This is a genomic window from Micromonospora lutea, from assembly GCF_016863535.1.
Taxonomy (GTDB): domain Bacteria; phylum Actinomycetota; class Actinomycetes; order Mycobacteriales; family Micromonosporaceae; genus Micromonospora; species Micromonospora lutea.
The window spans coordinates 169870-226065 of sequence record NZ_BOPB01000001.1 but is presented as its reverse complement, the minus strand read 5'-3'; the positions used below and the strand labels follow the sequence as shown (position 1 = coordinate 226065).

General features: G+C 70.3%; 55 protein-coding genes and 1 pseudogene (2 of these 56 cut by a window edge). 30 read left to right on the top strand and 26 right to left on the bottom strand.

The window, feature by feature from the left end; translation table 11 throughout:
• Positions 1-42: the 5' end (the start) of a hypothetical protein gene (locus Vlu01_RS01075; RefSeq protein ID WP_203991189.1), read on the bottom strand. The gene continues 303 nt to the left of window position 1, outside the view; the window shows 42 of its 345 coding nt (coding positions 1-42); it begins with the start codon at positions 40-42; its stop codon lies beyond the left edge, outside the window.
• A gap of 264 nt (positions 43-306) precedes the next feature.
• Between Vlu01_RS01075 and Vlu01_RS01070 the strand changes: the two genes are divergently transcribed.
• From Vlu01_RS01070 to otsB, 3 genes are all read left to right on the top strand, one after another.
• Positions 307-747 (top strand): helix-turn-helix domain-containing protein, encoded by a 441-nt coding sequence (locus Vlu01_RS01070; protein WP_203991186.1) that lies wholly within the window; start codon positions 307-309, stop codon positions 745-747.
• Positions 748-907: 160 nt separating this feature from the next.
• On the top strand, positions 908-1261 hold the full coding sequence (locus tag Vlu01_RS01065) for a hypothetical protein (protein WP_203991183.1): 354 nt from the start codon (positions 908-910) through the stop codon (positions 1259-1261).
• Between the two features lie 68 nt (positions 1262-1329).
• A complete protein-coding gene (gene otsB / locus Vlu01_RS01060) occupies positions 1330-2154 on the top strand; it encodes a trehalose-phosphatase (RefSeq protein ID WP_203991179.1) in 825 nt (274 codons plus the stop codon).
• Between the two features lie 31 nt (positions 2155-2185).
• On the opposite strand, the gene Vlu01_RS01055 is transcribed toward otsB, so the two are convergent.
• From Vlu01_RS01055 to Vlu01_RS01035, 5 genes are all read right to left on the bottom strand, one after another.
• Entirely contained in the window at positions 2186-2956 is a 771-nt protein-coding gene (locus Vlu01_RS01055; protein ID WP_203991165.1) for an isoprenyl transferase, read from the bottom strand.
• A gap of 31 nt (positions 2957-2987) precedes the next feature.
• Positions 2988-4130: an NAD(P)/FAD-dependent oxidoreductase gene (locus Vlu01_RS01050; RefSeq protein ID WP_239095616.1), complete on the bottom strand. Its 1143-nt coding sequence runs from the start codon at positions 4128-4130 to the stop codon at positions 2988-2990.
• Between the two features lie 328 nt (positions 4131-4458).
• The gene (locus Vlu01_RS01045; RefSeq protein ID WP_203991159.1) at positions 4459-5664 is read right to left on the bottom strand and encodes an IS110 family RNA-guided transposase; all 1206 of its coding nucleotides are present in this window, start codon (positions 5662-5664) and stop codon (positions 4459-4461) included.
• A gap of 285 nt (positions 5665-5949) precedes the next feature.
• Positions 5950-6828 carry a hypothetical protein gene (locus tag Vlu01_RS01040; protein WP_203991156.1) on the bottom strand — a complete coding sequence of 293 codons (879 nt, stop codon included), beginning with the start codon at positions 6826-6828 and terminating at the stop codon, positions 5950-5952.
• Between the two features lie 31 nt (positions 6829-6859).
• Positions 6860-8710, bottom strand: a complete 1851-nt coding sequence (locus Vlu01_RS01035; RefSeq protein WP_203991153.1) for a phosphoenolpyruvate carboxykinase (GTP) — start codon at positions 8708-8710, stop codon at positions 6860-6862.
• Between the two features lie 373 nt (positions 8711-9083).
• Between Vlu01_RS01035 and Vlu01_RS01030 the strand changes: the two genes are divergently transcribed.
• Together Vlu01_RS01030 and Vlu01_RS01025 are read left to right on the top strand one after the other, a co-directional pair.
• Complete coding sequence (locus tag Vlu01_RS01030; RefSeq protein WP_373307219.1) at positions 9084-9665, top strand: GtrA family protein; 582 nt, start codon at positions 9084-9086, stop codon at positions 9663-9665.
• Positions 9666-9728: 63 nt separating this feature from the next.
• Positions 9729-10442, top strand: coding sequence for a GtrA family protein (locus Vlu01_RS01025; protein WP_203991148.1), 714 nt, complete (start codon positions 9729-9731; stop codon positions 10440-10442).
• A 27-nt stretch (positions 10443-10469) separates the two neighbouring features.
• Here the strand turns inward: Vlu01_RS01025 and Vlu01_RS01020 are convergent, their stop codons facing one another.
• Both Vlu01_RS01020 and Vlu01_RS01015 read right to left on the bottom strand, forming a co-directional pair.
• Entirely contained in the window at positions 10470-11027 is a 558-nt protein-coding gene (locus tag Vlu01_RS01020) for a PH domain-containing protein (protein WP_203991145.1), read from the bottom strand.
• Positions 11028-11228: 201 nt separating this feature from the next.
• Positions 11229-12104 carry a biotin--[acetyl-CoA-carboxylase] ligase gene (locus Vlu01_RS01015; protein ID WP_203991142.1) on the bottom strand — a complete coding sequence of 292 codons (876 nt, stop codon included), beginning with the start codon at positions 12102-12104 and terminating at the stop codon, positions 11229-11231.
• Between the two features lie 75 nt (positions 12105-12179).
• Here Vlu01_RS01015 and Vlu01_RS01010 point away from each other — a divergent pair, with 75 nt between their 5' ends.
• Positions 12180-13763: an acyl-CoA carboxylase subunit beta gene (locus Vlu01_RS01010; protein ID WP_203991140.1), complete on the top strand. Its 1584-nt coding sequence runs from the start codon at positions 12180-12182 to the stop codon at positions 13761-13763.
• A 68-nt stretch (positions 13764-13831) separates the two neighbouring features.
• Here Vlu01_RS01010 and Vlu01_RS01005 read toward each other — a convergent pair whose 3' ends face one another.
• The 3 genes from Vlu01_RS01005 to Vlu01_RS00995 all read right to left on the bottom strand — a co-directional run bounded on the left by Vlu01_RS01005 (position 13832) and on the right by Vlu01_RS00995 (position 16003).
• A complete protein-coding gene (locus Vlu01_RS01005) occupies positions 13832-14701 on the bottom strand; it encodes a hypothetical protein (RefSeq protein WP_203991137.1) in 870 nt (289 codons plus the stop codon).
• A complete protein-coding gene (locus Vlu01_RS01000) occupies positions 14694-15194 on the bottom strand; it encodes a SigE family RNA polymerase sigma factor (RefSeq protein ID WP_203991134.1) in 501 nt (166 codons plus the stop codon). Before Vlu01_RS01000 ends, Vlu01_RS01005 begins: the two co-directional genes overlap by 8 nt.
• Positions 15195-15262: 68 nt before the next feature.
• Entirely contained in the window at positions 15263-16003 is a 741-nt protein-coding gene (locus tag Vlu01_RS00995; RefSeq protein ID WP_203991131.1) for a M50 family metallopeptidase, read from the bottom strand.
• Between the two features lie 132 nt (positions 16004-16135).
• Between Vlu01_RS00995 and Vlu01_RS00990 the strand changes: the two genes are divergently transcribed.
• Positions 16136-16687 (top strand): Uma2 family endonuclease, encoded by a 552-nt coding sequence (locus Vlu01_RS00990; protein ID WP_239095615.1) that lies wholly within the window; start codon positions 16136-16138, stop codon positions 16685-16687.
• Between the two features lie 117 nt (positions 16688-16804).
• Positions 16805-17554, top strand: coding sequence for a GH25 family lysozyme (locus Vlu01_RS00985; protein WP_203991128.1), 750 nt, complete (start codon positions 16805-16807; stop codon positions 17552-17554).
• Between the two features lie 103 nt (positions 17555-17657).
• Here Vlu01_RS00985 and Vlu01_RS00980 read toward each other — a convergent pair whose 3' ends face one another.
• Positions 17658-17894: a hypothetical protein gene (locus tag Vlu01_RS00980; protein WP_203991125.1), complete on the bottom strand. Its 237-nt coding sequence runs from the start codon at positions 17892-17894 to the stop codon at positions 17658-17660.
• Positions 17895-17958: 64 nt separating this feature from the next.
• Positions 17959-20436, bottom strand: a complete 2478-nt coding sequence (locus tag Vlu01_RS28090; protein ID WP_239095614.1) for a serine/threonine-protein kinase — start codon at positions 20434-20436, stop codon at positions 17959-17961.
• 91 nt (positions 20437-20527) lie between these two features.
• Here Vlu01_RS28090 and Vlu01_RS00970 point away from each other — a divergent pair, with 91 nt between their 5' ends.
• From Vlu01_RS00970 to Vlu01_RS00945, 6 genes are all read left to right on the top strand, one after another.
• Complete coding sequence (locus Vlu01_RS00970; protein WP_203991111.1) at positions 20528-20740, top strand: acyl-CoA carboxylase subunit epsilon; 213 nt, start codon at positions 20528-20530, stop codon at positions 20738-20740.
• 125 nt (positions 20741-20865) lie between these two features.
• Positions 20866-21348, top strand: coding sequence for a hypothetical protein (locus tag Vlu01_RS00965; RefSeq protein WP_203991108.1), 483 nt, complete (start codon positions 20866-20868; stop codon positions 21346-21348).
• The gene (locus tag Vlu01_RS00960; RefSeq protein ID WP_239095613.1) at positions 21345-22700 is read left to right on the top strand and encodes a MerR family transcriptional regulator; all 1356 of its coding nucleotides are present in this window, start codon (positions 21345-21347) and stop codon (positions 22698-22700) included. The genes Vlu01_RS00965 and Vlu01_RS00960 overlap by 4 nt, the downstream gene beginning before the upstream one ends.
• A gap of 29 nt (positions 22701-22729) precedes the next feature.
• Positions 22730-23869, top strand: a complete 1140-nt coding sequence (locus tag Vlu01_RS00955; protein WP_203991619.1) for a S8 family serine peptidase — start codon at positions 22730-22732, stop codon at positions 23867-23869.
• Positions 23870-23967: 98 nt separating this feature from the next.
• Entirely contained in the window at positions 23968-24624 is a 657-nt protein-coding gene (locus Vlu01_RS00950; protein ID WP_203991104.1) for a Maf family protein, read from the top strand.
• 9 nt (positions 24625-24633) lie between these two features.
• A complete protein-coding gene (locus Vlu01_RS00945; protein ID WP_203991101.1) occupies positions 24634-25287 on the top strand; it encodes an O-methyltransferase in 654 nt (217 codons plus the stop codon).
• A 129-nt stretch (positions 25288-25416) separates the two neighbouring features.
• Here Vlu01_RS00945 and Vlu01_RS00940 read toward each other — a convergent pair whose 3' ends face one another.
• On the bottom strand, positions 25417-26172 hold the full coding sequence (locus Vlu01_RS00940) for an ABC transporter permease (RefSeq protein ID WP_203991098.1): 756 nt from the start codon (positions 26170-26172) through the stop codon (positions 25417-25419).
• A gap of 17 nt (positions 26173-26189) precedes the next feature.
• Complete coding sequence (locus Vlu01_RS00935; RefSeq protein WP_203991095.1) at positions 26190-27149, bottom strand: ATP-binding cassette domain-containing protein; 960 nt, start codon at positions 27147-27149, stop codon at positions 26190-26192.
• Positions 27150-27334: 185 nt separating this feature from the next.
• On the opposite strand from Vlu01_RS00935, the gene Vlu01_RS00930 reads away from it, so the two are divergent.
• Positions 27335-29086 carry an acetyl/propionyl/methylcrotonyl-CoA carboxylase subunit alpha gene (locus tag Vlu01_RS00930; protein ID WP_203991077.1) on the top strand — a complete coding sequence of 584 codons (1752 nt, stop codon included), beginning with the start codon at positions 27335-27337 and terminating at the stop codon, positions 29084-29086.
• 61 nt (positions 29087-29147) lie between these two features.
• Here the strand turns inward: Vlu01_RS00930 and Vlu01_RS00925 are convergent, their stop codons facing one another.
• Positions 29148-30044 (bottom strand): LysR family transcriptional regulator ArgP, encoded by an 897-nt coding sequence (locus Vlu01_RS00925; RefSeq protein WP_203991074.1) that lies wholly within the window; start codon positions 30042-30044, stop codon positions 29148-29150.
• Between the two features lie 70 nt (positions 30045-30114).
• Between Vlu01_RS00925 and Vlu01_RS00920 the strand changes: the two genes are divergently transcribed.
• Positions 30115-30711 (top strand): LysE/ArgO family amino acid transporter, encoded by a 597-nt coding sequence (locus tag Vlu01_RS00920; RefSeq protein WP_203991071.1) that lies wholly within the window; start codon positions 30115-30117, stop codon positions 30709-30711.
• A gap of 178 nt (positions 30712-30889) precedes the next feature.
• Positions 30890-32329 (top strand): GuaB1 family IMP dehydrogenase-related protein, encoded by a 1440-nt coding sequence (locus Vlu01_RS00915; protein WP_203991067.1) that lies wholly within the window; start codon positions 30890-30892, stop codon positions 32327-32329.
• Positions 32330-32358: 29 nt separating this feature from the next.
• Here Vlu01_RS00915 and Vlu01_RS00910 read toward each other — a convergent pair whose 3' ends face one another.
• The gene (locus tag Vlu01_RS00910; protein ID WP_203991064.1) at positions 32359-32952 is read right to left on the bottom strand and encodes a TetR/AcrR family transcriptional regulator; all 594 of its coding nucleotides are present in this window, start codon (positions 32950-32952) and stop codon (positions 32359-32361) included.
• An 86-nt stretch (positions 32953-33038) separates the two neighbouring features.
• Here Vlu01_RS00910 and Vlu01_RS00905 point away from each other — a divergent pair, with 86 nt between their 5' ends.
• The gene (locus Vlu01_RS00905; protein WP_203991061.1) at positions 33039-33485 is read left to right on the top strand and encodes a DoxX family protein; all 447 of its coding nucleotides are present in this window, start codon (positions 33039-33041) and stop codon (positions 33483-33485) included.
• Positions 33486-33524: 39 nt separating this feature from the next.
• Here Vlu01_RS00905 and thrS read toward each other — a convergent pair whose 3' ends face one another.
• Positions 33525-34745 (bottom strand): threonine--tRNA ligase, encoded by a 1221-nt coding sequence (gene thrS, locus Vlu01_RS00900; RefSeq protein ID WP_203991058.1) that lies wholly within the window; start codon positions 34743-34745, stop codon positions 33525-33527.
• 494 nt (positions 34746-35239) lie between these two features.
• Between thrS and Vlu01_RS00895 the strand changes: the two genes are divergently transcribed.
• Positions 35240-35854, top strand: a complete 615-nt coding sequence (locus Vlu01_RS00895; protein WP_203991054.1) for a DedA family protein — start codon at positions 35240-35242, stop codon at positions 35852-35854.
• Between the two features lie 124 nt (positions 35855-35978).
• Positions 35979-36659 (top strand): DUF998 domain-containing protein, encoded by a 681-nt coding sequence (locus Vlu01_RS00890; protein ID WP_203991052.1) that lies wholly within the window; start codon positions 35979-35981, stop codon positions 36657-36659.
• On the opposite strand, the gene Vlu01_RS00885 is transcribed toward Vlu01_RS00890, so the two are convergent.
• On the bottom strand, positions 36593-37996 hold the full coding sequence (locus tag Vlu01_RS00885) for an NAD(P)H-quinone dehydrogenase (protein ID WP_203991049.1): 1404 nt from the start codon (positions 37994-37996) through the stop codon (positions 36593-36595). The two genes, Vlu01_RS00890 and Vlu01_RS00885, sit on opposite strands and share 67 nt — an antisense overlap.
• 106 nt (positions 37997-38102) lie before the next feature.
• On the opposite strand from Vlu01_RS00885, the gene Vlu01_RS00880 reads away from it, so the two are divergent.
• On the top strand, positions 38103-38558 hold the full coding sequence (locus Vlu01_RS00880) for a gamma-glutamylcyclotransferase (RefSeq protein ID WP_093406228.1): 456 nt from the start codon (positions 38103-38105) through the stop codon (positions 38556-38558).
• Positions 38559-38652: 94 nt separating this feature from the next.
• Here Vlu01_RS00880 and Vlu01_RS00875 read toward each other — a convergent pair whose 3' ends face one another.
• From Vlu01_RS00875 to Vlu01_RS00865, 3 genes are read right to left on the bottom strand one after another with little or no spacing between them, the layout of a single operon-like run.
• On the bottom strand, positions 38653-39390 hold the full coding sequence (locus Vlu01_RS00875) for an SCO6745 family protein (RefSeq protein WP_203991046.1): 738 nt from the start codon (positions 39388-39390) through the stop codon (positions 38653-38655).
• 44 nt (positions 39391-39434) lie between these two features.
• Positions 39435-40358, bottom strand: coding sequence for a hypothetical protein (locus tag Vlu01_RS00870; RefSeq protein ID WP_203991043.1), 924 nt, complete (start codon positions 40356-40358; stop codon positions 39435-39437).
• Positions 40359-40362: 4 nt separating this feature from the next.
• Positions 40363-40995 carry an MBL fold metallo-hydrolase gene (locus Vlu01_RS00865; protein ID WP_203991040.1) on the bottom strand — a complete coding sequence of 211 codons (633 nt, stop codon included), beginning with the start codon at positions 40993-40995 and terminating at the stop codon, positions 40363-40365.
• A 115-nt stretch (positions 40996-41110) separates the two neighbouring features.
• Between Vlu01_RS00865 and Vlu01_RS00860 the strand changes: the two genes are divergently transcribed.
• Positions 41111-42091 (top strand): DUF4349 domain-containing protein, encoded by a 981-nt coding sequence (locus Vlu01_RS00860; protein WP_203991037.1) that lies wholly within the window; start codon positions 41111-41113, stop codon positions 42089-42091.
• Here Vlu01_RS00860 and Vlu01_RS00855 read toward each other — a convergent pair.
• Together Vlu01_RS00855 and Vlu01_RS00850 are read right to left on the bottom strand one after the other, a co-directional pair.
• On the bottom strand, positions 42048-43307 hold the full coding sequence (locus tag Vlu01_RS00855) for an amidohydrolase (RefSeq protein ID WP_203991034.1): 1260 nt from the start codon (positions 43305-43307) through the stop codon (positions 42048-42050). The two genes, Vlu01_RS00860 and Vlu01_RS00855, sit on opposite strands and share 44 nt — an antisense overlap.
• A gap of 456 nt (positions 43308-43763) precedes the next feature.
• A complete protein-coding gene (locus tag Vlu01_RS00850; protein ID WP_203991032.1) occupies positions 43764-45347 on the bottom strand; it encodes an acyl-CoA mutase large subunit family protein in 1584 nt (527 codons plus the stop codon).
• Between the two features lie 204 nt (positions 45348-45551).
• Between Vlu01_RS00850 and Vlu01_RS00845 the strand changes: the two genes are divergently transcribed.
• Together Vlu01_RS00845 and Vlu01_RS00840 are read left to right on the top strand one after the other, a co-directional pair.
• Positions 45552-47639, top strand: coding sequence for a serine/threonine-protein kinase (locus Vlu01_RS00845; protein ID WP_203991030.1), 2088 nt, complete (start codon positions 45552-45554; stop codon positions 47637-47639).
• Positions 47640-47687: 48 nt separating this feature from the next.
• Positions 47688-49373, top strand: a complete 1686-nt coding sequence (locus Vlu01_RS00840; RefSeq protein WP_203991026.1) for a phospho-sugar mutase — start codon at positions 47688-47690, stop codon at positions 49371-49373.
• Positions 49374-49446: 73 nt separating this feature from the next.
• Here Vlu01_RS00840 and Vlu01_RS00835 read toward each other — a convergent pair whose 3' ends face one another.
• Together Vlu01_RS00835 and upp are read right to left on the bottom strand one after the other, a co-directional pair.
• Entirely contained in the window at positions 49447-50121 is a 675-nt protein-coding gene (locus Vlu01_RS00835; RefSeq protein WP_203991023.1) for a GOLPH3/VPS74 family protein, read from the bottom strand.
• 50 nt (positions 50122-50171) lie between these two features.
• On the bottom strand, positions 50172-50804 hold the full coding sequence (gene upp, locus Vlu01_RS00830; RefSeq protein WP_203991020.1) for a uracil phosphoribosyltransferase: 633 nt from the start codon (positions 50802-50804) through the stop codon (positions 50172-50174).
• Between the two features lie 132 nt (positions 50805-50936).
• On the opposite strand from upp, the gene deoC reads away from it, so the two are divergent.
• From deoC to Vlu01_RS00800, 6 genes and pseudogenes are all read left to right on the top strand, one after another.
• Positions 50937-51896, top strand: coding sequence for a deoxyribose-phosphate aldolase (gene deoC, locus Vlu01_RS00825; RefSeq protein ID WP_203991017.1), 960 nt, complete (start codon positions 50937-50939; stop codon positions 51894-51896).
• 5 nt (positions 51897-51901) lie between these two features.
• Positions 51902-53359 (top strand): aldehyde dehydrogenase family protein, encoded by a 1458-nt coding sequence (locus Vlu01_RS00820; protein WP_203991014.1) that lies wholly within the window; start codon positions 51902-51904, stop codon positions 53357-53359.
• Positions 53352-54176: an aldehyde dehydrogenase family protein gene (locus Vlu01_RS00815; RefSeq protein ID WP_203991010.1), complete on the top strand. Its 825-nt coding sequence runs from the start codon at positions 53352-53354 to the stop codon at positions 54174-54176. Before Vlu01_RS00820 ends, Vlu01_RS00815 begins: the two co-directional genes overlap by 8 nt.
• Positions 54177-54425: 249 nt before the next feature.
• Positions 54426-54776 (top strand): annotated as a pseudogene (locus Vlu01_RS00810) (BlaI/MecI/CopY family transcriptional regulator); the annotation flags it as partial.
• Between the two features lie 31 nt (positions 54777-54807).
• On the top strand, positions 54808-55713 hold the full coding sequence (locus tag Vlu01_RS00805) for a M56 family metallopeptidase (protein ID WP_203991007.1): 906 nt from the start codon (positions 54808-54810) through the stop codon (positions 55711-55713).
• 114 nt (positions 55714-55827) lie between these two features.
• Positions 55828-56196 carry the 5' end (the start) of a cytochrome ubiquinol oxidase subunit I gene (locus tag Vlu01_RS00800; RefSeq protein WP_203991004.1) on the top strand. Its footprint extends 888 nt past the window's final position, so the window shows 369 of its 1257 coding nt (coding positions 1-369); the start codon lies at positions 55828-55830; the stop codon falls past the right edge of the window.

Genomic DNA, 56196 nt, shown 5'->3' with positions numbered 1-56196 from the left:
CACCAGGCTGAACGCCTGAGCACGGGTTGCGAGTTCGGTCACCGCATCCCCCTCGCACCGGGCGCGTGACGCAGGTGAGCACTGGTCGTCTCATGCACGTGACACACCGTAGGTTGTCCCATGAACGTGACAGTATCAGCTTTTCGTTCGTTTGCATCCGCACCTACGCACATCTATCCTTCGCAGGTGGCACCCCTCAGGAAGAGCGCCGGACCCCCCTCCGGCCAGACCGCAACGACGTCACGTAAGCGTGACAGACGCGTGGCAGGCACCGTCCCCCAGACTCAACGGTCGTACGGTCACGAGGTGACCGAGACGACCAGCGCGCGGAAGATCGCCTTCGCCACCTTCGTCCGGCGCGCCCTCGACGAGGCTCGCGCGACCCGGGCGTGGAGCGGCACCGAGGTCTCCCGGCGCACCGGCGTCTCGCGGCAGACCATCAACCGGTGGGTACGCGGCGACTGGGCCAGCGATCCGGAAGCAGAGCGGGTGGTGGCCTTCTGCGAGGGTCTCGGGCTCGATCCGACCGTGGCCTTCGCGGCCCTGGGCTGGGACCGGACGGCCTCCCGCCGGACCTCGCCGCCACCACCGCCGATGGACCCCGACGTCGAGGCATTGCTCCGCCGTCTGGTCGACCCTGCGGTATCGGACGCGGAGAAGTTCCACATCCGAGAAACCATTCGTTACCTCGCATATCGCCCGACCTTGCCGCTCGGTGTCCGGAAACGAGGGGAAGCAGCCAGCTAGTTCCTCAGATGGCGAAAGAACGGCAGGGCAGCCTCATTCGTTTCGCTACGGGGCGGGACCGGGCGCGCTAGCGTCCGTGTTTGTACTGCTTGGGCTCGTCGTCGGCGGGGGGACGGGACAAGGCCGAACCCAGCCCTGCGGGACAGAAGGGGGTCTCTCCATGACCCTGAAATGGTTGGCAGTCGTGGTCGCGACGGTCTCGGTGACGCTCTGCGTCACCGGCAACGCGGTGACCCTGACCCTGAACGGCGGGCAGCTTCCACTGCTCGTCAACCTCTTCGCGCTCGCCACCGCCGGCACCGCGATCGTCCTGGCCGTCGTCGCCGAACTGCACGACCGGCTCAACGATCGGCTCACCGCGCTCACCGAGTTCCTGGTGGAGCGGCTGCGGGACATCGAGGCGCACACCGGCGACCGGAACTCCGGCTTCGTGGAGGGCTACCTGCTCAGTCACGGCCAAGAGGCGGCCGTGGTGCCGTTCGGACGCCGGGGACGTGGAGCCGCCGAACGCTGAATCACACCCGTCCCGCACCCGGATCCACGGCAGGATTGACCGGCCGAACCCGGGGTACGCTGTCGCGCGTGCCGCCGTTGAATCTGGGCAACCAGCAGCCGAAGACCCCGTTGAACGCCGACCAGGCCTGGCGGGCAACCGCCGACCGGGCCGCCGAGACCGTCCTCTTCTTCGACTTCGACGGCACCCTCGCGCCGGTCGCCGACGACCCGACACAGGTACAGCCCGCGCCGAAGGTGCTGGCCGCCATCGAGGCACTCGCCCCCATCGTGCGGCGCATCGCCATCGTCTCGGCCCGACCGGTGCAGTTCCTGCGCGAGCATTTCGACGGACTCGCCGGCGTCGACCTGTACGGTCTCTACGGGCTGGAACACAGCCACTCCGGCGGCGACACGGTCACCGAGCCGGCCGCCCTGCCGTGGGTGCCCACGATGGCCGAACTCGCCGAACTCGCCCGCACCGAACTGCCACCCGGCACCCTCGTGGAGTACAAGCGGCTGTCGGTCGCCCTGCACTGGCGTACCACGCCGCAACTCGCCGCCACCGTCGAGCAGTGGGGTCGCGATCAGGCCGAGCGCCTCGGTCTGCGGGTGCAGATCGGCCGGATGGTCCTGGAAATCAAGCCGCCCGTCGACCGGGACAAGGGCATGGTGATCGACGAGCTGGTGCAGGGGGTACGCGCAGCCTGGTACTTCGGTGACGACGTCTCCGACATCAAGGCTTTCGCGGCGCTGCGGGCCCGTGCCGCCGAGGACCCGGACTTCCTCGGCGTCTGCGTCGCCGTCGCCAACCCGGAGACCGGCGACGACGTCGCCGAGGCCGCGGACCTCACCATCGACTCCCCGGCCGACCTGGGCGACTTCCTCACCGAGGCCATCCACCGCCTCGGCTGAGGCTGACCCCCGTCCGGCGCCGCGTCGGGTCTCAGACTCCGTAGCGGCGCTGGCGGGTGGCGTAGGAGCGCAGCGCGCGGAGAAAGTCGACGCGCCGGAAATCAGGCCAGTTCAGCTCGCAGAAGTAGAACTCCGAGTGTGCCGACTGCCAGAGCATGAAGCCGGACAGGCGCTGCTCGCCGCTGGTCCGGATGATCAGATCCGGATCAGGCAGGCCACGGGTGTACAGATGCTCGGAGATGTCGTCGACGTCGAGCGATCCGGCCAGTTCCTCCAGGGTCCCACCGTTCGCCGCGTGCTCCAGCAGCAACGAGCGCACCGCGTCGGCGATCTCCCGCCGGCCGCCGTACCCGACAGCGATGTTGACCTGAGCGCTGCCGGCGCGGTCCCGGGTCCGTTCCTCGGCGGCCTTGAGCGCCGTCGCGAGGCGCGTCGGCAACACGTCGAGCGCGCCGACCATCCGCAGCCGCCAGGGATTGGCCTCCGCGGCCAACTCGGTGGTGAGATCCTCGATGATCTGGAGCAGCGGATCCAGCTCCGCCGCCGGGCGCGAGAGGTTGTCGGTGGAGAGCAGCCACAGCGTCACGTGTCCGACGCCTGCGGCGTCACACCAGCGCAGCAGTTCCTTGATCCGCTCGGCACCCATCCGGTGTCCGTCGTTCGGATCGACGAAACCCATCTCCCGTGCCCATCTGCGGTTGCCGTCGCACATCACCCCCACGTGACGGGGCACCGGACGGCCCGCGAGCTTGGCCGTGAGCCGCCGCTCGTAGAGGGAGTAGAGAAGTTTCCGCAGAGTCATCACCTAGCAGGGTAGCGAGCCGTCGTACGGGTCAGTGTGCCGGTGGCCGATGCCGCACCGACAGGCCGAGAGCGATCCGACCGAGCGTCCGGCTGTCCAGCAGACCATCGCCCAGTCCCAGGTCGGCCACCCTGCCGAAGACGCGTACGTCACGATCGGCTGCCCGTACCACCGCGTCCACCATCCACCGCCGTCGGGCCAGCCAGGCCGCCGCCGAGCTGTGCCGCAGGTGGGTGCCGAGCCGGCTGCGCAACTCGTCCGCGTACCGTCGGGCGGCGTGCTCCGGCGCACCGACCGCGCTCTGCCCGGCCAACGCCCCGGAGCGCAATGCGTAGAAAATTCCCTCGCCGGTCAGCGGATTTATCAACGAGAGCGCGTCACCGGCGAGCACCACCCGGCCCCGCCCCGACACCGGCCTGAACGTCGACAGTGGCAGATGATGGGCACGCAGCGAGCTGACCTCCGCCGGATCCGTGCCCGGCAGCAGCGCGGCCAGCCGGTCGAGCAGGTGGGCACGGGTCAGGGACTCGCCCCGCAGCACCTCCCCGTACCCGACGTTCGCGCGGCCGTCACCGATCGGGAACGACCAGGCGTACGCGGGCCAGCGGGCCCCCGAGGTGACGATGAGCTGGGCGGGCGGTCCGGGCGGCGCGGGTGCGTACCCCCGGATGGCCAGGGCCAGGTGCCGGTCTGGGTTGTTCGGCTCGCCCAGCGCCCGGCGCACCACGGACCCCGCGCCGTCGGCACCCACCACCACCCCGGCGGAGATCTCCCCGTCCAGCACGACCCGGTCGGCGCGCACCTCGACCCGGCGCACCGCCCGCCGGCACAGCGGCACGCCGTCCCGGACCGCCGCCGCCACCAACCGCGCGTCGAACACCTGCCGTGGCACCGTGTACGCGGGCCGAGGCAACGCCCGCGCCACGGCACCGCCGTCCGGCGCCACCAACCGCAGCGCCGGCACCGGCGAGAAGCCGGCCACCGCGTCGCGCACACCCAGTTCGGCGAGGACGTCCAACGCGTGCGCGGCGATGCCGTCACCACAGGCCTTGTCCCGGGGAAACTCGGCCCGGTCCACCAGCAACACCTCGGCACCCGCGTGACGAGCCGCCAGGGCGGCAGCCACCCCCGCCGGCCCCGCTCCGACCACCACCACGTCGAACTCGTCGCGCACAGCCCCTCCTTCCGTCCGCCGTCCCGCTGCTCCGCCGGTCCCGCTGCTCCCCGTCCCGCCTCGCCTGCCCGCCTCGCCTGCGCGGAACTCTCTGCTCCGCCGCCTTTGCTCTGCTTCACCCCACGCACTGCGATCGTCCCGGATCCAGCGCGCCCGTTGAAGCAGAGCAAGGAGTTCGGCCCTGAAACGTCGACCAGCTCCCCCAGGCTGGCCAAGATCCGAACAACTTCCCTGATGTTGCTGTCTCCGGGGCGGCTGAGGCAGCAACATCCCGGAAGTTGTACGGATCTTGGGGCGCGGAGCGCGGGGGGGGTCCCTATGGGTTGTGTCAAGCGGCGAGGCGGGGTTCGTCCGCCGGTTTGGGCTGGTATGGCCGTTGGGTGCGCAGCATGGCGTGGAGGACGTCGACGCGGCGGCGGGCGAGGCAGATGAGGGCGGCGTTGTGCTTCTTGCCCTCAGCGCGTTTGCGGTCGTAGTAGGCGCGGCTGAGCGGGTCGGCGAGCGCGGCGAACGCGGACAGGAAGAACGCGCGTTTCAGCTGCTTGTTGCCGCCCTTTGGTGGGTGCTCGCCACGGATGCTGGTGCCGGAGCGGCGGGTGACCGGGGCCAGGCCGGCGTAGGCGGCCAGGTGGCCGGAGGTGGGGAACGAGCTGCCGTCGCCGACTTCGAGCAGGATGCGGGCTGCGGTCCTGACGCCGATGCCGGGCATCGAGGTCAGGACCGAGGCAAGAGGGTGCGCATCAAGCATCCCCTCGACCTGTTCGGCGACCTGGTCGCGTTGGCGCAGCAGGTCACGCAGGCTGTCGGCGAGTCGGGGAAGGACGGTCTCGGCGGCGGTGGTGCCGGGGACCACGACGGTCTGCGCGTCGAGAGCGGTGAAGATCTGTTCAACCAGGCGGGTGCCCATGCGTGGCGCACGGGCCTTGACGATCTCGGTGAGTTTCGCCCGGCCGGCCTTGCGGAGTCCGGTGGGTCCGCCGCACCGCGAGATGGCTTCCAGGACGGCGGGGTGCTGCAGTTTCGGGCCGAGGACGCGTTCCAGGGGTGGGTGGATCTGGGTGAGCAGGCCCCGGATGCGGTTGCCCACGCGGGTGACCTCACCGGCGAGGTCGTCGTCGTAGCCGACCATCACCTCCAGCTCCGCGAGGGCCTCGTCGCCGGTGTCGACCCGACGCAGTGTGTGGGGCAGGGTGCGGGCGGCGTCGGCGATGACGTACGCGTCGCGGGCATCGGTCTTCGCGGTGCCGGGGTGCAGGTCGGCCAGCCGGCGCATGACCAGACCGGGCAGGTAGGCCACCTGGTGGCCGCAGGCGCGGGCGACCGCGACGGGTAGCGCGCCGATCGAGGCGGGCTGGTCGACCACGGCCAGGATCCGGCCGTGCCGGCCCAGCTTGTCGAACAGTTTCCGCAGCCCGGCCTCGGTGTTGGGCAGCGTCGCGTCGTGCAGCCGCCTGCCGTCGCGGTTCAACGCGACCGCGTGGTGTCCTTCCTTGCCGACGTCGAGTCCGATGAAGACGCCGAACCCGTCGTGCACAGCCTGCCCTCCTCACCGCTTGGCCTGGCTCGGCCGCTGGTCACAGCGTCGGACTGCCGGCATCCACGTTACGGAGAGACCTACCCCGGACCGGGGTGGCCGGGTCCCTATCAGCGGTCCGCCGACGCCACCCGGCCCGGCGACAACACCCCCCGGATCATGCATACGACAGGGGCAGTCAGCCATACCGAGCCGGGCGACCGAGCAGTCCCCGGCTGGGGACGATCAAAAAGGTAACGGGGATGGGGACTGGCGGGGATGGGGTGAGGCTGAGGTGGGGTGGGGTCAGGCAGGTGGGGCGGTGGGGGGTGGGGGGTGGGGTGGGGTCGGGTGGGCGGCGCGGCGGATGCCGTAGATGGTGAGTGCGGCGGCGACGACAAGTGGCGCGCCGTCGCGTACCAGGCCGTCGACGCCGAGCAGCCACCAGCAGAGTGGCAGGTCGACGGCGAGCACGGCGACCGTGACCACGATGAGCAGTGTGCCGGCCCAGCGCCGACCGCGCATGAGGAACGCCGTGCAGAACAGCACCAGGTAGCTGGTCGCGATGCCGGCACCCAGCCAGAGCAGCACGGCGGGTACGGCGAGCAACCGCCCGTCCAGGATCGAGGCGGTGGCGACCAGAGCCGGCACCAGCATCAGCGGGCTGTACGTGAACGCCGCGACCCGACTGGTCAACAGCCAGGCGCTCGCTTCCGGCCGGCGGGGCGGCGTTTCCCGCCAGGAGATGCCGGTCCGGTCGATCACCAGCCGGGATCGGTGCCGCACCAGGTGCCCGGCGAGCGCCGGCGACCGGTACAACAGCCAGACCACGGTCGCGCAGAGCGCGGTGAGCAGGGCGAAGCCGAGCAGACCGGGCAACGGCGGTACGCCCTGGCGGGGCACGATCAGCCGACCGACCGCGAAGACCGTGGTGACGGCGAGGATCAGGCCGAACGGGCGGGCCACCGTACGGCCGCGACGCACATGCCCGATGAGCAGCAGGAAGCCGAACGAGCGCAGCATCGCCCAGCCGGTGCGCACGGCGAGCCCGAACCCCTGCTCCGGCGCGTACCACCAGTTGAGCACCTCAACCACGACGGTGGCTGCGGCCGTCACGGCCAACAGCGCGGTCAGGGTCCGGACGGCGGACGGCCGCCGGACCTCGGTCTCGGCGGCCGTCCTCATGGGATCCGATGATGCCCGGATCCGGCGTCGATCACACCCCCTGCTGCGGCTGCTCCGCGTCGAGTCTGGCCCGCAGGGCGTCCAACTCGGCCCAGAGGACACCGGGCAGCTTGTCGCCGAACTTCTCGAACCACTCGGTGACGAGCGGTAGTTCGTTCCGCCACTCGTCCGGGTCCACCTTCAGCGCGATGCGGACGTCCTCCGGCGTCATGTCCAGGCCCTCGACGTCCAGCGAGTCCAGGGTCGGGACCATGCCGATCGGGGTCTCGACGGCGTCCGCCTGGCCCTCGATCCGCTCGATGATCCACTTGAGCACCCGCGAGTTCTCGCCGAAGCCCGGCCAGAGGAAACCGCCCTCCGGGTCCTTGCGGAACCAGTTGACGTAGTAGACCTTGGGCAGCTTCGACTCGTCGCCGTCGGCGCCCTTGCCCATCTCAATCCAGTGCCGGAAGTAGTCGCCGCCGTGGTAGCCGATGAACGGCAGCATCGCCATCGGGTCGCGGCGGACCACGCCGACCGCGCCGGACGCGGCGGCGGTGGTCTCCGAGGAGAGCGTGGCGCCCATGTAGACACCGTGCACCCAGTCCCGGGCCTCGGTGACCAGCGGCACGGTGTCGCGACGTCGCCCACCGAACAGGATCGCGTCGATCGGTACGCCGTTCGGGTTGTAGTAGTCCTCCGCCAGGATCGGACACTGGGTGATCGGGGTGCAGAACCGGCTGTTCGCGTGCGAGGAGAGGCTCTCGCTCTCCGGCGTCCAGTCGTTGCCCTTCCAGTCGATCAGGTGGGCCGGCGGCTCACCCATGCCCTCCCACCAGATGTCACCGTCGTCGGTGAGGGCGACGTTGGTGAAGATGGAGTTGCCTCGCTCCAGCGTCCGCATGGCGTTGGCGTTGGTCTTCCAGTCGGTTCCCGGGGCCACGCCGAACAGGCCGTACTCCGGGTTGATCGCATAGAGCCGTCCGTCCGGACCGAACCGCATCCAGGCGATGTCGTCGCCGATCGTCTCGACCTTCCAACCCGGGATGGTCGGCTCCAGCATGGCCAGGTTGGTCTTGCCGCAGGCCGACGGGAAGGCACCGGCGATGTGGTAGACCCGCCCCTCCGGCGAGGTGATCTTCAGGATCAGCATGTGTTCGGCGAGCCAGCCCTCGTCGCGCCCCATCACGCTGGCGATACGCAGGGAGTAGCACTTCTTGCCGAGCAGCGAGTTACCGCCGTACCCGGAGCCGTAGGACCAGATTTCGCGGGTTTCCGGGAAGTGGGAGATGTACTTGGTGTCGTTGCACGGCCAGGCCACGTCCTGCTGGCCGGGAGCCAGCGGCGCGCCGATCGAGTGCAGGGCGTGCACGAAGTCCGCGTCGTCGCCCATCGCCTCCAGGATCTTGGCCCCCATCCGGGTCATGATCCGCATGGAGGCGACCACATACGGGCTGTCGGTGATCTCCACACCGAACATCGGCTTCTCGGCCTCGACCGGACCCATCACGAACGGGATGACGTACATCGTCCGCCCACGCATCGAGCCGCGGTAGAGCTCCGTCATGGTCCGCTTCATCTCGGCCGGCGCCATCCAGTTGTTGGTGGGGCCGGCGTCCGCCTCGTCCACGGAACAGATGTAGGTGCGTTCCTCGACCCGGGCGACGTCCGTCGGGTCGGTGCGCGCGTAGAAGGAGTTGGGTCTCTTCTCGGGATTCAGCCGGATGAGCGTCCCGGCTTCGACCAGCTCGTCGGTGAGCCGACGCCATTCCTGGTCGGACCCGTCCACCCAGACGACCTGGTCAGGGGTGGTCAGTTCAGCGACCTCACGGACCCAGGCGAGGAGTTTCGGGTGGGACGTAGGGGCCTGATCGATACCCCGAACGGTGGCCGGAGCAACCATGACACATCTCCTTGTGGTCGACGCTGACCGGTCTATGGAGTGCACGAATCTTGGCGCCGCGATGCGGGTCGCCGTCGTGGAAACCTGGGATTGGCCTCAGCGTAAACCGAGCAACCTCTCCAGTCAGTGGGACTGGTTGTGAAGAACTGCACAAGGTGCGGTCACGCTGCGGCATCACGAGCCTTTACCCGCTTTCACGCGCAGTTTCACGCAAATTCTCCGGCGGACCTCCTGATGGCGGCACCCTTCCAAGGACTGCGGCGGGGTTTTTCGACCGGCCGTACCGAAACGGAAAACGACACCCGATCGCACGGATCCCGTCACGCTCCGTTCGTGCCCGTCCGTGCCGCCGCACCGGTGCACCCGGTGCCCGTTGCTACCCGCTCCCGGGCCCGCCAACCGGTACGCTCGCACAGTGGCCGCCACAATGACCGGGGAGCCAGGCTCCCGGCAGACCCGCCCGGGTCTGGTTCATTCCCTGATCGACCGCTTCGGTCATCTCGTCCGGGAAATGAGCAAGTTCGCGACCGTCGGCGGGGTCGCCTTCCTCATCGACTTCGTCCTGTTCAACTACCTGATCGGCCCACAGGGCGTCGAGCAGGTCACCGCCAAGACGATCGCGACGGTCATCGCCGCGACCTTCGCCTTCGTGGGCAACCGGTTCTGGACGTGGCGACATCGCAAGCGCTCCCACCCGGCCCGCGAGTACGCGCTCTTCTTCTTCTTCAACGCCGTCGGCCTCGGCATCGCGGTGGCCTGCCTGGCTATCAGCCACTATGGGCTCGGCAGCATCTGGCCGGCGGTCTTCCAGACCCGACTGGCCGACAACGTCGCCAGCTTCGTGGTGGGCACCGGGTTCGGCACGCTGTTCCGATTCTGGTCGTACCGACGGTTCGTCTTCGTGGAAGCGGGAACGCCATCCGTCGCGGGAGAGAACCAGGACCGCCGGGCGTGACCTGCCGCCCACTCGTTCGGTCGGAGCCAGCCGACCCCGACCCACTGCCCTAAGGTGTTGCGCATGCCTCTCGTCCGTCTGCTGCCGGAGCGTTGGCAGAAGTTCATCCACGAGGCACTCAAATTCGGCCTGGTCGGCGGCATCAACACGGTCATCAATTACGCCGTGTTCAACGCACTGGCACTCACGGTCTTCGTCGACGGTCAGCTGAAGGCAACCGTCGTAGCGACCATCGTGGCCACGATCACGTCGTACCTGATGAATCGACACTGGACGTACCGGGATCGTCCAAAATCTGCGATGCAGCGGGAATACGCCCTGTTTTTCCTATTCAACGGGGCTGGGCTGCTCATCGAACTCGGTGTGCTCGCCGCCGCCAAGTACGGGCTGGGCGTGACCGGGCTGCTGGCGCTGAACGTCGCGAAGACCGGCGGCGTGGTGCTGGCGACCCTGTTCCGCTTCTGGTCGTACCGAACCTTCGTCTTCCAGCCCGCCGCCCCCGCCGAGTCGACGCAGCGTTGGCACGGCCTGCCCCGCGACGAGTGGGACACGATGGCCGGCATGGACCCGGTGGCCGAGTTGGCCGAGTCCGTGACGGAACTTGAGGAGGAGCAACCACCCGCCCGGCCTGGTGTGACTCCCCGGCCGCTCCAGCCGAGGGCCGCGTCGTTGCCCGACGAGGCCGAGCTGACGGCGGCGTTGGACGCCGAGTTGGAGGCCGAGTTGGCCGCCCAGTTGCAGCCAGCCCCGGCCCCCCGCCGCCTCCGCCGCCGCTGACCGGCCGCCGGCGGTGGCGCCCGGCGATTACGCCCCGGCGCTCTTGTCGCGCTCGCTGAGAATCTCGCGGAGTTCACCATCACCGAGCGAGTGCCGGTCGTGGAAGGCCTCCACGAGTTCGTAGAGCTTCGTCTGGACCCGGTCGACGCTGGGCACGTCGTGCAGGACCGACTGCCCGCGCTCACCGGCCGACTCGATGGTGAGAGTGCCGTAGCCCAGCAGCCGCCCGGCGAAACGCTGACTCATCGAGTGGTCGTTGACCCGGCTCAACGGGATGTCCCGGCGCTCCCGGGAGAACACACCGTGCTGGAGCAGGACCCGTTCATTGGTGAAGAGGTAGTGCGTGGTGCGCCAGGAAACGTACGGCAACACCGCAAGGACCAGCACGGCAAGCAGGGCCAGCCCGCCGATCACCGCGAGCGTCACGGAACCGCTTCCACCCGACGGCAGGAACACCACGCCGACCACCACGGCCGCGATGGCCAGCACCAGCACCGCGACCGGTCGGATCAGCGCCTTCCAGTGCGGGTGCAGGTGCAACACGACATGCTCATCCTCGGTGAGCACGTCTTCGGGGAACGCCACGGAAACCTCCTCGCAGGAACGGACGCGCAGACGGTAACCCCCCACCGCCACCGCCCCACATCCGCCACGCGGCTCGTTGCGCGCCCCCGCCAAGCCCTACGCGCCGATCATGAGGTTGTTGTCGCCTGGACGCACCTGGGCCGACAACAACCTCATGATCAACGGGGTAGGAGGCGGGAGGGGGAGGAGGGGGGAGGGGGGTCAGCGGAGGTGGTGGATGTCGGCGGCGGCTAGGGGGTGCTGGCCGGTGGGGGTGGTGAGGAGGAGTTGACCGCTTGGGTCGATGGCGGTGGCGGTGCCGGTCACGGCGGTGCCGTCGGGGAGTTGGGCGCGGACCTGGCGGCCGATGGTGCCGCAGGTTGCCAGGTACGCCTCCCGCAGCCCGCTGGCCGTCGCGTCCCCACCCGCGTCACGCCACCGGGCGTACCAGTCGGCGACCGAGCGGAGCAGGGCCCGCAACAGCGGATCCCGGTCGGTGGCCGCCGCTCCGGCCAGTTGCAGCGAGGTGGCGGGCAGGCCGGTGGGATGCTCCGGTAGCTCGTCGGCGCGCAGCGTCACGTTCAGCCCGATACCGAGTACGACTGCGGGCGGGTCACTCAACTCCGGCCCCGGCACCCCCTCGGCGAGGATCCCGGCGCACTTGGCACCGCCGATGAGCAGGTCGTTCGGCCACTTCAGGGTGGCCTCCAGCTCGGCCAGCAGCGTCACCGCCTCGACCAGCGCCACACCGGCCAGCAACGGCAGCCAGCCGTACCCCGCCGGGGGTGCCGGCGACCAGCCCCGGGTCGGCACCGCCTCGCCCGGCCGCAGCAGCACGCTGGTGGCGATCCCGGCGCGCGGCGGCGACTGCCAGACCCGCCCACGCCGTCCCCGGCCCGCGGTCTGCTGTTCGGCCACCACGACCAGGCCCTCCGGCTCGCCGTTCCGTGCCGCCTCAGCGACGTCCGCATTGGTGGACCCGGTCTCCGTCCGCAACTCCAGCCGGGACCACGGACCGTAGGGCGCGACCAGCGCCCGACGCAGCCGGGCCGCCGACAGCGGCGGGCGATCCAGATCGGTGTACGGCGAGCCGGGCATTCGGCCAGCCTACGGGTAGTGCGGTGAGGCGAACTGCACAGCTGCGGCGACCTGAACCATCGTTATATTCCCAGGGTGACTACCGAGACCGGGACCAACATCCACAGCACCGCGGGCAAGCTGGCGGACCTGGCACGACGGGTCGACGAGGCGGCGAACGCCGGGTCGACCCGCGCCGTGGAGAAGCAGCACGCGCGGGGCAAGAAAACCGCCCGGGAGCGCATCGAGATGCTGCTCGACGAGGGATCCTTCGTCGAGTTGGACGAGTTCGCCCGGCATCGGTCCACCAACTTCGGGCTGGACCGGAGCCGCCCCTACGGTGACGGCGTGATCACCGGCTACGGCACGATCGACGGCCGGCAGGTCTGCGTGTTCGCCCAGGACTTCACGGTCTTCGGCGGCTCCCTCGGCGAGGTCTTCGGCGAGAAGATCGTCAAGGTGATGGACCTCGCCATGAAGATCGGCTGCCCGGTCATCGGCATCAACGACTCCGGCGGCGCTCGGATCCAGGAGGGCGTCGTCTCGCTCGGGCTGTACGGCGAGATCTTCTTCCGCAACGTCCGCGCCAGCGGTGTGATCCCGCAGATCTCGCTCATCATGGGCCCGTGTGCGGGCGGCGCGGTCTACTCCCCCGCGGTCACCGACTTCACCGTGATGGTCGACCAGACCTCGCACATGTTCATCACCGGCCCGGACGTCATCAAGACCGTCACCGGCGAGGACGTCGGCATGGAGGAGCTGGGCGGGGCCCGCACCCACAACAGCCGCAGCGGCAACGCGCACTACCTCGCCACCGACGAGGACGACGCGGTCGACTACGTCAAGGCGCTTCTCTCCCACCTGCCCTCGAACAACCTCGACGAGCCACCGGTCTTCGACGCCCCGGCCGACCTGGACGTCAGCGACGAGGATCGGGAACTGGACACGCTGATCCCCGACTCGGCCAACCAGCCGTACGACATGCACCAGGTGATCGAACACGTGGTCGACGACGGGGAGTTCCTGGAGGTTCAGCCGCTCTACGCGCAGAACATGGTGGTCGGCTTCGGTCGGGTCGAGGGCCGGCCGGTCGGCGTGGTGGCCAACCAGCCGATGCACTTCGCCGGCACCCTGGACATCGCGGCCAGCGAGAAAGCGGCCCGCTTCGTGCGCACCTGCGACGCCTTCAACATCCCGGTACTGACCTTCGTGGACGTTCCCGGTTTCCTGCCCGGCACCGGCCAGGAGTGGGACGGCATCATCCGCCGGGGCGCGAAACTCATCTACGCGTACGCCGAGGCCACCGTGCCGAAGGTAACCGTGATCACCCGCAAGGCGTACGGCGGGGCGTACGACGTGATGGGCTCCAAGCATCTGGGGGCGGATCTCAACTTCGCCTGGCCGACCGCCCAGATCGCCGTGATGGGCGCGCAGGGCGCGGTGAACATTCTCTACCGGCAGGAGTTGGCCGCCGCCGAGGATCCGGCCGCCGTCCGCGCCGAGAAGATCGCCGAGTACGAGGACACCCTCGCCAACCCGTACGTGGCCGCCGAACGTGGCTACGTCGACGCGGTGATCCCGCCGCACGAGACCCGTACCCAGATCGTCCGCGCCCTTCGCGTGCTCCGTACCAAGCGCGAATCCCTCCCCCCCAAGAAGCACGGCAACATCCCGCTGTAGGTGCAAGGAAGGGACCCTTACTAACGCCTGGTGTATAGGAAGGGGCCCTTCCTAACACTCGGGCGGGGTCAGCAGGGTGGGTTTGCAGCGGTGCAGAGCCGTTCCGCGGCCACGGCGGCGAGGCGACGCAACTCCCGTGCCGTACCGTCCCGGCCCAGACCCATCACCGTGATCAGGTCGCCGACCCGCACCACAGCGGTCCTTTCGAGATGATCCTGCCGCCGGCTCTCGCCGGTCTCCAGGTTGCGCACCGCCGTGACGCTGTGCTCGATCATCAACGCCTGGTCGCCGACGAAGTCGCGGTCGGTCACCTCCCACCGATGCTCGGCCTCCATCGCAGCGATATCGCCCTCCCAGAGTGCCTCGCCCCTGGCCAGCCAGCTCGCGCACGGGGTGAGCAGCGCGTCGATCCGGGCCACGATCCGGTCCGCCACCTGCGGGGTGAGCCGGTAGACGTCCTGGCTGAACAACAGCTCGGCCAGGCCAGGCTCGGTGCCGTCGACCCGCGACCGCAGCAGCGTCTGGGAACGCGAGTAGCGAGACATCTCCCAGTCGGCGGCCCGACCCTGCTCTCGGTGGCAGGAGAGCAACATCTGGTCGATCTGTACGGGTTCTCCCAGCCCTGTCCGGCCGAGCGGTGGTTCCGTCGACACGGAGAGGTCACCCGGTTGCACCAAGGCTTCCCGGGGGATCTCCGCAGAGGGAACCGCGACGGTCGGCACGGCCAACGGAGCAGCCAGCGGTGGTGGTGGTGGTGCGGCCAGTCGCTTCGTGACGACGGCGGAGAGGGCGGCCACCATCAACACGGCGATCGCCGCGCCCGCCATCGCATGTCGTCGGCGGCGGGCGGCCCGCTCGCGCAGCTCTGCGGGTGCCGCCCAGCGAACCTCGCGTAGGTCGTGCTGCACCCGCTCGAGGAGCCTCATTTCGTCACGCACCGGGAGCCTCCTCAAGATCAGAGACGGCGAGCAACCCGGCGAGCGCGGCACGCCCGCGGGACAGTCGGGCCTTGACCGTGCCGACGGGGGCCGCGGTCTGCCGCGCCACCTCCGCGACCGGCAGTCCGGCAAGGTAGTACAGCGCGATCGCGACGCGTTGTTCCTCGGGTAGTCGGCGCAGGGCGGCAACCACCTCGACGGTGTCGGTGGTCGGTTCCGGCACGCTGTCGACCGCGCCATGCCGCAGGTAGGCCCGGGCCCGGCTGCGCAGGCTGCGCCAGCGGCTCACCGCGATCCGGGCTGCCACCACGCGTACCCACGCCTCCGGGTCGTCGTAGCCGCCCACGGTGGACCAGCGCTGCCAGGCCCGGATGAACGCCTCCTGCACGGCGTCCTGAGCCTCGGTGAGGTCGCCGGTCAGCACGTAGACGTAACCGAGCAGCCGCTGCCGGCTGCCCCGGTAGAACTCGTCGAACCCCTCGACGTCCGCCACCCGCACCTCCCGTACCTGACAGAGCACACGCACCGGAGGGTGTGGAAGGTTGCCGATCAGCCGACGAATCAGGTGAGGCCGGCCTCGGCCAGCAGCGGACCGGCCAGCATCAGGCCACCGACCACCAGCACGGCGAGGTTGACCAGACCGAAGAGAACCACCCAGAAGAACGCCGGCAGCGGGGTGATGCCGGCCAACTGGTCGGCGTCGGAGGCCGGCATCCCGCGCCGCGCGCGCAGCCGTTGCAACTCCACCACCGGGCGTACGCCGCCGAGCAGCAGGAACCACACACCGGTCCAGGCGAAGGCGGCCTGCACCTGCGGGCTGGCGTACCAGGAGACGGCGAGCACCGCGCCGCCGGTGACGACCAGCGAGAGCGCGCCGTAGACGTTGCGGATCATGACCAGCATGGCCAGCAGCAGGACCACCGCGATCCACAGCAGCAGGGTGATCCGGTTACCGGCGAGCAGCCACGCCCCGCCCAGGCCCACCATGGGTGGGGCGAGGTATCCGGCGAGCAGGGTGAGCACCATGCCCGGACCGGTGGGGCGGCCGGCGGACAGCGTCAGGCCGGAGGTGTCCGAGTGCAGCCGGATACCGTGCAGCTTGCGTCCGGTGAGCACCGCGACGAGCGCGTGACCGCCCTCGTGGGCAATGGTGATCATATTGCGGGCGATCCGCCACGGCAGCCGGGTGACGACCACCAGCAACGCGACCAGACCGGTGAGCACCACCAGCAGCGGGGGCGGGTCGGGCTGCGCGCCGAACAGGCGGTCCCAGAACTCGGTCATGCCCTCGATCGACACCATGGGGCGCGAGCCTACCGCCCCCGTCCGAATGTCGACCCTGGGCCGGCGGACCGTTCCGGTGTCGGTCCCAGGCCAACCGGTCGTATCGTGTGAGACTGACCGGGTGGCGATCGGATCGGGAGGTGAACGCCGGTGAGCGCGGCCCCCCTGGAACCCCACGTCGGCCTCTGGACGGAGGCCGAGTATTTCGCCATGGGCGAGACCCGTGACCGGATCGAGTTGCTCGACGGGAGCCTGATCGTGAGCCCTGCCCCGAGCAAGCGGCATCAGTTGGTGTCGCGATGGCTGGCTAACAGCCTCGACGCGGCGGCTGCCCCGGTCGGCCTGACCGTTTTTGAAGCGGTCAATCTTCGGCTCGGCCGCGACCGGATCGCTATCCCCGACGTCGTGGTGGCCGACACCGACGACGAGGGCACCGTGGTTGAAGCCGCCGAAGTGGCGCTCGTCTGCGAGATCGTGTCGCCGGGTAACGCCGCCGCTGACCGGGTACTCAAGATGCAGCTCTACGCGATCGCCCGGATCCCCTGGTACCTGCTGGTCGAGCAGGACGGCGACACCCACTCGCTGCGGCTGTACCGGCTGGACGGCGGGCACTATGTCGAGGACCGGGTGGCCAAGGCCGGGGAGACGCTCACCCTCGCCGAGCCGTTCCGCTGGCAGGTGGATCCGGGCACGCTGCGTTGATCACCAGGTGGGCCGCCCACACAAGGCGACATTGAAAGTTTCCTTAACCCCTATTGCCGTGGCGAACAGTTGCCTTCAAAGATGTCTGTCTATCGACAGTCGTCTCAGGAGGACGCCATGGGTCGGACCAGATCGCTGCGTCGGCTGACCGCCGCCGCACTCGCCGTACTCGCCACCGCTGCCGCCGGGCTCGTCGCCACCGCGACCCCGGCCGCCGCCGCCACCGTGCCGGGCATCGACGTCTCGCGCTACCAGGGCACCATCAACTGGACGAGCGTCCGCAACTCCGGCATCCAGTTCGCCTTCATCAAGGCCACCGAGGGTACGAGCTACAAGGACCCGAACTTCAACGCGAACTACGTGAACGCGTACCACGCCGGGGTCATCCGCGGCGCGTACCACTTCGCCCGGCCCAACATCTCCTCCGGCGCGGTCCAGGCGAACTTCCTGGCCTCCAACGGCGGCGCCTGGTCGGCCGACAGCCGCACCCTGCCGGCCGCGCTCGACCTGGAGGCGAACCCGTACAGCGGCGGATACTGCTACGGCCTGAGCACCACCGGCATGCGCAACTGGGTGCAGGACTTCCTCAACACCTACCGGTCCCGCACCGGCCGCTACGCGGTCATCTACACCACCACCAGCTTCTGGAACCAGTGCACCGGCTCGTGGAGCGGGCCGTGGAACAACCACCCGTTGTGGGTGGCCCGCTGGTCGTCCTCCGTCGGCGCTCTGCCGGCCGGCGCGCCGTTCTGGAGCTTCTGGCAGTACACCGACTCCGGCCGCGTCTCCGGCATCAGCGGTCCCGTCGACCGCAACTACTGGAACGGCGACCGTAGCCGGCTGATCGCCCTGGCCAACAACACCTGACGTACGCGCGACGGCGGGCCGGCGTCCTCCGCTCAGTGCGGACGCCAGCCTGCCGTCGCGCCGTTCACGACCCGTGTCGTCGCGCCGGACCTCGCCGGCAATCTCAGGCCCGCCGCCGCGCGGCCAACGCGACCGGCACAGTCATGCCACCTCGCCGGGACACACTGCCCCGCCGGGTGAGGTGCCAGCCGGCGAGCGCGGCTCCGGCGAGTGTCACCAGGCTCAACATGGTGGCCAGCACCGCGACTCCGACGGTGGCGACCAGCAGTACGACGTTGCCCAGCACCACGAGCGTCCACAGTGCCAGCCGGGGCCGGGCGTCCCTTCCTCGGTAACCCATCTCGGGCCTCCCTTCCGTCGTCGGAGATCAGATACCCCGGACGGCGGAGGGCCATGCCTGTCGATCAGTCCTGACGGTCCGGCACGAACTCGCGGAAGATCATCTCGAAGTTCTCCAGCTGCGCGTCCCACTCCCGGTCCGCGACCTCCCAGCGCAGCGCGAAGCCCCGGTTGCTGGCGGTCACGAAGCCCCGGTTACGGGTCCGGATGCGGGTACCGTCGCGGTCTTCGCGCCAGTCCCAGTCCGCGCAGGTGCGCCACTTGCAGTCGATGGAGTCGATGTCGATGTACTGGTAGTTGCGGACCAGATTCTTCCGTGCCGGCTCGATGGCTCGCCATGCGGCGGCCGCGTCACGCTGCGGCCGGTCGGTGCGGTCGATGAGCAACTCACGGACGCCGTTCGGCTCCTTGTACAGCACCCACGTTCCGCCGGCGCTGCGCCGCCAGCCGTCGGGCACCGGCACCTTGAAGCCGACCGGGTCGGTACGCAGCGTCCACCCCTCCGGGAGGCCACCCGTGGTTGCCGACGGGCTGGGCGACGCCGACGGGCTGGGCGAAGCGGACGGGCTGACCGTCGGCTCGTTCGCCGGGGGAACAGCCGCATCCGAGGTGGCCGGAGGCGGCGCACTGCTGGTGCCATCGGTGACCGGCGGCGTCCCGCCGTTCTCGTCGTCGCCTCGGGTGAGCAGCGGCACCGCCACCACCAGGCCGATCAGCAGCAGCGCGACCACGGCACCGACGAGCACGGCGCGCCGGGTCCGCTCCGAGCGGAACTGCCCGGCCTTGAAGACCGAGCCACGTGCCGGTGCCGGGCTCACCGGCGCCGCCGGCATGACCGAGGTGGCCTGCGGAGTCCTCCGCGTGTCACCCCCCGCCGGCCGGTCCACCCGCGTACTGCCGCCCGATCCGGCCGCGTCCGTCGTGGCCCCACCGCCGGCCTTGCCCACCTCGGTCGGTGTCGCCGAGGCAGTCTCGTCCGCAGTGGCGGTGCGTTTCGTGGCGTCGGTGTTCGTCTCGGCCTGGCCGGACGGCGCGGCGTCCGCAGGGTGAGCCTCGGCAGCCGGTACGCCGGTCTGCGTCGCGGCACCCGGGTCCGCCAGCCCTGATTCGCTCCGGTCGCTGCCGGTACCCGTTGCGACCGAGTCGTCGACGGTCACGGCCCGGCCGGCAGCGGCCGAGTCGTCGACGGTCACGGCCCGGCCGGCAGCGGCCGAGTCGTCGGCGGACGTGACCGGGCCAGCAACAGCCTGATCGTCGGCGGGCGTGGCCTGGCCGGCGCCGGTGTCGTCCTCCGGCGTTCCGGCTGCGGCAGCGGCGGTCGAGGCGGTGCCCGCCGCAGCGTCCCGCCCGTCCGACGGGGCCGGTGAGGCGGCACCGGATCGTCCACTCTCCGCCTCGGCCGCAGCGGCGTCCGATGGGCTGGTCGACGAGACCTTCGCCGTCGGGTCGGCGTCGACACCCCCGGCCGGACCGGCGATCTTGGCGGTCGGGTCGGCGTCGGTGCGGGGCTGCGTGCCGGTCGATCGGTCCGCCGTGGAGCCGGCCGCGACGCCACCGGCCAGCAGCCCGGAGGGGGGTGGCGTGCGGGGCGCGGGCGGGGTGACCGGGCTCGCCGGGCGCTCACCGGAGGGGCGCGGCGCCGGCACCAGCGGTGGGCGCGGCTCGCGCGGCCCGTTCGGCCCGGGCCGGCGTACGCCGTCGAGAAGGGAGATGCCCCGGGCCCGGCGGCCGCTGGCCCGGCGCAGCATGCGCTCGGCGGACTCGGCGGTGATCCGCTCCTGCGGGTCCTTGCGGAGCAGCCCGGCGAGCACCTGCTTGAGCGGTCCGGCGTTGCGGGCCGGCGGCACCGGCTCGGTGGCCAGCGCGGCCAACGTGCTGATCGCGGAGGGACGCGCGTAGGGGGACTTGCCCTCCACGGCGGCGTACAGGGTGGCGCCGAGCGACCACAGGTCGGCCTCCGGACCGAAGGTGCCGTCGCGGGCGCGCTCCGGCGCGATGTACGCGGGCGAGCCGAGCACCATCCCGGTACGGGTGACGTTCGGGTCGCCGGGGATCGTGGCCAGCCCGAAGTCGGTGAGCACCACCCGACCGTCGGTGCCGAGCAGCACGTTGCCGGGCTTGACGTCGCGGTGCATGATGCCGGCCTTGTGCGCGGCCTTCAACGCGTTCAGCACGCCCAGGCCGATCTCCACCGCCCGTGCCGGTGACACCGGGCCGTCCTCGGCGATGGTGTCCTGTAGCGACCTGGACGCCACGTACTCCATGACGATCCACGGGTCACCGTCGGTGCGGAGCACGTCGAAGATGCGTACCACGTTGATGTTGTTGAGCCGCGCGATGGCGCGTGCCTCGCGCAGCGAGCGCTCGCGCATCTCGCGACGCTCGTCGTTGGTCAGACCCGGCGGCGGAACCAGCTCTTTGATCGCGACATCGCGGTGCAGCACCTCGTCGCGCGCCTTCCATACCCGACCCATGCCGCCCTGACCGAGCGGCGAGATGAGCCGGTACCGGTCGGCGACGAGTTGGGGGGAAGCTTCTGACATCGCTGAGACGGTACCCGGCAGCGCACACGGTCACACCGCCGGCACGCCACTGTGCGACGAAGATCAAGCTCACGCCGCGTACCCTGAGGTCATGTCTGCCGAAGAGCCGCTGTTCCGGATCGTGCGCGGCGTGCCGACCGCCGAGGAACTGGCCGCGCTGGTGGGCGTCATCGCCGCGCGCTCCCGCCCGACGGTCCGGCCCGCGCCGACCCCGACGTCGGTCTGGGCGCGCAGTGGCCGCCCGGTGGGTGCGACGCTGACGCCCGGTGCCGCCGCGTGGCGCGCCTCGGGCCTCCCGCGCTGACCGATCTGGTACGCCCCGTCGATGCCGTGCGCAGCTTGAACGACGAGCTGTCAGGGCTGCGGGAGGCGGCGTTGACGGTCTAACCTCACTCAGGGGAGCGAGCCCGTGACAGATTGGGAGGGCCGATGATCCCTGAGGAGGATCGACCAGCATCCTGGCTACGCGGTACCGGGGGCGTCGAGGCCGACATCAGCCAGCTACGAGACTTCGCCGAGCAACTCCGCGCCGAGCTGGAGATCGGTTACGCACCGCACCTTCGGTACATCGCCGACGACATGCTCACCACTGTGCCCAATCCGGCTGACGCCTTCATCGAGCTGGTGCAGTTCATGCGTACCCACTGGGAAACCCAACAGGCGACGACCAACGCGGTCTGGGGCGTCGGCGACGCCACTGGCCACCTCGCCGAGGCTGCCAAAATCGTGGCCGAGCAGTACGCCGACACCGACGCCTTCGCCGCAGCCCGGGTGGCTGACGTCCACCAGGCACTCGGGCAACCCGGCACACCACCATCGCCGGCCGCGGCATCGCCCTCCGTGGCATCGCCCGCCGTGGCATCGCCCTCGCTCGCCGACCCCACCGGCACCGACCCGGGGATGGTGCCGTGAGGGAACCAGGCGTCGGCCGCAGCGGCCTGACTGAGTGGCACCTGATGAACGTCGCCGACATGTGGGCCTGCCTCCAGGGCCACCACACCGACAACCACTGGCGTCACGTCGCCGGTTGGCGCAAGGTCGCAGAGTTGGCCGGCCAGCACCTGGAACGACTGCGGACCTACCGCGCACGCCTCGCCCAGGTCTGGCCACCTGATACGAACGCAGCCTCCCGCGCCTACCTCGCCAAACTCGACGAGCTGATCGAGCAGGTGCAGCGTACGCACGACGCCGCCGCCACCAACCAGACCACGCTGTCCGCCGCGACCCAGGCCCTCAGCAGCAGCCGAGTCGAAATACAAAAAATCTATGCCGAGTACGCCGGCAAACTGCAACAGCGGCGAGCCTGGGAGCAAACCGCCGCCGACCCGAAGGCTGCCGCCGCCAGCCGAGCCATCCAGCCACCCGTCACGGACTCTGACCTCGAACGGCTGAACATCCAAGCCCGCAACATCATGTACGGCCTCAGCACCGAACTCCAACAAGCCCAAACCCTACTCCGCCACCCACCTGCACAAGTCGTACGGCATGGCGATCGCAGCCTTGATCCCGTGGATCCATATTCGATAGTTCCGGCTCCGGTTATTCCACCTATTGCGCCGTCCCTATTTCCAGCGAACGTTAAGACGTCAACACGGACAAACTTGTCGTCACAGCACGCGTCGACGCCGAGCCTTCCTCGCACCGGCCCTGTGCTTGGCAGCGCAGGGCAAACGCCTGCCCCAGCACGGACGGATCCCAGAGCAACGACGCCTTCAGTACCAAATCAGGCCGCACCGCCAGCGCTTGGGATCGCGACGCCTTCATTAGGTTCAGTGGATCGCCGCGTAGGCCCGGGCGTTCTCACCCCGCCGGAAGACAGCAAAAACCCACATCCGAAGCCAACGAACCACGCCCGAGGTCGACTCCAAGTCGGCCAAACTCATAATGGTTTGATTAGTAGCCTTCCCGGCGCCGGTTCGACTCAACCAAATCCCGTCAGCAACCAGCCGCGCCGGATTAACCCGATCAGCGGAATAATAGGCGGTGGAGCTGCCGGTACAGCCCCGGCAGGCAGCGCCGGGTCTCGTCCCGCCAGTCGAGGCTTCCCCGGAGTAAATCACAATACCCCGGGCGGATCAGCTGGCAACATTGGGACTGTTCCTGCGGCCGGCTATCGAAGCGAGCGGAACCTCAAAGCAGACGATCCGCCAGAGTGGGATCCGGACCATCCGTGGAAGACGAAGCAAGGCGTCGAGCCGGTTCTAAAACCACCTGAGGATCATGGGCCAATGGATCCCGGTCCAGCCATCGGTTTCACCAAGTGAGGGTCTGCGCCTATCCACGCCTTGCCCTTATCTTAACCACGGCAGCCGCCGTCGGCCTTTGGTCAGCTCACCCTCTAAGTGCGGTTACTCCCACGACCGACGACGCGCGCCAAGTGCGCGCCGACCAGTGGCACCTGTCTCACCTCAAGGTGGCAGAGGCACATCGCAGTAGCCAGGGGGAAGGGGTCATCGTGGCCGTGCCCGATACAGGCGTCTATCCTCATCCTGACATTCAACGAAATTTATTAGTCGGCAAGAGTCTCTTACCGCAGACACAAAGCGGAGGCCGCACGGATCCGAATGGACACGGGACAGCGATGGCCGGCATCATCGGCGCACATGGCCAAGGCGAAGGAATTGGCGCACTGGGAATTGCCCCCATGGCGCAGATACTACCTATCAGGTCCTCCACGCCCGGAAACGTCGGAGACGCCGACCGGCTAGCGCTGGCAGTCGAGTACGCCATTAGCGAAGGCGCAGACGTCATAAGCATCTCCAGCGGAGGTGGATACAGCGCCCGCCTAGCACGCGCGCTAGAGTCCGCTCACACAGCCAACGTAGTCGTGGTTGCAGCAGCGGGAAATAAGCCTACCGACTCAGCCGTAATTTATCCGGCAGCCTTCGACACGGTCGTCGCAGTGGGGGGCACTGACCGACACGGGCAACATTCGCACGTATCAGTTACAGGGCACCAGGTTGATGTGGTAGCGCCAGCGGTGGATATTTACAGCATTAACTCAAACACCGGCTATCGCCGAAGCACTGGCACGTCAAATTCGACCGCTATCGTCGCCGGAGCGGCGGCACTGGTTCGGTCGAAGTATCCGTATCTGCCGGCTGACGAGGTGGTTCATCGGCTGACTGCTACTGCGATCGACAAAGGACCGCCGGGGCGCGACGACCAGTACGGCTACGGGGTGATCGATCTGGTGGCGGCGCTGACGGCCGACGTACCGCCGAGGGGTTTCGGGTCTGCGTCGACGGCCGGGCCGGACGGGCCTGGCGCCACCACGGCGGCGGCTGATGGGCCCCCTGCCGGTGGGGAGCGGGCGGCAACGGTACGCGGCCTGGTCACGCTGGGGGTGCTGGTGGCGGCGGGTGGCGCTTGGGCGCTGTTCGTCCGGCGTCGACGCCGCTCTGATGATCCGCCGCCGCGGATCTCTCGCTGACGCACCGGGCGGGAGCGGAAGGGCCGGGCGAGCGGACGCGAGGGTGAGCGGGGTGGTGTGCGGCGTGGCGTACGCCGGCAGGCGGTAACGTCGGCGGGGTGCCTGACGCCCTGCCGCTCCGCCTCGTGCTCGCCTCGGCGAGCCCTGCCCGCCGCAAGTCTCTCCAGTCTGCCGGGATCGAACCGGATGTGCTGGTCAGTGGGGTCGATGAATCGCTCGTGGTGACCGAACGGGCAGAGGATCTTTGTCTGGAGTTGGCCCGGCTCAAAGCACAGGCCGTACTGGGTCGGCTGCGTCCGACCGACGAGGAGCGCACCCTCGTGCTCGGCTGCGACTCGGTGCTCGCCTTCGACGGACAGATCCTTGGCAAGCCCGACAACGAGGCCGACGCCACGCAACGATGGGAGCGGATGCGCGGGCGGAGCGGGGTGCTGCACAGCGGCCACTGCCTCGTGGACATCGTGGCCGGGCGGCGCGCCGAGGCGGTCGCCTCCACTGTGGTGCACTTCGCCGACATCAGCGACCACGAGATCGCCACCTATGTCGCCACTGGTGAGCCGCTCGCGGTGGCTGGCGCGTTCACGATCGACGGGTTGGGCGGACCATTCGTGGAGCGGATCGAGGGGGACCCGGGGACGGTCATCGGGCTCTCACTGCCATTGCTGCGGAGTCTGCTTTCCGAGTTGGATCTGCGGATCACCGATCTGTGGACGAAGATTGCGCCTGGTAACCAGATTGTCGAACCGCTCGGTTAGGTTTCGAGCATGACGCTGAAGTCAATTCCGCTCACCGACGACCTGCACCAGTACCTTGTGGCGCACGGTGCTCCGCCGGACGAGATCGTCAGTGATCTGGCACGGGAAACCCTGGAGCTGCTTCCCGAACACGCGTCGATGCAGGTCGCGCCGGAGCAGGCCGCCTTCCTGACGTTCCTGACCCGGCTGCTCGGTGCTCGGCAGGCCGTCGAGGTGGGTACCTTCACCGGGTTGTCGTCGCTGGCGATCGCTCGTGGGCTGGCCGAAGGCGGCCGGTTGACCTGCTTCGACATCTCCGAGGAGTACACCGGCATCGCTCGCCGGTACTGGTCGCGGGCCGGCGTCGACGACCGGATCGACCTGCGCATCGGGCCGGCCGGCGACACGCTGCGTGAACTGCCGCACGACCGCCACCTGGATTTTGCCTTCATCGACGCCGACAAGACCGGCTACCCGGTCTACTGGGCCGAGTTGGTGCCACGGATGCGGCCCGGTGGAGTGATCGCCGTCGACAACGTGTTGCGCAACGGCCGAGTGGTGGCGCCGCAGAGCGAAGACGACCGGGCGATCGCGGCGTTCAACGAGGACGTGCTGGCCGACGTGCGGGTGGATGCCGTGATGTTGCCGATCGCCGACGGACTGACGCTCGCTCACGTGCACTGACGCGCTCGCAGGGCCGTTCCGACGCGGGACGCGCTGCGGGTCCTGGTCGACAGCGGCATGTCGGGGCAGCCCGCTGACGGGAAGCCCCGACATGCCGCAACCGGGACCGCCCGAGATCGGCGCTGGGGTTCAGCGGACGCTGCGGGCAAACTGGCGGGCGGCCCAGTAGACGCCGGCGGCGGCGAGCACCGTGATGATGGTCAGCCCCTGCCAGACCCGGTCGTTGCCGATGTCGCCGTTGAACAGTGCCCGGGTGCCGTCGACCGCCCAGGAGAACGGGTTCCATTTGGCGACGCCCTGCAACCAGCCCGGCGCAAAGGCGAGCGGCAGCAGGATGCCGGAGAGCAGCAGAACCGGTTGGGCCACCGTGTTCATCAGTGGTGCCAGGGCGTCCTCACTCTTCACCTTCAGCGCGACGCCGTAGGAGACCGCCGAGGTCATCAGCGCGATCAGGGCGAGCATCAGGTAGGCCAGCAGCAGGTCACCGATGAACACGCGCAGGTCGAACAGGAGCGCGAGCAGCGTGATGATGACGGCCTGGACGATGAGCGACACCACGTCGCGCAGCGACCGGCCGAGCAGCAGGGCGAGCCGGCTGATCGGGGTGACGCGGGAGCGTTCGATGACCCCGGCCCGCAGCTCGGCGATCAGGCCGAAGCCCTGGAACAGCCCACCGAAGATGGCCAGCAGCACCAGCAGACCAGGCACGAAGATCTTGTATGCCTCGGCCTGGGTGGGTGCGCCCAGCGCGGGCTTGAGCAGCGGGGCGAAGAGCAGCAGGTACATCACCGGTTGAAAGACACCGACGAAGACCCACACGGGGTTGCGCAGCAGCAGGTTCAGTTGCCGCTGGAAGATGAGCCAGGTGTCGCGGGCGAGCTTCATGAGATCTCCGGATCGGGTCAGGACTCGCGCAGCGAGCGGCCGGTCTTGGTGAGGAAGACATCGTCGAGACTCGGGCGGTGCAGCTCGATCGACCTCAGGTCGAGCCCTGCCGAGTCGATTCGCCGCAGGATCCGCGGAATGGCGGTTGCGCCCTCGTCGACGAAGAGCCGCAGCCCGCCCTCGTCGAGCAACTCCAGCCGGTTCACGTACTCCTCGCCGTCGAGCAGCTTCTCGGCCTCGCCGGTGGCGGTGACGTCGAGACCGACCTGCACGACGTCGCCGGAGATTTCCCGCTTGAGGTCGGCTGGCGTACCCTCGGCGACCACCTCGCCATGGTCCATGATCGCGATGCGGTCGCAGAGCGCGTCGGCCTCGTCGAGATAGTGCGTGGTGATGAAGACGGTCATCCCGTCGGCGCGCAACCGACGAATCTCGTCCCACATGTGGGCGCGGCTCTGCGGGTCGAGCCCGGTGGTGGGCTCGTCCAGAAAGACGATTTTCGGCTCGTGGATGATGCCGAGCGCGATCTCGACCCGACGCCGCTGGCCACCGGAGTACGTCTTGCACTTGCGATCGGCGAACTCGCTCAGCTGGAACGCCTCCAGCGCCCGGGTGGCCCGCCGTTGCGCCTCGGCCTTGCTGATGCCGTACATCCGGGCCTGGAGCACCAGTTCCTCGCGGCCGGTGGATTCGTCCCAGGTGCTGCCGCCCTGGGCGACGTAGCCGATCCTGCGACGCACCTCGCCCGGGTTCGTGAGCAGGTCCGCGCCGGCGATGGTCGCCTGGCCGCCGTCCGGTTCGATCAGCGTCGCCAGCATCCGCAGCGTGGTGGTCTTGCCGGCTCCGTTCGGGCCCAGAAACCCGAAGATCTCACCGGCCGGGACGTTCAGGTCGACGCCGCGTACCGCTTCGACGGTTTTCGTCTCCCGACCGGCCCGGCTACGGAACGACTTCCGCAGCCCTCTGGTCTCGATCATGTCTGCTCCCCGCTCGTGGCCTGTGTCGGCCATCATCGTCACCGGCACTCGACCACATCCGTACGACACCACGCCGCTCAATTACCGCGCCCGGACAGTGCGCCATCCCACACTGAGTCATCGTTAGGGCTGCTGACGTGGCCGTTAAACTCCCGGTCAACAGCCTGCCCGGGAGGAGCCACCAGGTGCGCAAGGTACTCATCGCCAACCGGGGCGAGATCGCCGTCCGGGTCGTCCGCGCCTGCCGGGACGCGGGCCTTGGCAGCGTCGCGGTGTACGCGGACGCTGACCGGGACGCCTTGCACGCCACGCTGGCCGACGAGGCGTACGCCCTGGGTGGTGACACCGCTGCGGATTCGTACCTGCGCATCGACAAGCTGATCGACATCGCCGGCCGTTCCGGGGCGGACGCGGTGCATCCCGGGTACGGCTTCCTCTCCGAGAACGCCGACTTCGCCCAGGCGGTCATGGACGCCGGTCTGACCTGGATCGGTCCTACCCCGCAGGCGATCCGCGACCTGGGTGACAAGGTGACCGCCCGGCACATCGCCCAGCGGGCCGGCGCTCCGCTGGTCCCCGGCACCGCTGACCCGGTCGGCAGCGCCGACGAGGTGCTGGCCTTCGCGGTCGACCACGGCCTGCCGGTGGCGATCAAGGCGGCCTTCGGCGGCGGCGGGCGCGGGCTGAAGGTGGCCCGCACCATGGAGGAGATCCCGCAGCTGTTCGAGTCGGCCACCCGGGAGGCGGTCGCCGCGTTCGGCCGGGGCGAGTGCTTCGTCGAGCGGTACCTCGACCGGCCCCGCCATGTGGAGGCGCAGGTCCTGGCCGACCAGCACGGCAACGTGATCGTGGTGGGCACCCGGGACTGCTCGTTGCAGCGCCGCCACCAGAAGCTGGTCGAAGAGGCACCGGCCCCGTTCCTCACCGCCGCGCAGCGGGCCCAGATCCACGACAGCGCGAAGGCGATCTGCCGGGAGGCCGGCTACCACGGTGCCGGCACCGTCGAGTACCTGGTCGGCAACGACGGCACCATCTCCTTCCTGGAGGTCAACACCCGGCTTCAGGTGGAGCACCCGGTGACCGAGGAGACCGCCGGCATCGACCTGGTCCGCGAGCAGTTCCGCATCGCCGACGGTGAGAAGCTGCGCTTCACCGAGGACCCGACGCCGCGCGGACACTCGATCGAGTTCCGGATCAACGGCGAGGACCCGGGCCGTAACTTCCTGCCCGCCCCCGGCACGGTCACCGCGTTGCGGTTGCCCACCGGTCCCGGGGTACGGGTCGACACCGGCATCTCGGCCGGCGACGTGATCGGCGGCAACTTCGACTCCCTCCTGGCCAAGGTCATCATCACCGGCGAGACCCGGGCCGAGGCGTTGGAGCGGGCCCGCCGGGCGCTGGACGAGATGGTGGTCGAGGGGATGGCCACCGCGCTGCCCTTCCACCGCCTGGTGGTTCGTGATCCGGCGTTCACCGCCGAGCCGTTCATCGTGCACACCCGGTGGATCGAGACCGAGTTCGACAACACCGTGCCGCCGTTCACCGCCGCCGGCGGAGCCGTCGCGGGCCCGTCCGAGCGCGAGACCGTCGTGGTCGAGGTGGGCGGCAAGCGGCTGGAGGTCAGCCTGCCCGCCGGTCTCGGCGCCGGTACGGTCGGCTCCGCACCCGCCGCACGGAAGCCGACCCGCCGGGGTGGTGGGGCCACGGCGGGCGCGGCGGCGAGCGGGGACTCGCTCACCTCGCCCATGCAGGGCACCATCGTGAAGATCGCGGTCGCCGACGGGGACACGGTCGCCGAGGGCGACCTGGTCGTGGTGCTGGAGGCGATGAAGATGGAGCAGCCGCTGCACGCCCACAAGGCCGGCACGGTCAGCAGCCTCGCGGCCGAGGTGGGCGCGGTCATCACCGCTGGGGCGGTGATCTGCACCATCGCCTGAGGGGTTAACAAGGGCACCTTTTAATACACGAGGCGTTAACAAGGGTGCCCTTCCTTGCACCTCAGCGGAGGGTTTCGGCGGCGACGGCGCAGACGGCTGCGGTCAGCGCGGTCAGCACCTGTGATTCGAGCCGCCAGTGCTGCCAGTACAGCGGGACATCCAGCACCCGGCCGGGGGCGATGTCCACGCAGCGACCGGCGGCCACGTCGGCGTCGGCGATCGACTCCGCCACCAGCCCCCACCCGAGCCCCAGTCGGATCGATTCGTTGAAGGCGGGCACCGACGGCACGTAGTGCACGGGCGGGTCGAGGCTCCGCCCGGTGACCGTACGCAGGAAGCGGTGCTGGATGCGGTCCTTGCGGTCGAAAACCACCACCGGTGCGAGGGCGGCCGTCTGCCGGGTCAGCCCCTCGGGGAACCACCGGTCCATCAGCGCGGGCGCGGCCAGTGCCCGGTAGCGCATCGCGCCGAGTCGGCGTACCCGGCAGCCCTGCACCGCCTCGCGTTGGGCGGTCACTGCGGCTGTCACGGTGCCGGCGCGTAGCAGCTCGGCGGTGTGGTCCTGGTCGTCCTGCCGGATGTCGAAGGAGAGTTCCGGCTGCTCGGGCAGGCGGGCCAGGGCGGCCGGGAACCAGGTGGCGAGCGAGTCGGCGTTGGCCACGATCGCGACCCGGGTGCGGCCCCGGTCGCCGCCGAGCGGCCCGCGGGCGTCGGCCAGTGCCTCCCGCTCAAGCAGCGTGAGCTGACCGGCCAGGCGCAGCAGCGGACGGCCGGCCTCGGTGGCGTCACACGGCCGGTGGCGTCGCACGAGCACCTGCCCGACGGACTCCTCCAGAGCCTTGATCCGTTGGCTCACCGCCGACGGGGTCACGTGCAGCACCCGGGCCGCCGATTCGAAGCTGCCCTCCGTGACGACGGCCGCGAGCGTACGAAGCTGAGTCGAGTCGAGGCCGCTCATGCAGATGAGCTTAACCAGACCAAGAATCTTTAGCTGGACTCATCCGCGCAGGCGCTCCTACCGTCGGTACGTGCTCACCTCTGTCTTTGCCGGCTTCTCCCTGGCTATCGCACTCATCGTCGCCATCGGCGCCCAGAACGCCTTCGTACTGCGCCAGGGTCTGCGCCGGGAACACGTGGTGCCGGTGGTGCTGATCTGCGCACTCTCCGACGCGCTGCTGATCGGCGTGGGCATCGCCGGGGTGGGTTCGGTGGTGGCGGGACGACCGGTCCTGCTCACCGCGATCCGCTGGGGCGGGGCGGCGTTCCTCCTCGGGTACGCGGCCCTCGCCGCCCGCCGTGCGTTCCGTCCCGCCGCGCTCACGCCGGCCGACCGACCGCCGGCCCGGCTCGGCCCGACGTTGCTGGCCTGCCTCGCCTTCACCTACCTCAATCCGCACGTCTACCTCGACACGGTGCTGCTGCTCGGCGGCATCGCCCAGCAGCACCCGCACCGTTGGCTGTTCGGTGTCGGCGCGGCGGCGGCCAGCGTGCTGTGGTTCACCGCGCTCGGTGCGGGCGCGTACCAGCTCGCTCCTCTGCTCGCGCGTCGGCGGGTCTGGCAGGTGCTCGACGGCGTGATCGCGGTGGTGATGGTCGCAGTGGCCGTGGCCCTGGTGCTGGGCTGAGAGCGACCGGTAATAGGGCGGTGGAGGCGAGGCGGGTCCTGGCCGAGGGTGGCAAGGCGGAGGAGGAGGCCATGCCGGTGTTGCATGGCCGACGACGACAACGCCGCCAGCCGAAGCGCCAGGGCGTGCCGCAGCCCCGCCAGCCCTATTGCCGGTCGCTCTAAGTCATGATGGCCGGGTGCGGTTCCTCGATGGCGCGACTCCCGGATACGACCTGACCTACAACGACGTCTTCATGGCCCCGGTGCGCTCGGAGGTGGGTTCGCGGCTCGACGTGGATCTGGCCACCGGCGATGGCACCGGCACCACCATCCCCCTGGTGGTGGCGAACATGACCGCGGTCGCCGGCCGGCGGATGGCCGAGACGGTGGCCCGACGCGGCGGGATCGCGGTGATCCCGCAGGACATCCCGATCGACGTGGTGGCGGAGGTGGTCGCCTGGGTCAAGCAGCGGCACCTGGTGCACGACACGGCGATCGCGCTGGGCCCCAACGACACCGTCGGTGACGCGATCCACCTGTTGCCCAAGCGGGCGTACGGTGCGGTGATCGTGATCGACGACGATGGCCGGCCGATGGGCGTGGTGACCGAGGCGGACACGGTCAGCGTGGACCGTTTCACCCAGTTACGGCACGTGATGTCGACGGAGTTGCACACCGTGCCCGTCGACGCGGATCCGCGTACCGGCTTCGACCGGTTGTCGGCCGGCCGGCGGCGACTTGCGCCGGTGGTCGACGACGCGGGCCGGCTGGTCGGTGTGCTCACCCGTCCCGGGGCGCTGCGGGCGACGCTCTACAAGCCGGCGGTGGACGACCACGGTCGACTGCGGATCGCGGCGGCGGTGGGCATCAACGGTGACGTGGCGGGCAAGGCGAAGGCGCTGCTGGAGGCCGGGGTGGACACCCTGGTCGTGGATACCGCGCACGGCCACCAGGAGCGGATGATCTCGGCCCTGCGGACGGTACGCGGCCTCGACCCGGCGGTGCCGGTGGCGGCCGGCAACGTGGTCACCGCCGACGGGGTACGCGATCTGGTCGACGCGGGTGCCGACATCGTCAAGGTCGGGGTCGGTCCGGGCGCGATGTGCACCACCCGGATGATGACCGGGGTCGGTCGGCCGCAGTTCTCGGCGGTGCTGGACTGCGCGACGGCCGCCCGGGACCTGGGTCGCCACGTCTGGGCGGACGGCGGGGTGCGACACCCTCGGGACGTGGCGCTGGCGTTGGCGGCCGGGGCGTCGAACGTGATGATCGGCTCCTGGTTCGCCGGCACCTACGAGTCCCCCGGTGACCTCTACACCGACGAGGACGGTCGGCGTTACAAGGAGAGCTTCGGCATGGCCTCGGCGCGGGCGGTCAGCGCGCGTACCGGTGACGACAGCCCCTACGACCGCGCCCGCAAGGCGATCTTCGAGGAGGGCATCTCGACGGCCCGGATGTATCTGGATCCGACCCGGCCCGGCGTGGAGGACCTGATCGACGAGATCATCTCGGGGGTGCGTAGCGCGTTCACCTACGCCGGTGCCCGCACCCTGGCCGAGTTCCACGAGCGGGTGCTGGTGGGCGTGCAGAGCACCGCCGGCTACACCGAGGGAATGCCCCTGCCGACCAGCTGGTGAAACGCTCTTCGACGTCGGGTCATCGCGGTTCAGGTGTAGAGGTGCCGGATCACCGACCGGGCGACCACGGCCGGGTCGTCGCCCAGCCCGGCGGGGAGTGCGCCGGCCAGCCAGAGAGTCGCGAAGCCGTGGACGATCGACCAGGCGGCCAGCACCTCTGCCTGCTGCTCGGCGAGGTCGTCGTCCCCGGCCCGCCCGTCGGCGGCTGGTCTGGTGCGGGTGGACGGGTGCGCCAGCCCGGCGCGCAGGACGGCTCCGGAGCGTTCCCGGGCGGCCCGCACCTCGGCGTCGTCGGCCCGGTAAAGCTCGGGGTGGAACATCACCTCGAAGTGCGCGCGGTGCCGGACGGCGAAGTCGACGTACGCCATGCCGAGCTCCAGCATCTCGTCGCCGGCGTCGGTGAGTGCTTCGGCGAGGGTGTCGAAGCCCTGTGCCGCGATCGCGGTGAACAGGCCGGCGCGGTCGCCGAAGTGGTGTGCCGGCGCGGCGTGCGAGACACCGGCCCGGCGGGCCAGATCGCGCAGGCTCAGCGCCGCCGGCCCTGACTCCTCGATCGCCTGCACAGCGGCGCTGAGCAGGGCTCGGCGCAGGTCGCCGTGGTGATAGCCGCGGGTGTCGCTCATCACCCAATCCTATCTTGTCATTGACAAGATGCACGCTCGGCGGCAATCTTGGCAGCGACAAGATCTGCGATTCGAGGGAGGTATCGATGGCTCCGCTGATCGCCCTGATCACCGGCACCGCGCTGGCCCGGCTCGTCGGCCTGGCCGGGCTCTCCGCGCTGGACGGATGGCATCCGGCACTGCGCGTCGGGCTGGCGCTCATGTTCGTCATCACCGGGATCGTGCACTTCGTCGGCGTTCGTCGACGGGACCTGATCGCCATGGTCCCGCCCCGGCTGCCCCGGCCGGATCTGCTGGTCACGGTGACCGGGGTGCTGGAACTCGTGGGCGCGGTCGGTCTGCTCGTGCCGGCCACCGCCCGCTGGGCCGCCGCCGGGCTGGTCCTGCTGATGCTGGCCATGTTCCCGGCGAACGTCTCCGCCGCCCGCCGCAGGCTCACGCTGGCCGGACGACCGGTGACCCCACTCGGCATCCGTACCGTGCTGCAACTGGTGTTTGTCGCCGCCGCCGTCGCGGTCGCGGTCGGACCATGACCCATCCCGGATCAGGTCCGACCGCGCCACGACACCGCGTCAACCAGCCGGCAGCAGGCTCCCGGAGCGGGTGGCCACCACCGCACTGACCAGCCCGATCGCCTCGGCGGCCGGCTGCGGCTCCAGCGACCTCCCGTCCCGCAGCCGCAACGCCACCCGACCGTCGGCCGCCTCCCGAGCACCCACCACGGCGGCGTACGGGATCCGGCGGCGGGCCGCGTCCCGGACCCGGGCACCGAGCGAGCCGGCGTGGTCGACCTCGACCCGCAGGCCTGCCTCGGCGGCCCGGCGGGCCAGGTCGACCGCCGCGTCGGCCTGGTCGTCGCCGACCGGCAGGACGACCAGGTGCACGGGGGCGTACCAGGGCGGGAAGGCACCTCCGTGCACCTCGATCAGGTACGCGAAGAGTCGTTCCATGCTGCCGGCCAGGCTGCGGTGCACCATCACCGGACGACGTCGCTCCCCGTCGGCGTCGGTGTACGACAGATCGAACCGCTCCGGCTTGTCGAAATCGAGCTGGACGGTGGAGAGGGTGTACTCGCGTTCGGCCGCGTCCCGCACCTGAACATCGATCTTCGGGCCGTAGAAGGCCGCCTCACCCGGCGCCTCGCGGTACGGCACCCCGTCGAGGGCGGCGCGGAGCAGATCCTCGGCCCGCGCCCACTGCGCGTCGTCGCCGACGTACTTCTCCCCCGGCCCGCGCAGCGACAGCCGTACGCCCGCCGGTCGCACGCCCAGCGCCGCGTGCGCGGCCCGGATCAGCCGCAGGATCTCCGCCACCTCCTGGCCGACCTGTTCCAGGGTGCAGAAGTTGTGCGCGTCGTTGAGGGTGATGGCGCGGACCCGGGAAAGTCCGCCGACCACCCCCGAGCGTTCCGCCCGGTACATCCCCCCGATCTCCGAGATCCGCAGCGGCAACTCCCGGTAGGAGCGCCCCCGGGAGCGGTAGACCAGGGCGTGGTGTGGGCAGAGCGCCGGACGCAGCATCAGTTCGTCGTCGCCCTCACCCAGCCGCATCGGCGGGAACATCTCCGCGGCGAAGTAGCCGAGATGCCCGGAGACCTCGAACAGCTCCCGTCGCCCCATCGGTGGGGTGTACACCTGCTGGTAGCCGGCCCGGCGTTCCAGGTCACGCAGGTACTCCTCGACGGCGTGCCGGGCGGCGGCACCGGCCGGCAGCCAGATCGGCAGGCCGGCACCGGAGAGCGGATCGGTGGCGAACAGGTCCAGGTCCCGGCCCAGCCGGCGGTGATCGATCATGTCAGGCTCCTTGGCGGCACGCCCCGACACGACCGGACCCAGGATGCGCAAGTGCCCCGGGCGGATCGCCCAGGGCACTCGGTAGACGAAGACGTCAGTGCGGCGCGCCAGGCTTCCCCGGCGTCGTCGTCAGCACCGCACTGCACATACGCGAAGGGTACGCCCGCCTGGCGCAGCACCGCACGTGGATTTGGACCGGGCCGCTGGCACGGGACCTGCCAGCGGCCCGGCGGCGGCCCGGGCATCAGGAACGGGGGACCCGACGCTCGTCGGGCCGCGCGTCGACAACGGTACGCCGCCGGAGGACTTTTCGGCGACCGTGTCCCGCCGTCAATCCACGTCGATATGATGCGGTCAACCGGCAAACTCCGGTGCGGCACCGCCGCACGGACGAGGTGTCACTGGTCACGGTAGGCCAGGGTCGGTCGCGTGTGACGCCGGACACCGCGTCAGGCTCGGTACGTTCCGTTCGGAAATTTCCGCGAGGTGGCCCGGTGCCTGACCTACTCACCCAACTGGCATCGCCCGACCTGGCATACCTCGCGCTCTTCACCCTGCTGGCCGTGGACGCCTTCGTACCCGTGGTGCCCACTCAACTGCTGATGCTCACCGGCGGCGCACTCACCGTGTACGGCGCGCTGAACCTGCCGACGATCGTCGCTGTCGGCGCGCTCGGCGTACTCGTCGGGGATCTGGCCTGTTACCTGCTCGGCCGGTGCGCGTCGGGACGCCGGCCACCGCAGCCGGTGGGCACGGGACGCGCCCGGCGGATGGCCGCCCGCCTCACCCGGGGCCTGCGCCGTCCCGGACCGATGATGATCCTGCTCTGCCGGTTCGTGCCCGGCGGCCGGATGGCCGCCTGTTTCGCCGCCGGCCGCAGCCGGTACCCGGTCCGGCTCTTCCTGCCGTGTGCCGGCATCGCGGCTGCCGGCTGGGCATCGTACGGCGGGCTGCTGGGGCACCTGGGCGGCGCGGCGTTGACCGGGTCCACCTGGCGGATGGTGATCGTCGCGGCGACGGCCGCCGCCGCTTTCGCGCTCACCGGGTGGGCGTTGGCGTCCGTCACCGCACGCCTGAACCCGGCACCGGCCGAGGTTCCCGGCGACTGATCATCGAACCCCTGGGTCGGGCAACCCGGGGGAAATGCCGGAGTGCCTGTCGGGGTGGTCCCCGGGTCGGATTTCGGTGCTCGTCCCGGATCCGCCTGAGGTGCCCGCGACGGCAGGCTGAGGCATGCCTGGAATCCGGAACAACGGTGCACTGGCCCTCGGTGGGATCGTCCTCGCGGCGGTGCTCACCATCATCGGTCATGCCGGTGTCAGCGACCTCGACCCGGTCAGCCTGACCGTCAGCGACTACGCCGTCTCCGACTCCGGTGAGGTCATCCACGTGGCGATGCTGCTGCTCGCCGCCGCCTCCGCCGTGCTCATCCCGGCACTCGGTCGGCTGGACCACCTTCAGCGGGGTCACCCCGCAGGCAGGCCCGCCCTGTCCGGGCGTGGTGGTCGGGCAGCCCAGTGGCTGTTGGCGGTCTGGGCAGGCGGGCTGCTGGTCTCGGGCCTGGTGCCGACCAACCCGCCCGGCACCGACATGGGTACGGCCGCCTACGTGCACCGGTACGCCTCGGTGGTCGCCTTCCTGGCGCTGCCGATCGCTGGCTGGTTGCTCGCCGGCCGGCTTCCCGCCGGTGCCCGTACCGGGCTCTGGTTGCGCGCCCTGACCGTGGCCAGCCTGCTGTTGGCCGTCACCATGGCCTGGTCCGCCTACCCCGGTGACCGCGCCTACTACGGACTGATCGAACGGGCCCTCATCCTCGCCGAGGTGGCCCTGCTCACCGTCGTCGCCGCCTACTCCAACTCGTGGAGCATCAGCTGGCGGGCCGCCTCGGTGACCGAGCCGGAGAGACTGGGGTAGATGGTGATGGTCTGGGCCAGTTCGTTGACGGTGAGGTTGTTCTCCACCGCCATCGTGATCGGCAGGATCAGTTCGCTGGCCTTCGGCGCCACCACCACTCCACCGATCACCTGGCCGCTGGCCGGCCGGCAGAACAGCTTGACGAAACCGTCCGCTATCTCGACCATCTTCGCGCGGGCGTTGCCGCCCAGCGGCAGCATCACCTGACGCGCCGGCACCTTGCCGGCGTCCACCTCGTCCTGCGACACCCCGACCGTGGCCAGTTCCGGGTCGGTGAAGACGTTCGCGGAGACGGTACGCAGCCGCAGCGGCCGAACCGCCTCACCGAGCGCGTGCCACATGGCGATCCGCCCCTGCATCGCGGCGACACTGGCCAGCGGCAGCACGCCGGTGCAGTCACCGGCCGCGTAGATGCCGGGGACGTTGGTCCGCGAGACCCGGTCCACCGTCACGTAGCCGCCCCGGGCAAGTGCGACGCCGTACTCGGCCAGGCCCAGCTCGGCGGTGTTGGGGATCGAACCGACGGCGATCAGGGCGTGGGACCCGGCCACCGTACGACCGTCGGAGAGCTCGACCTCGACGCCGTCGCCGGTACGGCGGACGCTCTCGGCACGGGAGTTGTTCAGAATGCTCATGCCGCGGGTCCGGAAGACCCGCTCGATCGCCTGGGCGGCGTCAGCGTCCTCGTGCGGCATCACCCGGTCGCGGCTGGAGACCAGGGTCACCTCGACGCCCATCGCGAGGTAGGCGCTGGCGAACTCGGCACCGGTCACGCCGGAACCGACCACGATCAGGTGCTCCGGCAGCTCGGGCAGGTCGTAGACCTGTCGCCAGGTCAGAATGCGCTCGCCATCGGGCAGCGCGGTGGGCAGCTGGCGGGGCGTGGCACCGGTGGCGATCAACACCGTCGAGGCGTCGATGGCGTACGCGGCCTCCTCACCGTCCGGCGTGACGATCACCCGGTGGGTGTGACCGAGGGTGTCCTCGCCAAGCCGGGCGCGCCCGGACACGAAGGTGACGCCGGCCTTGACCAGCTTCGAGTGGATGTCGCCGGACTGCGCCAGGGCGAGCCGCTTGACCCGGTCGTTGACCCCCCGCGCGTCGACGGTGACCGCGTCCAGCCCGTCGGAGTGCACCCCGAACACCTCGGTGTCCCGGTAGCCGGTCACCACCTCCGAGCTGGCGATGAACGTCTTCGACGGCACGCAGTCGGACAGCACGCAGGCACCCCCCGCGCCCTCGGCCTCCACGACCGTGACGTCGGCGTCCAGTTGCGCCGCCACCAGTGCCGCCTCGTAGCCCGCCGGCCCCCCGCCGATGATCACGATCCGGCTCACCACGACCGCCTTTCCTCCATGCTCTCAGTGACTTTCTTCTCCCCGACGCGTCCGACACGCACTGTCGTATTCTCCCCCACGCGCCGGCCGGGCTATCGTCATCGCCGTGCGTCATTACGCCGCCTACGGCTCGAACCTGGACCCTGCTCGGATGCGCGCCTACTGCCCGCATTCGCCGATGGTGGGCATCGGCTGGCTGGAGGGCTGGCGCCTGACCTTCGCCGGTGAGGACGTCATCGGCTGGGAAGGCGCGGTCAGCACGGTGGTCGAGTCGCCCGGCGACCGGGTCTTCGTGGCGCTCTACGACATCCATCCGTACGACGCCGCCCAGTTGGACGAGATCGAGGGCGTCACCTCCGGCACATACCGGAAGCTGACCGTCCGCGTCTCGACGCTGGACGGGGACGTGACGGCCTGGGTCTACGTCTTCGACGGCTACGAGGGCGGGCTGCCCACATCCTGGTACCTCTCGGAGATCGCGAACGCCGCCGAGAAGGCCGGCGCGCCGGACGACTACGTCATCGAGCTGCGGTCCCGGCCCACCGGCACCGCTTCGGCGTAGCGCGTCACCCACCGCTCCAGTCTGCTACCGGTCATCGTGGCGTCGAGCGCCGCCCCCGGGCTCCGGGGAGGATCGTCCCAGGATGGGCTGGTTCTCAGCGCTGTGCGTGGTTCCGTGCCACGGTCAGCAGCTCGACCAGTTCCGCACCGTCGACCGGACCCAGCGCCGTGAAGGCGGGCGCGACGAGCCGGTCGGTCAGCGCCTCGGCCCACAGTCGCCGCCGCACCAGGGGTCCGACCGGCGGATACGGTGGCGGCCAGCCGCAGGCCATCGCGCCGCTGGCTCCCTCGGGCCCGGCCAGCACCGCCTCCAGTGGCGTCATTCCACTGGCGCGTACGGCCACCAGGTGCGCACCGGTGAAGTGTTCCCGTAGCACGCGTAGGCCGGCGGCGACCCGGGCACCCGAAGTCGACGCGTCCACCGGCATGGCCCGCCATGCCGCGAACAGTGGCATGGCGCTGGCGTCGGCCGCTGCCACTGCCCGTTCCACCAGCGCCGCGAGCTGGTCGACACGGGGCAGGTCACCCAGCGTTTCCTCGCCCCACCGGCAGCACTCCGCGAGGCTTGCGGCGGCCACCTCGCACGGCCGGACCACGCGGGCGGCGGCGTCCCAGCCGTCGGCCACGGCGTCGGGGGCGATGAAGCCGAGCGCCGCGGTCACGGTCTCGGCCCGTACGTCACCCAGCGCGCCGGCTCGGCTGCTCACGTAGAAGGCCCACCCGGAGATGCCGAGCAGCCGCGCCCGACGCAGCGTGGTGGGACACCGCGTGTACGCCTCGCCGAGGGCGAGCACAGCCGGTTTGCTCGCCGTCGCGATCTGCTCCGGCGTCATCCCGCCCCACCCGAAGGTCCGTCCATGAGGGACCAGTTTGCCGGTCAATCATCGGCGTCGACATCCCCCTCCTCGGCGTCCAACGCCTCCATGGCGGCCTCGACTTCGCCGGCTCGTCGCCGGGCGCTGGTCAGCGCCCGTTCGGCGGCCCGGCGGGCCAGCCGGGATCGGCTGAGTTCCTGCTCGGCCACGGCGCGGCGGCGTTCCAGTTCGGCCAGCTCCGCCTCGACGGCGTCCAGCGTGGCGGTACCGTCGCGTTCGACCTCCACCGCGCCGGCCAGATCCACCTCGGCCCGTTCCTGGTCGGTACGTGCCCGCTCCAGTTCCTTCTCCAACGCCCTACGACGGCGGGTCCGTTCGGCGCGGGCGGCCCGCTGCGCCTGTTCGGCCCGCAACGCGCTCCGGTCCGCTGGACGCTGCCGGACCGGCGCGGCGGGCGGCGGTTCCTCCCCGCCGGTCACCAGACGCAACTGCGGCCGGGGCACCTCGCCGAACCCCGCGTAGTGGGCTGGCCTCAGCAGTCGACCGGACCGCACCTGCTCGGCCACCGCGACGTCGGAGAGCGCGGCATTGAGGGTCGCCTCGACCTCGGCCAGCGGCAACTTCCCGCCCGACGGGGCGCCCTCGACGCTGGTGGCGAGCCGGCGTACCTCGGCGACCAGCGCGCCGACCACCGCCCGTCGCTGCGCGGACAGTTCCCGCAGTCGCGGGCCGCGCAGCTCGCGCTGAGCCTCCCGCAACGCCTCGGCCAGCTGCGCCAGCTCGGACACCAGCTCTGGTTTCTCCAGCGCGAGCAGGTTGACCAGCCAGGCCGCCACGGTGGGCCGACGCAGCCGGGCGATCTCCCGGGCGGTACGTGGATCACCCGCCCGGCGGGCCTGCGCGGCGGCTTTGTCCCGGGCGGCGACGAACCGGTCCGGCGGCGTGCGGTAGAGCTGCTCGACGAGGTCGGTCGGCGGGTCGGACATCGGCTCAGCCGTCAATCCGCGTGCCTGGCTCCAACCGCTGGTACTCGCTGCCGGACAGCGCCGTGTACTGCCGGTCGAGCACCGCGTAGCCGTTGTCGTTCAGCAGGGCGTCGTGCAGCGCGAAGACCCGACGTGGTGCCACCGCCCGAATGAAGTCGACCACCTCGGAGAACTTCGACCAGGGGGCGTGTATCGGCGCGAAGAGGGTGTCGACCTGGACGTCCTCCGGCACGAACAGGGCGTCACCGGGATGGTAGACGACCTCGTTGATCACGTAGCCGAGGTTGTCGATCACCGGGATGTCGGGATGGATCACCGCGTGTCGGCCGCCGTGGGCGCGTACCGGGATCCCAGCGGCGGTGAACGACTCCCCGGGGGTCACCGGACGCAGCGCGTCGGCCGCGTCGCCGAGTGCGCCGGCCAGCGACGCGGGACCGTGGATGACGAACGGACGTCGCGCCAACTGCCGGTTCACCGCCGCCAGGTCGAGATGATCCGGGTGTTCGTGGGTGATCAGCACGGCATCGGCCCCGTCCAGCGCCACCGCCGGATCACTGAACATCCCTGGGTCGATGACCAGCACTCCCCCGTCGTGCTCGACCCGCAGGCACGAGTGGGCGTACTTGGTGAGCCGCATCGTGATGCCTCCCATATCGATTCGTGACGTCCTGAGCGCAGTCTGCCGGAACCTGTGCGGTGGTGTGTGGCGTCCGAGCCATTGCCCGCTCGGGGCAGGAGGAAGGGGAACGGGGATGGAAATGGGGAGAGTCCGCCGTCACGGAACCACGGCGGTGGCGGCACTGGCCGCGTTGCTGATCCTCGCCGGCTGCGGCAGCGGCGGCAGCGACGGCGGGTCCGCCGACACCGCGGCAGAGGCACCCGCGATGGCCCCGGAAGGCGGCAACGCCCGGGCCGACGCGCAGCAGGGCGGCGACGCGCAGGGCGGGACCGGCGCGGCTGCGGACACCCGGGTAGACCAGCGGGCCATCATCTACACCGGATCGATCCGGGTACAGGTGGACGATGTGGACCTCGCGGCCCGGGACGCCGCCGCCGCGGCCACCCGGGCCGGCGGCTTCGTCGGCGGGGACCAACGCCGCAGTTCCGACGCCGACGCGGTGGCCGATCTCGAACTGCGGGTGCCGGCGCAGCGGTTCTACGCGGTCGTGGAGGAGCTTGCCGGCCTCGGTCGCCAGGAACGGCGGGAGATCGGCACGCAGGACGTCACCGAGGAGACCATCGACCTCGACGCCCGGATCGCCAGCCAGCGGGCCCGGGTGGAGAGTGCGCGGCGGCTGCTCGCCCAGGCCGACTCGATCAGTGATCTGGTGAGCATCGAGAACGAACTGGCCCGGCGGGAGGCCGACCTCGCCTCGCTGGAGGCGAAGAAGCGGCGGCTGGCCGACCTGACCGCGTTGTCCACCATCACGGTCACCCTGGTGGGACCGGGAGTCACCATCGCCGACGAGGAGAACCAGATCGGTTTCCTGGTGGGGCTCAAGGGCGGCTGGAAGGTCTTCCTGGCCTCGATGACCGTCCTGCTCACCGTGCTCGGGGCGATCCTGCCGTGGCTGCTGGTCTTCGGCGTACCGGCGGGTGCGCTGTGGTGGCTGGTCCGCCGGCGCCGCCGGAACCGACCGACGGTGCCGGCCCTGACCACGCCGGTCGGCGCGCCGCCACCGCCGGGTGTCAGCGTGCCGCCGCCAGTGCCTGGAGCGCGGTCTGCACCATGAGTCGTACGCCCACCGGGATGGCTCGTTCGTCCACATCGAACGACGCCCGGTGCAGGTCGACGTTCGGCCCGGAGCGGCCGACCCCGAGCCGGGCGAGGGCACCGGGGACGTACTCCAGATACCAGGAGAAGTCCTCGCCTCCCATGCTCTGCGGGGTCTCCGCCACACCCTCCGGGCCGAGCGCGGCGGCGGTGGCCGCGTTCAACACCCCGATGGCCCGCGCGTCGTTGCAGACCGGCGGACGACCGCGCAGGTATTCCAGGTCGACGGTGGCTCCAGTCGGTGCGATGACATCCCGGACCACCTGCGACACGATCTTCGGGGCCAGTTCCCAGGCGTCACGGTCCATCACCCGCAGGGTGCCGGAGGCGGACGCCTCGGACGGGATGACGTTGTACCGGGTGCCCGCCGAGGCGTGCCCGAAGACCAGCAGCAGTCCACTGCTCGCCGGCACCCGACGGCTGACCATGGTCGGAACCTCGGTGATCAGCCGGCCGAGCGCGTCGACCAGGTCCACGGTCAGGTGCGGGCGGGCGGTGTGACCGCCCGGCCCGGTGAGCCGGACGGTGACGTTGTCGGCGGCGGCGGTGATCGGACCGACCCGCAGGCCCACCTGACCGACGGGCAGGTTCGGGTCGCAGTGCAGCGCGAAGATCTGCACCACGTCGTCGAGGCCGCCGGCCTCGATCACCTCAAGCGAGCCGCAGGGCAGGATCTCCTCGGCGGGCTGAAAGATCAGCCGGACCCGGCCGGGCAGCTCGCCCAGGTCGGCCAGCTGCGCGAGCAGCATGCCGACGCCCAACATGATCGTGGTGTGCACGTCGTGACCACAGGCGTGGCAGACCCCGTCGACCGTGGAGCGGTACGGCACGTCCTTGACGTCGGTCAGCGGCAGCGCGTCGATGTCGGCACGCAGCGCGATCACGGGACCGTCCGGGCGGCCGTTGATGTCGCAGATCACCCCGTTGCCCTTGGGCAGCAGTCGGGGCTGCAACCCGGCCAGGGAGAGTTCCCGGGCGACCAGGGCGGCGGTCTCGAACTCCGCGCCGGACAGTTCGGGGTGCGAGTGAAGGTGACGGCGCGTGGCGATCAAGCCCGGTACCCGGAGGGCGAGCAGGTGATCCAGCTCGAAGGGCAGGGGCTGGGTTCCGGTCGGCAGCTCCGGCCAGGACGGCGCCGTTTGGTGACCGGACGGCATGGTCAACGCACTCGTCACGTCGAATTCTCTTCGATCACTAGAAATGGATGGATCATCGGGAACAGCAGACAGCGTAGACCCACGACGGTAACTCTGCGCAACCTCGTTCCAGTGATGATCAGACCGCACAGCGTCACGTATGCCCTGCTGAGAGCGTCCACAGGTGAGCGGGACAGCAGGTAGATCGCGGTCGAACGCCGTCATCCACTCCTCACCTCCTACAACGCGTAATCGCGCCCAAGGGGCCGAGAATCTTTCTCGGCACCATCGTTGTCGTTCCGAATTGTCGCATTAGTCGTGCCAATGAACTGACGGTACGACAATTACCCGACCACTCTCGGCAACAGGCACCCGACGACGTTCACATGCACGGAGGCTCCCCGACCGCACACCGTGTGCGTCCGAGTGATCACCCAAAGCGGAGTACCCGGAGACGGGACGTTCGACACGCTCCGCGACGGGCGGTACCCGTCCTCAGAACCGGTCGGTGGGCTGGTACCGACCCCAGACCTCGCGCAGCGCCCCACACACCTCACCGACGGTGGCCCGCTCGCGCAGCGCCGCCTTCATCGGGTGGAGCACGTTACCGGTGCCCGAGGCGGTCTCCCGCAACTCGGTCAGGGACCGCTCCACCGCTGCCGAGTCCCGCTCGGCTCGCAGCTTCGCCAGCCGCTCCGCCTGCGCCGCCTCGATTGTCGGATCGACCCGCAGCGGCTCGTACGGCTCGTCCGTGTCGATGGCGAACCGGTTGAGCCCGACCACCACCCGTTCACCCGAGTCGATCTCTTGTGCGATCCGGTACGCGGACTGCTCGATCTCCCGCTTCTGGAAGCCGACCTCGATCGCGTCCACCGCCGAGCCGTGCTCGAAGACCCGGGCCATCAGCGCGTCCGCCGCGGTCTCGATCTCCGCGGTCATCGCCTCCACCACGTACGAGCCGGCGAACGGGTCGACAGTGGTGGTGAGATCCGTCTCGTACGCCAGCACCTGCTGGGTACGCAGCGCCAGCCGGGCCGCCTTCTCGGTGGGCAGCGCGATCGCCTCGTCGAAGCTGTTGGTGTGCAGCGACTGGGTGCCGCCGAGCACCGCGCCGAGCCCCTGCACCGCGACCCGGACCAGGTTCACCTCGGGCTGCTGGGCGGTCAACTGCACGCCCGCGGTCTGGGTGTGGAAGCGCAACATCATCGACTTCGGGTTCTTCGCCCCGAACTCGTCGCGCATCAGGCGGGCCCAGATCCGGCGGGCCGCCCGGAACTTCGCCACCTCCTCCAGCAGGGTGGTGCGGGCGACGAAGAAGAACGACAGCCGGGGGGCGAAGTCGTCCACCGCCAGCCCGGCGGCGATCGCGGCCCGGACGTACTCCACGCCGTTGGCCAGCGTGAACGCGATCTCCTGCACAGGCGAGGCACCGGCCTCGGCCATGTGGTAGCCGGAGATGGAGATGGTGTTCCACTTCGGCACCTCGGTACGGCAGTAGCCGAAGGTGTCCGCGACCAGCCGCAGCGAGGGCTTCGGCGGGAAGATGTACGTCCCCCGGGCGATGTACTCCTTGAGGATGTCGTTCTGGATGGTGCCGTTGAGCGCCGAACCCGGCACCCCGTTCTCCTCGGCGACGAGTTGGTAGAGCAACAGCAGCACCGAACCGGGTGCGTTGATCGTCATCGAGGTGGAGACCTTGTCCAGCGGGATGCCGTCGAACAGCAGCCGCATGTCCTCGATCGAGTCGATGGCCACGCCGACCTTGCCCACCTCGCCGTGGGCGATCGGGTCGTCGGAGTCGTACCCCATCTGGGTGGGCAGATCGAAGGCGACCGACAGGCCCATCGTGCCGGCCCGCAACAACTGGTGGTAGCGCGCGTTGGACTCGGTGGCGGTGCCGAAGCCGGCGTACTGGCGCATGGTCCACGGACGGGAGGTGTACATGGTGGGATAGACCCCACGGGCGTACGGGAACTCGCCCGGCGCGCCGAGCCGGGAGTCCAGGTCACCAGGAAGATCATCGGACGTGTAGACGCCCTTGATCGGGAAACCGGACTCACTTGACCGCCGTTCGCTCATCACCGGATGGTAGGACGCGCGGGCAGGTCGTCGGGTGAGGGATACCGCACACCACCTCGCCTGCGACGACAGCAGGTGAGGACCCGCACACGTACCGTCGAGTAGTGGAAACGTCCGCCGCGCCGGCTTTCGCATCGGGCGTCTGAACCAGCAAGATAGGGGGGTTGTGTCCCAGCCCTCTCGACTTCCCCCGGTGGCTTTTCTGTGACTCAGATCCCGACGTGGAGCGGCGGACCAGTCAGCACTCCCACCAACGGACGCGCGACACCCGGCACCGTCATCGGTGACCGGTACTCACTGCGCTCCGCGGTAGGCAACGGTGGCATGGGCACGGTCTGGCGGGCCACCGACACACTGCTGCGCCGCGACGTGGCGGTCAAGGAGGTCATCCTCCCGCCCGGCCTGGCACCGAGCGACCGCGACGCGATGTACGAACGCACCCTGCGGGAGGCCCGCGCCGCCGCCGCCATCGCCCACCCGGCGGTGGTTCAGGTGTACGACGTGGTCACCGAGGCCGGTCGACCGTGGATCGTGATGGAGCTGCTGGACGCCCGCAGCCTCGCCGACATGGTCATCGAGGACGGGCCGATCGCCCAGCGCGTGGTCGCCAAGATCGGCATCGCGCTGCTCGGCGCGCTCGAGGTGGCACACGCGATCGGCGTGCTGCACCGCGACGTCAAGCCGGCCAACGTGCTGATCTGCTCGGACGGCCGCTGCGTGCTGACCGACTTCGGCGTGGCCCGGATGCCCACCGACGTGCAGCTCACCACGCCGGGCATGGTGCTGGGCTCACCGCACTTCATCTCCCCCGAGCGGGCCATGGGGCAGGAGTTCGGGCCGCCCAGCGACCTGTTCTCCCTCGGCGTCACGCTGTACACGGCAGTGGAAGGTCGGCCGCCCTTCGACCGCGGCGACCCGATCGAGACCATGCATGCCGTGGTCGAGGATCCGCCCGCCCCACCGCAGCGCAGCGGTCCGTTGACCCGGGTGCTGATGGGTCTGCTGGAGAAGGACCCGGCCCGCCGGCTCGACGTGCACACCGCCCGCGCGATGCTCCGCGAGCTGCTGGCCGGCCCGCTGAGCAGCAGCGCCGCCGGGGTCAACTCGATGACCGACCAGTACTCCGTGATGCCGGTGCCGCAGCCCGCGCCGATCAGCGCACCGGCTGCTCCGGCGACGCCAGCCCCGTCCGGGCAGATCGGCGGCCGGGCGATGCTCGACCCCGGTGAGTCGCTGACCGACCGGCTGGCCGCGCTGCGCCGGGGCGAGCGTCCCGGCCAGGCGGTGGCGGCCAGCGCCGCCGCGATGGAGGACACCAGCGCCGACGCCCTGGCCCGACCGGGGCAACGGGGCGCTGCGGCGTCCCCGCCCGCCGGCCGCACCTACGGTGGTGCCGAGGCGACCCAGCGCATCGGCGCGGACGCCACCCAGCGGGTCGGACCTGAGGTGTTCGGCTACGGCGCGCCGCCCGACGCGACCCAGCGGGTAGGCGGCTACGGCGCCGGGCCCGACGCCACCCAGCAGCTCGGCGGGTACGGTACCCAGCCCGACGCGACGCAGCGGATCGGTGGCTACGGCGGCGCCCAGTGGCCGGCCGCGCCGAACCAGCCGTACGGCACGCCGGCCCCCGCTCCGGGCGGCGGTAGCAGCCCGGCCGACCGGGCGAAGGCCGCCGGCACCCGGGTGGTCGACACCGTGAAGGGCTGGCCACGCAGGATGCAGCTGGCGGCGGCCGGCGGCCTCGCGGTGCTCCTGCTGATCGGCATCGTGGCCTTCGCCAACGGCGGCGACGAGACGCCCACCACCCCGGTCGCCGAGCCGTCCACCTCGGCGGACGAGGGGCCCGGCATCGAGATGCAGGAGCACTCCGCGCGCGGGGTCCAGATGCTGGTGCCCAAGGGCTGGAAGCGCGCGACTGGCGGCGTCTACATCGACTACACCGACCCGGATGACAGCGGCCGTCGGGTGCGCATCCTGAACGAAAAGTGGGGCGGCACCTCGGCCCGCTGGGCCGAGGTCGCCGAAAACCAGCTCAAGACCAAGTCGACCTCCTGCGCCAAGCCGTACACCCAGCTCGCGATGGCGGAAAAGGAGCTGGCCGGCAAGCCCTCGGCCGAGTTCGAGTACACCTGCGGCGAGGGCGACGCCATGCGGCACGGCATCTGGCACGGAGTCGCGCACGACGGGCGGCTCTACTCGTTCTACCTGACCTCGAACGACGCCCGCTTCGAGGAGAGCAAGCCGATCTACGCGGAGATGCTCAAGTCGTTCCAGCTCACGGCGGCCGGCTGAGTCGGGGCGCACGCCCGTGGAGATCCGTCGCCGTGCTATCAAGAGGCCATGGCGGCGGAGAACACTGACCTCGACACCATCCGCGAGCGGGCCGAACGCTGGCTCGCCGACGACCCCGACCCGACCAGCCGGGCGGAACTGCGGGCGGTGCTCGACCGGCTGCCGGCGAGCGCGCCGGAGCTGGCGGACCGGTTCTCCGGGCCGCTGACGTTCGGCACCGCCGGGCTGCGCGGGCCGCTGCGCGCCGGCCCCAACGGGATGAACCTCGCGGTGGTCACCCAGGCCGCCGCCGGGCTGGTCGCCTGGCTCGCCGCCCAGGGCGGCACCGGCCCACTGGTGATCGGGTACGACGCCCGGCGCGGCTCCCGCGAGTTCGCCGAGCGCACCGCGCAGGTGGCCACCGGGGCGGGACGTGCCGCACTGCTGCTGCCCCGCCCGCTGCCCACCCCGGTGCTCGCCTACGCGGTGCGGCACCTGTCAGCGGTGGCCGGGGTGATGGTGACGGCCAGCCACAACCCGCCGCAGGACAACGGCTACAAGGTGTACCTCGGTGCCGAGCTGGGTGGGGAGCTGGGTGCCGGGGCGCAGATCGTGCCGCCGGCCGATGCCGGTATCGAGGCCGCCATCCGCGCGGTCGGCCCGTTGGCGCAGGTGCCCCTCGGCCCGGCCGGACAGGTGCTCGGCGACGACCTGGTCGCCGCGTACGTGGCGCGGGCAGTCGAGGTCGTCGCGCCGGGCGGTCCCCGGGACCTGTCCGTGGCGTACACCCCACTGCACGGCGTCGGGGCGGCGGTGCTCACCGCCGCCTTCGCCGCCGCCGGTTTCCCGGTGCCCGGCGTGGTGCCCGACCAGGCGGAGCCGGATCCGGACTTCCCGACGGTCAGCTTCCCCAACCCGGAGGAACCGGGCGCGGTGGATCGGCTGGTCGCGCTCGCCGAACGCACCGACGCGGACCTGGCCATCGCCAACGACCCGGACGCCGACCGTTGCGCCGTCGCGGTCCGCGAGGGTTCGGGTTGGCGGATGCTACGCGGGGACGAGGTGGGGGTGCTGCTCGCCGATCATCTGATGCGACGCGGCGTGAGCGGCCTCTACGCCACCACCATCGTCTCGTCGTCACTGCTGCGGGCGATCTGCGCCGCGCGCGGGCTGCCATACGGGGAGACGCTGACCGGGTTCAAGTGGATCGTCCGGGCCGGGAACGGGTCCACGTCGCTCGTGTTCGGCTACGAGGAGGCGCTCGGCTACTGCGTCGCCCCGGACCACGTACGCGACAAGGACGGCATCACCGCGGCGCTGACCGTGGCCGAGCTGGCGGCCGGCCTCAAGGCGCAGGGCCGCACACTCTCCGACCGGCTGGACGAGTTGGCCGCCGAGTTCGGCGTGCACCACACCGACCAGCTCTCGGTACGCGTCGACGACCTACGCCTGATCACCGACGCGATGGCCCGGATCCGCGCGGCCACCCCGACCAGCCTGCTCGGCCAGCCGGTCACCGAGGCGCAGGATCTGCTCCCCGACGCCGACGTGGTGATCCTGCGCACCGGGGCGGCCCGGGTGGTGATCCGCCCCTCCGGCACCGAGCCGAAGCTCAAGGCGTACCTCGAAGTGGTGGAACCGGTCACCGACGGCGACATCGCCGCGGCCCGGACCCGCGCGACGGCGGCGGTTTCGGCACTCCGCACCGAAACCGCCGCCGCCCTCGGCATGCCCGACTCCCCTCGTCGGTCATGAGGTCAGCGGCAGTTTTAGAGATTAACTTCGCCGCCAACCTCATGATCAACGGAGGAAAGGGGGTGGGTGTGGGTCAGGGGCGGGGGCCCAGGGCTTGTTCCACGGCGCGGCCCAGGGCGGCCACCACCAGGGCGACCGAGGGACGGACCACGGAGTCGTCCAGGCTGACCTCACCGGAGAAGCCCGCACCGCTGGCGATCTCCTCCAGCCGGTTGCGGGCGGCGTCGGCGTCCTCGCCGGTGATGCCGAGTGCGGATTCCATCCGGAGCACGGCGACCAGGGTCGCGAGTGCGGCGGTCCGCTCGTCCGGGGCCGCGCCGGTGAGCACCACGGCGAGCCGCTGTCGGGTCTCCTCCTCGACCGACGGGTCCACCACCGGGTAGCGGTGCACCCGGATGAACCCCAACTCCGTCTCGTCGACGCTCTCGATGACCCCCTGCTCGCAGAGGTCGCCGAGGATCCTCTCGCGCAGGCCGTGCCGCAGCCGCTGCACCCAGGAAGACGGGCTGTGCGGCGTGTCCGCCACGATCCTGGTCAGCACATCATCGATGACCGGCTCTCCCGTGGGCGTCGGGTCCACCGCTGTCAGGGCCCCGTCGGAGTACGCGATCCGCCCAGCCAGGGCCAGCTCGATGAGGACGGCGGCGGCCATCCCCAGGTCGAGGCTGATCCGCGGCAGGGTCGCCTTACCGGTCTCGTCGTCGTACGCGAGCAGGAGCAGTTCCTCGGCGAGCGGAACACCAGTCATGGCCCGAGACGCTAGCCGCTGGACGCCACCGCCCGCAGCACAAACCGCGCTCAGAAGCGGGGCATGCCACCGAACTGTCGGTCTCCGGCGTCTCCGAGGCCCGGCACGATGAACATGCTCTCGTTGAGGCCGTCGTCGATGGCGGCGGTGACCAGGCGCAGCGGCAGCCCGGAACGCTCCAACCGCTCGATGCCGGCCGGCGCGGCGAGCACGCAGAGCACGGTGATGTCGGTGCAGCCACGCTCGGCCAGCAGCCGACAGCAGTGCTCAAGCGAGCCGCCGGTGGCCAGCATCGGATCGAGGACCAGTACCGGCAGGCCGGCGAGGTCCCGGGGCAGCGACTCCATGTAGGCACGCGGCTCGAACGTCTCCTCGTCGCGCGCCAACCCGACGAAGCCCATCGAGGACTCGGGCAGCAGACCCAGCGCGGCGTCGGCCATGCCGAGGCCCGCCCGCAGCACCGGCACGAGCAGCGGAGGGTTGGCCAGCCGGGTGCCGTCGGTGGCGGTCACCGGCGTCTGCACCGGGTACGTCTCCACCGGGAAGGAGCGGGCAGCCTCGTACACCAGCATGGTGGTGAGTTCGTGCAGCGCCGCCCGGAACGAGGAGGAATCGGTGCGTTCGTCCCGCATGGCGGTCAGCCGGGACTGGGCGAGCGGGTGGTCAATGACGAGTACGTCCACGATCGGTCAACCTACCTGCCCCGGACACCGACGCGCGGGTCCCGGCGCGACCAGCGATGTCGCTCACCCGTGAGCGCTCCGACGCCACGGTGACCAAGATCACGCGACGTGAACCTGCGTAGACTTCGAGGCATGACGGCGACAGCGACGTCGGCCCGCTCGGACCTCTCCGAGCTGGGACGATCCGAGACCGCTCTGCGGACCTTCCTGCACGGCCTACCGGGCGTGGACCAGGTCGGCGCGGAGCAGCGGGCAGCCCAACTCGGCACCCGATCCATCAAGACCACCGCCAAGGCCCAGGCGATCGACCTCGCCATCGGCATGGTCGACCTGACGACGTTGGAGGGCGCGGACACGCCGGGCAAGGTGCGGGCGCTCGCCGCCAAGGCACTGCGACCCGACCCGGCCGACCCGTCCTGCCCGCATGTCGGCGCGGTCTGCGTCTACCCCTCGATGGTCCCGCACGTGGCCGAGGTGTTGCGCGGCAGCGCCGTACACCTGGCCAGCGTGGCCACGTCGTTTCCGTCGGGCCAGGCACCGCTGGAGATCAAGCTCGCCGACACCCGGGCCGCCGTCGAGGCGGGCGCCGACGAGATCGACATGGTCATCAACCGGGGTGCCTTTCTGGCCGGTCGCTACTCCGAGGTGTACGACGAGATCGTCGCCACCAAGCAGGCCTGCCGGGACGCCCACCTCAAGGTGATCCTGGAGACCGGCGAGCTGGCCACCTACGACAACGTGCGCCGCGCCTCCTGGCTGGCGATGCTCGCCGGCGGTGACTTCATCAAGACCTCCACCGGCAAGGTCCCGGTCGCCGCCACGCTGCCGGTGACCCTGGTGATGCTGGAGGCGGTACGCGACTTCCGGGCCGCCACCGGTCGGCAGGTCGGCGTGAAGCCGGCCGGCGGCATCAGGACCACCAAGGACGCGATCAAGTACCTGGTCATGGTGAACGAGACCGTCGGCCCGGACTGGCTGCACCCGGACTGGTTCCGCTTCGGCGCCTCCAGCCTCCTCAACGACCTGCTGATGCAGCGCACCAAGCTGACGACCGGCGTCTACGCCGGCCCCGACTACTTCACCCTGGACTGACCGCGATGTTCGAATACGCACCCGCCCCCGAGTCACGCTCGGTGGTAGACCTCAAGTCCTCGTACGGGCTCTTCATCGACGGGAAGTTCGTCGACCCGGCCGACGGTGGCAGCTTCAAGTCGATCAACCCGGCCTCTGAGGAGGTGCTCGCCGAGATCGCCGAGGGCGGCGCGCAGGACGTGGACCGCGCCGTCCGGGCGGCCCGCGAGGCGTACGAGAAGGTCTGGGGCCCGATGCCGGGCCGGGACCGGGCCAAGTACCTGTTCCGCATCGCCCGGATCATTCAGGAACGCTCGCGGGAACTCGCCGTGCTGGAGTCACTCGACAACGGCAAGCCGATCAAGGAGTCCCGCGACGTCGACCTGCCATTGGTCGCCGCCCACTTCTTCTACTACGCCGGCTGGGCCGACAAGCTGGAGCACGCCGGGTTCAGCCGGAGGCCGACGAGCCAGCACAGCGGTCCCAACCCGCAGCCGCTCGGCGTGGCGGCGCAGGTCATCCCGTGGAACTTCCCACTGCTGATGCTGTCGTGGAAGATCGCCCCGGCGTTGGCCGCCGGTAACACGGTGGTGTTGAAGCCGGCCGAGACCACCCCGCTGACCGCCCTGCTCTTCGCCGAGATCTGCCAGCAGGCCGACCTGCCGCCTGGTGTGGTCAACATCGTCACCGGTGCCGGCGAGACCGGCCGGGCGCTGGTCGAGCATGACGGCGTGGACAAGGTCGCCTTCACCGGCTCGACCGACGTCGGCCGGGCCATCGCCCGCGCCGTCGCCGGCAGCCGCAAGAAGCTCACCCTGGAACTCGGCGGCAAGGCCGCCAACATCGTGTTCGACGACGCCCCGGTCGACCAGGCGGTCGAGGGCATCGTCAACGGCATCTTCTTCAACCAGGGGCATGTCTGCTGCGCCGGTTCCCGGCTGCTGATCCAGGAGTCCGTCGCCGACCGGGTGCTGGAGTCGCTCAAGCGACGGATGGCCCAGCTGCGGATCGGCGATCCGCTGGACAAGAACACCGACATCGGTGCGATCAACTCGGCGGCCCAGCTGGCGCGGATCAAGGAGCTGTCCGACGCCGGCTCGGCCGAGGGCGCCGAGCGTTGGTCACCCCCCTGCGAGCTGCCCGAACGGGGCTTCTGGTTCGCGCCGACCATCTTCACCGGGGTCACCCAGGCACACCGGATCGCCCGCGAGGAGATCTTCGGCCCGGTGCTGTCCGTGCTGACCTTCCGCACCCCGGCCGAGGCCGTCGAGAAGGCCAACAACACGCCGTACGGGCTGTCGGCCGGGATCTGGACCGAGAAGGGTTCCCGGATCCTGTGGATGGCCGACCGGCTGCGCGCCGGTGTGGTCTGGGCCAACACGTTCAACAAGTTCGACCCGACCTCGCCGTTCGGCGGTTACAAGGAGTCGGGCTACGGTCGCGAGGGCGGCCGGCACGGGCTGGAGGCGTACCTCAATGTCTGAACGGGTCGCGGTACGCAAGACGTACAAGCTCTTCGTCGGCGGGAAGTTCCCGCGTAGCGAGTCGGGACGGTCGTATCTCGTGCAGGACTCCAACGTGTCGCTGGCCTCACGCAAGGACGCGCGAGACGCCGTGCTGGCCGCCCGTGCGGCCGTGAAGGGCTGGGCCGGGGCGACCGCGTACAACCGCGGGCAGATCCTCTACCGGGTCGCCGAAATGCTGGAAGGCCGGCGCGAGCAGTTCGTCGCGCTCGGCGTGCCGGCTGACGAGGTGGACGCGGCGACCGACCGTTGGGTCTGGTACGCCGGCTGGTCGGACAAGCTCCCGCAGGTGTACGGGGGCTCGAACCCGGTCGCCGGGCCGTACTTCAACCTGTCGGCACCCGAGCCGACCGGCGTGGTGGCGGTGGTGGCCCCCGAGACACCGGCGCTGCTCGGGCTGGTCAGCGTGATCGCCCCGGCGATCGTCACCGGTAACACGGTGGTGGTGGCCGCCTCCCCGACGGCACCACTGGCCGCGGTGACCCTGGCCGAGGTGCTGGCCACCTCGGACGTGCCGGGTGGGGTGGTCAACATCCTCACCGGTCGCCTGTCGGAGACCGTGCCGACGCTGGCCGCGCACATGGACGTCAACGCCATCGACCTGACCGGGGTGACCGACCCGGAACTCGCCGCCGACCTTGAGGTCAGGGCGGCGGAGAACCTCAAGCGGGTGCTCCGCCCGGTTCCGGTAGATCACGACTGGTTGGCCGATCCTGGGCTTGGCCGGATGACGGCTCTGCTGGAGACGAAGACGGTCTGGCATCCCAAGGGGGTTTGACTCTCGTTGCTCCTGGGGGTTTCCGGGGAGCCCTGCCCGCTCCGGGCGGTCAGGCTTGATCCCTGCGCGGGCGGGGCTCCCCGGAAACCCTGACGTGCGCACGGACCGTCGGTGGGTCACGACTTGCGGGTTGCTGCCCAGCGTGGGCTCCCCGGTCGACGGCATGGCTTCCGACGCCAACATCCCCGAGGTTGCTGGCGCAGCCCGGGGGGGTGGGGGTGGGTCTACTACGGGGGGTAGGATTCAGGGGTGACTCGGCTGGGGGATCTTGAGCGTGCGGTGATGGACGTGCTGTGGGACACGGTTCCCGCCACGTCGGATGGGGTCACCGTGCGCGAGGTGGCCGATGCCCTGAACGGGCGGGAGTTGGCGTACACGACGGTGATGACCGTGCTGGACCGGCTGGCCGGCAAGGGCATGGTGCAGCGCCAGCGGGAGGGCCGGGCGTGGCGTTACCGCGCTGCGGCAAGCCGTGAGGCGTACATCGCCCAACTCATGCTCGATGCGCTCGACCTGGGCGGTAGCCGGGACGCGGCGCTGGTCCGGTTCGCCCGCTCGGTCACCGGCACCGAGGCCGACGTGCTGCGAGCCGCCCTGGCCGACGAGGCCGCGGAGCGGTAGGGCCGACGCCGTGGCGCACACCCTGCATTTCGCCGGCTCGATGGTGGCGTGCTGGCTGATCGCCCAGGTGCTGGCCCGATCCACCTGGCCGTGGCGCAGCCCTCGGGTGGCGATCCTCTGCTGGCAGGCGATCGGCCTGGGGGTCGGCCTCTCCGCGATGGGCATACCGATCGCGCTGGGCCTCGCCCCGTACCAGCGCGGCACCGGGAGCGCCCTGTTGGCGCTGGCTGACGACCTCTGGCACGACACCCTGCCCGCTGGCCTCGGCCCCGTGCATCTGGGGCTGGTCGGTGTCGGTCTGGGCATCGGAGCGGTCTTGTCGGCCACGACGGTACGCAGCATCCACAGCGCGGTACGCGCCCAGCGCCGGCACCGGGACTTGCTCACCCTGGTCGCCCGACACGATCCGGATCTGCCCGGCGCACTGGTGCTCGACCACCCGGGTGCGGCCGCGTACTGCCTTCCGGGGGTGAGGCCCCGGGTGGTGGTCAGCGCCGGCACGCTCAGCCTGCTCGACCGGGCGGAGTTGGAGGCGGTGCTGACTCACGAGCGGGCGCACGCGCAGGAGCGGCACGACCTGGTGCTGCTGCCGTTCACCGCGCTCCGCCGAGCGCTGCCGTGGCTTCGTTGGGTGCGCGAGGCACACGAGCGGGTTTCCCTGCTGGTCGAGATGCGCGCCGACGACAAGGCCCGCGAGCTGCACGCCGAGGCCCCGCTGGCCGGTGCGTTGCGCCGGTTCGCCGCCGCCGGGAACCGGATCACACCTGCCGGCGCGCTCGGCATCGGCGACCGGGACCTGGACGTACGGGTGCAGCGGTTGCTGGTCTCCGAGCGCCCTCCCCGATTGCTCGGCGCCGCCGCTCTGACCGTGACGGTGACCGTGGCCGCCCTGCCCATCTCGCTCTTCCTCAGCTGACGACCCCGAGTTAACCCTGATCATGTCGGTCCCGGCCGCACTGGCGGCCTTATAGGTAGCGTCGCTACGTGTAGGCTCCCTATCTGCATCGACCGTCATACCGGGAGAGCCACCATGGACACCCTGCTCCTCGCTCGTCTGCAGTTCGCCACGACCGCCTCGGTGCACTTCCTCTTCGTGGCCGTCACGCTCGGCCTGGTCACACTGCTCGTCGGGATGCAGACCGCCTGGGTGGTCACCGGCAACCAGCGCTGGGAGCGGTCGACCCGCTTCTGGGGCCAGCTCTACGTGATCAACTACGTGCTCGGCATCGCGACCGGCATCGTGATGGAGTTCCAGTTCGGGCTGAACTGGAGCGGGTTGTCGCGCTACGTCGGCAACGTCTTCGGGGCCCCACTGGCGATCGAGACCCTGGTCGCCTTCTTCCTGGAGTCGACCTTCCTCGGCATGTGGATCTTCGGCTGGCACCGGCTGCGCCGAGGC

What these genes read in the sequence shown, in the direction of transcription:
- Vlu01_RS00860 (WP_203991037.1), top strand. Translation starts at nt 41,111, where the DNA reads ATGGAAATGGGGAGAGTCCGCCGTCACGGAACCACGGCGGTGGCGGCA.
- Vlu01_RS00945 (WP_203991101.1), top strand. Translation starts at nt 24,634, where the DNA reads ATGACGCTGAAGTCAATTCCGCTCACCGACGACCTGCACCAGTACCTT.
- Vlu01_RS00910 (WP_203991064.1), bottom strand. Translation starts at nt 32,952, where the DNA reads ATGAGCGACACCCGCGGCTATCACCACGGCGACCTGCGCCGAGCCCTG.
- deoC (WP_203991017.1), top strand. Translation starts at nt 50,937, where the DNA reads ATGACGGCGACAGCGACGTCGGCCCGCTCGGACCTCTCCGAGCTGGGA.
- Vlu01_RS00935 (WP_203991095.1), bottom strand. Translation starts at nt 27,149, where the DNA reads ATGATCGAGACCAGAGGGCTGCGGAAGTCGTTCCGTAGCCGGGCCGGT.
- Vlu01_RS00970 (WP_203991111.1), top strand. Translation starts at nt 20,528, where the DNA reads ATGTCTGCCGAAGAGCCGCTGTTCCGGATCGTGCGCGGCGTGCCGACC.
- thrS (WP_203991058.1), bottom strand. Translation starts at nt 34,745, where the DNA reads ATGATCGATCACCGCCGGCTGGGCCGGGACCTGGACCTGTTCGCCACC.
- Vlu01_RS00995 (WP_203991131.1), bottom strand. Translation starts at nt 16,003, where the DNA reads ATGGTGTCGATCGAGGGCATGACCGAGTTCTGGGACCGCCTGTTCGGC.
- Vlu01_RS01035 (WP_203991153.1), bottom strand. Translation starts at nt 8,710, where the DNA reads ATGGTTGCTCCGGCCACCGTTCGGGGTATCGATCAGGCCCCTACGTCC.
- Vlu01_RS00835 (WP_203991023.1), bottom strand. Translation starts at nt 50,121, where the DNA reads ATGACTGGTGTTCCGCTCGCCGAGGAACTGCTCCTGCTCGCGTACGAC.
- Vlu01_RS00965 (WP_203991108.1), top strand. Translation starts at nt 20,866, where the DNA reads ATGATCCCTGAGGAGGATCGACCAGCATCCTGGCTACGCGGTACCGGG.
- Vlu01_RS00820 (WP_203991014.1), top strand. Translation starts at nt 51,902, where the DNA reads ATGTTCGAATACGCACCCGCCCCCGAGTCACGCTCGGTGGTAGACCTC.
- Vlu01_RS00840 (WP_203991026.1), top strand. Translation starts at nt 47,688, where the DNA reads ATGGCGGCGGAGAACACTGACCTCGACACCATCCGCGAGCGGGCCGAA.
- Vlu01_RS00865 (WP_203991040.1), bottom strand. Translation starts at nt 40,995, where the DNA reads ATGCGGCTCACCAAGTACGCCCACTCGTGCCTGCGGGTCGAGCACGAC.
- Vlu01_RS01025 (WP_203991148.1), top strand. Translation starts at nt 9,729, where the DNA reads ATGCCTCTCGTCCGTCTGCTGCCGGAGCGTTGGCAGAAGTTCATCCAC.
- Vlu01_RS00985 (WP_203991128.1), top strand. Translation starts at nt 16,805, where the DNA reads ATGGGTCGGACCAGATCGCTGCGTCGGCTGACCGCCGCCGCACTCGCC.
- Vlu01_RS00925 (WP_203991074.1), bottom strand. Translation starts at nt 30,044, where the DNA reads ATGAGCGGCCTCGACTCGACTCAGCTTCGTACGCTCGCGGCCGTCGTC.
- Vlu01_RS00815 (WP_203991010.1), top strand. Translation starts at nt 53,352, where the DNA reads ATGTCTGAACGGGTCGCGGTACGCAAGACGTACAAGCTCTTCGTCGGC.
- Vlu01_RS00940 (WP_203991098.1), bottom strand. Translation starts at nt 26,172, where the DNA reads ATGAAGCTCGCCCGCGACACCTGGCTCATCTTCCAGCGGCAACTGAAC.
- Vlu01_RS00980 (WP_203991125.1), bottom strand. Translation starts at nt 17,894, where the DNA reads ATGGGTTACCGAGGAAGGGACGCCCGGCCCCGGCTGGCACTGTGGACG.
- Vlu01_RS00850 (WP_203991032.1), bottom strand. Translation starts at nt 45,347, where the DNA reads ATGAGCGAACGGCGGTCAAGTGAGTCCGGTTTCCCGATCAAGGGCGTC.
- Vlu01_RS01065 (WP_203991183.1), top strand. Translation starts at nt 908, where the DNA reads ATGACCCTGAAATGGTTGGCAGTCGTGGTCGCGACGGTCTCGGTGACG.
- Vlu01_RS00875 (WP_203991046.1), bottom strand. Translation starts at nt 39,390, where the DNA reads ATGACGCCGGAGCAGATCGCGACGGCGAGCAAACCGGCTGTGCTCGCC.
- Vlu01_RS01015 (WP_203991142.1), bottom strand. Translation starts at nt 12,104, where the DNA reads ATGCCCGGCTCGCCGTACACCGATCTGGATCGCCCGCCGCTGTCGGCG.
- Vlu01_RS01055 (WP_203991165.1), bottom strand. Translation starts at nt 2,956, where the DNA reads ATGACTCTGCGGAAACTTCTCTACTCCCTCTACGAGCGGCGGCTCACG.
- Vlu01_RS00870 (WP_203991043.1), bottom strand. Translation starts at nt 40,358, where the DNA reads ATGTCCGACCCGCCGACCGACCTCGTCGAGCAGCTCTACCGCACGCCG.
- Vlu01_RS00890 (WP_203991052.1), top strand. Translation starts at nt 35,979, where the DNA reads ATGCCTGGAATCCGGAACAACGGTGCACTGGCCCTCGGTGGGATCGTC.
- Vlu01_RS28090 (WP_239095614.1), bottom strand. Translation starts at nt 20,436, where the DNA reads ATGTCAGAAGCTTCCCCCCAACTCGTCGCCGACCGGTACCGGCTCATC.
- Vlu01_RS00905 (WP_203991061.1), top strand. Translation starts at nt 33,039, where the DNA reads ATGGCTCCGCTGATCGCCCTGATCACCGGCACCGCGCTGGCCCGGCTC.
- Vlu01_RS01040 (WP_203991156.1), bottom strand. Translation starts at nt 6,828, where the DNA reads ATGAGGACGGCCGCCGAGACCGAGGTCCGGCGGCCGTCCGCCGTCCGG.